At 73.5% G+C, this 54,925-nt stretch carries 54 protein-coding genes and 4 tRNA genes (1 of these 58 cut by a window edge); 28 read left to right on the forward strand and 30 right to left on the reverse strand.

All coding sequences use genetic code 11. The features are described from left to right. The 7 genes from hutH to GA0074704_RS09155 form a co-directional block, all read right to left on the reverse strand. Positions 1-476: the 5' portion of a histidine ammonia-lyase gene (gene hutH, locus GA0074704_RS09125; protein WP_088973555.1), read on the reverse strand. Its footprint begins 1,063 nt before the window's first position; 476 of the gene's 1,539 nt are visible here — the first part of the coding sequence; the start codon lies at positions 474-476; its stop codon lies off the left edge, out of view. Beyond that, the gene (iscB, locus tag GA0074704_RS29370) at positions 473-2,014 is read right to left on the reverse strand and encodes an RNA-guided endonuclease IscB (protein WP_331716655.1); all 1,542 of its coding nucleotides are present in this window, start codon (positions 2,012-2,014) and stop codon (positions 473-475) included. The genes hutH and iscB overlap by 4 nt, the downstream gene beginning before the upstream one ends. Before the next feature lie 97 nt (positions 2,015-2,111). Then, positions 2,112-3,344, reverse strand: a complete 1,233-nt coding sequence (gene hutI / locus GA0074704_RS09135) for an imidazolonepropionase (protein WP_088970102.1) — start codon at positions 3,342-3,344, stop codon at positions 2,112-2,114. After that, a complete protein-coding gene (locus GA0074704_RS09140) occupies positions 3,341-4,690 on the reverse strand; it encodes a formimidoylglutamate deiminase (protein ID WP_377471560.1) in 1,350 nt (449 codons plus the stop codon). The genes hutI and GA0074704_RS09140 overlap by 4 nt, the downstream gene beginning before the upstream one ends. Continuing rightward, on the reverse strand, positions 4,687-5,886 hold the full coding sequence (locus tag GA0074704_RS09145; RefSeq protein WP_088970104.1) for an allantoate amidohydrolase: 1,200 nt from the start codon (positions 5,884-5,886) through the stop codon (positions 4,687-4,689). Before GA0074704_RS09145 ends, GA0074704_RS09140 begins: the two co-directional genes overlap by 4 nt. Further along, positions 5,883-7,538 (reverse strand): urocanate hydratase, encoded by a 1,656-nt coding sequence (gene hutU, locus GA0074704_RS09150; protein WP_088970105.1) that lies wholly within the window; start codon positions 7,536-7,538, stop codon positions 5,883-5,885. Before hutU ends, GA0074704_RS09145 begins: the two co-directional genes overlap by 4 nt. Before the next feature lie 12 nt (positions 7,539-7,550). Then, the gene (locus GA0074704_RS09155; protein WP_088970106.1) at positions 7,551-8,402 is read right to left on the reverse strand and encodes a MurR/RpiR family transcriptional regulator; all 852 of its coding nucleotides are present in this window, start codon (positions 8,400-8,402) and stop codon (positions 7,551-7,553) included. A 163-nt stretch (positions 8,403-8,565) separates the two neighbouring features. On the opposite strand from GA0074704_RS09155, the gene GA0074704_RS09160 reads away from it, so the two are divergent. The 4 genes from GA0074704_RS09160 to GA0074704_RS09175 all read left to right on the forward strand — a co-directional run bounded on the left by GA0074704_RS09160 (position 8,566) and on the right by GA0074704_RS09175 (position 15,214). Beyond that, a complete protein-coding gene (locus tag GA0074704_RS09160) occupies positions 8,566-10,443 on the forward strand; it encodes a hypothetical protein (RefSeq protein WP_088970107.1) in 1,878 nt (625 codons plus the stop codon). After that, positions 10,440-12,263 carry a YML083C domain-containing protein gene (locus GA0074704_RS09165; protein ID WP_088970108.1) on the forward strand — a complete coding sequence of 608 codons (1,824 nt, stop codon included), beginning with the start codon at positions 10,440-10,442 and terminating at the stop codon, positions 12,261-12,263. The genes GA0074704_RS09160 and GA0074704_RS09165 overlap by 4 nt, the downstream gene beginning before the upstream one ends. A 349-nt stretch (positions 12,264-12,612) precedes the next feature. After that, entirely contained in the window at positions 12,613-13,389 is a 777-nt protein-coding gene (locus GA0074704_RS09170) for a glycosyltransferase family 2 protein (RefSeq protein WP_157743632.1), read from the forward strand. A gap of 277 nt (positions 13,390-13,666) precedes the next feature. Then, a complete protein-coding gene (locus GA0074704_RS09175) occupies positions 13,667-15,214 on the forward strand; it encodes a sugar transferase (RefSeq protein ID WP_377471501.1) in 1,548 nt (515 codons plus the stop codon). 49 nt (positions 15,215-15,263) lie between these two features. Here GA0074704_RS09175 and GA0074704_RS09180 read toward each other — a convergent pair whose 3' ends face one another. Beyond that, positions 15,264-16,331: an LCP family protein gene (locus GA0074704_RS09180; protein WP_088970110.1), complete on the reverse strand. Its 1,068-nt coding sequence runs from the start codon at positions 16,329-16,331 to the stop codon at positions 15,264-15,266. Between the two features lie 134 nt (positions 16,332-16,465). On the opposite strand from GA0074704_RS09180, the gene GA0074704_RS09185 reads away from it, so the two are divergent. The 3 genes from GA0074704_RS09185 to GA0074704_RS09195 all read left to right on the forward strand — a co-directional run bounded on the left by GA0074704_RS09185 (position 16,466) and on the right by GA0074704_RS09195 (position 18,756). Continuing rightward, positions 16,466-17,326, forward strand: a complete 861-nt coding sequence (locus tag GA0074704_RS09185; RefSeq protein ID WP_088970111.1) for an MOSC domain-containing protein — start codon at positions 16,466-16,468, stop codon at positions 17,324-17,326. Positions 17,327-17,350: 24 nt separating this feature from the next. Further along, positions 17,351-17,674, forward strand: a complete 324-nt coding sequence (locus GA0074704_RS09190; RefSeq protein WP_197697613.1) for a hypothetical protein — start codon at positions 17,351-17,353, stop codon at positions 17,672-17,674. 95 nt (positions 17,675-17,769) lie between these two features. Then, positions 17,770-18,756, forward strand: coding sequence for an expansin EXLX1 family cellulose-binding protein (locus GA0074704_RS09195; RefSeq protein WP_269458915.1), 987 nt, complete (start codon positions 17,770-17,772; stop codon positions 18,754-18,756). Between the two features lie 154 nt (positions 18,757-18,910). On the opposite strand, the gene GA0074704_RS09200 is transcribed toward GA0074704_RS09195, so the two are convergent. The 3 genes from GA0074704_RS09200 to bcp form a co-directional block, all read right to left on the reverse strand. Then, positions 18,911-19,438, reverse strand: coding sequence for a GNAT family N-acetyltransferase (locus GA0074704_RS09200; protein ID WP_088973559.1), 528 nt, complete (start codon positions 19,436-19,438; stop codon positions 18,911-18,913). A gap of 65 nt (positions 19,439-19,503) precedes the next feature. Continuing rightward, positions 19,504-19,590 (reverse strand) — tRNA-Leu (locus GA0074704_RS09205). A 65-nt stretch (positions 19,591-19,655) separates the two neighbouring features. Next, positions 19,656-20,126, reverse strand: coding sequence for a thioredoxin-dependent thiol peroxidase (gene bcp, locus GA0074704_RS09210; RefSeq protein WP_088970112.1), 471 nt, complete (start codon positions 20,124-20,126; stop codon positions 19,656-19,658). Between the two features lie 183 nt (positions 20,127-20,309). On the opposite strand from bcp, the gene GA0074704_RS09215 reads away from it, so the two are divergent. The 4 genes from GA0074704_RS09215 to GA0074704_RS09230 are packed head-to-tail and all read left to right on the forward strand — an operon-like array spanning position 20,310 to position 22,980. Beyond that, positions 20,310-21,032, forward strand: coding sequence for an energy-coupling factor ABC transporter permease (locus GA0074704_RS09215; protein WP_088970113.1), 723 nt, complete (start codon positions 20,310-20,312; stop codon positions 21,030-21,032). Continuing rightward, positions 21,029-21,436, forward strand: coding sequence for a PDGLE domain-containing protein (locus tag GA0074704_RS09220; protein ID WP_088970114.1), 408 nt, complete (start codon positions 21,029-21,031; stop codon positions 21,434-21,436). Before GA0074704_RS09215 ends, GA0074704_RS09220 begins: the two co-directional genes overlap by 4 nt. A gap of 3 nt (positions 21,437-21,439) precedes the next feature. Further along, complete coding sequence (gene cbiQ, locus GA0074704_RS09225; protein ID WP_088970115.1) at positions 21,440-22,210, forward strand: cobalt ECF transporter T component CbiQ; 771 nt, start codon at positions 21,440-21,442, stop codon at positions 22,208-22,210. Further along, on the forward strand, positions 22,207-22,980 hold the full coding sequence (locus GA0074704_RS09230; RefSeq protein WP_088970116.1) for an energy-coupling factor ABC transporter ATP-binding protein: 774 nt from the start codon (positions 22,207-22,209) through the stop codon (positions 22,978-22,980). Before cbiQ ends, GA0074704_RS09230 begins: the two co-directional genes overlap by 4 nt. Here the strand turns inward: GA0074704_RS09230 and GA0074704_RS09235 are convergent. Genes GA0074704_RS09235 through GA0074704_RS09250 form a run of 4 tightly spaced genes read right to left on the reverse strand, consistent with a single transcriptional unit; the run spans position 22,952 to position 25,898 of the window. After that, positions 22,952-24,058: a hypothetical protein gene (locus GA0074704_RS09235; protein ID WP_088970117.1), complete on the reverse strand. Its 1,107-nt coding sequence runs from the start codon at positions 24,056-24,058 to the stop codon at positions 22,952-22,954. The two genes, GA0074704_RS09230 and GA0074704_RS09235, sit on opposite strands and share 29 nt — an antisense overlap. After that, positions 24,055-24,771, reverse strand: coding sequence for a DsbA family protein (locus GA0074704_RS09240; RefSeq protein WP_088970118.1), 717 nt, complete (start codon positions 24,769-24,771; stop codon positions 24,055-24,057). Before GA0074704_RS09240 ends, GA0074704_RS09235 begins: the two co-directional genes overlap by 4 nt. Next, entirely contained in the window at positions 24,764-25,282 is a 519-nt protein-coding gene (locus GA0074704_RS09245) for a MauE/DoxX family redox-associated membrane protein (protein ID WP_088970119.1), read from the reverse strand. The genes GA0074704_RS09240 and GA0074704_RS09245 overlap by 8 nt, the downstream gene beginning before the upstream one ends. Before the next feature lie 31 nt (positions 25,283-25,313). Next, positions 25,314-25,898 (reverse strand): sigma-70 family RNA polymerase sigma factor, encoded by a 585-nt coding sequence (locus tag GA0074704_RS09250; RefSeq protein WP_088970120.1) that lies wholly within the window; start codon positions 25,896-25,898, stop codon positions 25,314-25,316. A gap of 107 nt (positions 25,899-26,005) precedes the next feature. On the opposite strand from GA0074704_RS09250, the gene GA0074704_RS09255 reads away from it, so the two are divergent. The 4 genes from GA0074704_RS09255 to GA0074704_RS29875 all read left to right on the forward strand — a co-directional run bounded on the left by GA0074704_RS09255 (position 26,006) and on the right by GA0074704_RS29875 (position 30,582). Beyond that, positions 26,006-26,650 carry a zf-HC2 domain-containing protein gene (locus GA0074704_RS09255; RefSeq protein WP_088970121.1) on the forward strand — a complete coding sequence of 215 codons (645 nt, stop codon included), beginning with the start codon at positions 26,006-26,008 and terminating at the stop codon, positions 26,648-26,650. A 40-nt stretch (positions 26,651-26,690) separates the two neighbouring features. Then, entirely contained in the window at positions 26,691-28,361 is a 1,671-nt protein-coding gene (locus GA0074704_RS09260; protein ID WP_377471507.1) for a copper resistance CopC/CopD family protein, read from the forward strand. A gap of 14 nt (positions 28,362-28,375) precedes the next feature. Continuing rightward, positions 28,376-29,101, forward strand: coding sequence for a YcnI family copper-binding membrane protein (locus GA0074704_RS09265; RefSeq protein WP_088970122.1), 726 nt, complete (start codon positions 28,376-28,378; stop codon positions 29,099-29,101). A 428-nt stretch (positions 29,102-29,529) separates the two neighbouring features. Beyond that, a complete protein-coding gene (locus GA0074704_RS29875) occupies positions 29,530-30,582 on the forward strand; it encodes a hypothetical protein (protein ID WP_377471509.1) in 1,053 nt (350 codons plus the stop codon). Between the two features lie 7 nt (positions 30,583-30,589). Here the strand turns inward: GA0074704_RS29875 and GA0074704_RS09275 are convergent, their stop codons facing one another. Continuing rightward, the gene (locus GA0074704_RS09275) at positions 30,590-31,738 is read right to left on the reverse strand and encodes a glycosyltransferase 87 family protein (protein WP_377471563.1); all 1,149 of its coding nucleotides are present in this window, start codon (positions 31,736-31,738) and stop codon (positions 30,590-30,592) included. Between the two features lie 178 nt (positions 31,739-31,916). Between GA0074704_RS09275 and orn the strand changes: the two genes are divergently transcribed. Both orn and GA0074704_RS09285 read left to right on the forward strand, forming a co-directional pair. Then, on the forward strand, positions 31,917-32,507 hold the full coding sequence (gene orn / locus GA0074704_RS09280) for an oligoribonuclease (RefSeq protein WP_088970124.1): 591 nt from the start codon (positions 31,917-31,919) through the stop codon (positions 32,505-32,507). A gap of 90 nt (positions 32,508-32,597) precedes the next feature. After that, a tRNA-His gene (locus tag GA0074704_RS09285) sits at positions 32,598-32,673 on the forward strand. 107 nt (positions 32,674-32,780) lie between these two features. On the opposite strand, the gene GA0074704_RS09290 is transcribed toward GA0074704_RS09285, so the two are convergent. Both GA0074704_RS09290 and GA0074704_RS09295 read right to left on the reverse strand, forming a co-directional pair. Further along, a complete protein-coding gene (locus GA0074704_RS09290) occupies positions 32,781-34,031 on the reverse strand; it encodes a L,D-transpeptidase (RefSeq protein ID WP_088970125.1) in 1,251 nt (416 codons plus the stop codon). 186 nt (positions 34,032-34,217) lie between these two features. Further along, positions 34,218-35,522, reverse strand: coding sequence for a L,D-transpeptidase (locus GA0074704_RS09295; RefSeq protein WP_088970126.1), 1,305 nt, complete (start codon positions 35,520-35,522; stop codon positions 34,218-34,220). Positions 35,523-35,708: 186 nt separating this feature from the next. Here GA0074704_RS09295 and GA0074704_RS09300 point away from each other — a divergent pair. The 3 genes from GA0074704_RS09300 (at position 35,709) to GA0074704_RS09310 (ending at position 36,853) form a co-directional block, all read left to right on the forward strand. Then, positions 35,709-35,784 (forward strand) — tRNA-Lys (locus GA0074704_RS09300). Positions 35,785-36,011: 227 nt separating this feature from the next. Continuing rightward, positions 36,012-36,719, forward strand: a complete 708-nt coding sequence (locus GA0074704_RS09305; protein ID WP_088970127.1) for a SanA/YdcF family protein — start codon at positions 36,012-36,014, stop codon at positions 36,717-36,719. 58 nt (positions 36,720-36,777) lie between these two features. Then, positions 36,778-36,853: transfer RNA gene (locus GA0074704_RS09310), tRNA-Lys, on the forward strand. A gap of 115 nt (positions 36,854-36,968) precedes the next feature. Here the strand turns inward: GA0074704_RS09310 and GA0074704_RS09315 are convergent. From GA0074704_RS09315 to GA0074704_RS09340, 6 genes are all read right to left on the reverse strand, one after another. After that, the gene (locus GA0074704_RS09315) at positions 36,969-38,204 is read right to left on the reverse strand and encodes an RNA polymerase sigma factor (protein ID WP_088970128.1); all 1,236 of its coding nucleotides are present in this window, start codon (positions 38,202-38,204) and stop codon (positions 36,969-36,971) included. Beyond that, positions 38,204-38,623, reverse strand: coding sequence for a YciI family protein (locus GA0074704_RS09320; RefSeq protein ID WP_088970129.1), 420 nt, complete (start codon positions 38,621-38,623; stop codon positions 38,204-38,206). The genes GA0074704_RS09315 and GA0074704_RS09320 overlap by 1 nt, the downstream gene beginning before the upstream one ends. A gap of 121 nt (positions 38,624-38,744) precedes the next feature. Continuing rightward, positions 38,745-38,912, reverse strand: coding sequence for a hypothetical protein (locus GA0074704_RS09325; RefSeq protein WP_157743633.1), 168 nt, complete (start codon positions 38,910-38,912; stop codon positions 38,745-38,747). A 149-nt stretch (positions 38,913-39,061) separates the two neighbouring features. Continuing rightward, entirely contained in the window at positions 39,062-40,099 is a 1,038-nt protein-coding gene (locus tag GA0074704_RS28720) for a GNAT family N-acetyltransferase (protein WP_172880477.1), read from the reverse strand. 95 nt (positions 40,100-40,194) lie between these two features. Further along, positions 40,195-41,271, reverse strand: coding sequence for a hypothetical protein (locus GA0074704_RS29035; RefSeq protein ID WP_172880479.1), 1,077 nt, complete (start codon positions 41,269-41,271; stop codon positions 40,195-40,197). Continuing rightward, on the reverse strand, positions 41,268-41,831 hold the full coding sequence (locus GA0074704_RS09340; protein WP_088970131.1) for an RNA polymerase sigma factor: 564 nt from the start codon (positions 41,829-41,831) through the stop codon (positions 41,268-41,270). The genes GA0074704_RS29035 and GA0074704_RS09340 overlap by 4 nt, the downstream gene beginning before the upstream one ends. A 103-nt stretch (positions 41,832-41,934) precedes the next feature. Here GA0074704_RS09340 and GA0074704_RS09345 point away from each other — a divergent pair, with 103 nt between their 5' ends. Next, complete coding sequence (locus tag GA0074704_RS09345) at positions 41,935-42,666, forward strand: Clp protease N-terminal domain-containing protein (RefSeq protein ID WP_088970132.1); 732 nt, start codon at positions 41,935-41,937, stop codon at positions 42,664-42,666. Between the two features lie 96 nt (positions 42,667-42,762). Beyond that, on the forward strand, positions 42,763-43,320 hold the full coding sequence (locus tag GA0074704_RS09350) for a hypothetical protein (protein ID WP_088970133.1): 558 nt from the start codon (positions 42,763-42,765) through the stop codon (positions 43,318-43,320). On the opposite strand, the gene GA0074704_RS09355 is transcribed toward GA0074704_RS09350, so the two are convergent. Together GA0074704_RS09355 and GA0074704_RS09360 are read right to left on the reverse strand one after the other, a co-directional pair. Then, positions 43,296-43,814 (reverse strand): hypothetical protein, encoded by a 519-nt coding sequence (locus GA0074704_RS09355; protein WP_088970134.1) that lies wholly within the window; start codon positions 43,812-43,814, stop codon positions 43,296-43,298. The genes GA0074704_RS09350 and GA0074704_RS09355 overlap by 25 nt on opposite strands. Positions 43,815-43,927: 113 nt before the next feature. After that, a complete protein-coding gene (locus GA0074704_RS09360) occupies positions 43,928-44,119 on the reverse strand; it encodes a DNA repair protein (RefSeq protein ID WP_088973562.1) in 192 nt (63 codons plus the stop codon). Positions 44,120-44,357: 238 nt separating this feature from the next. Between GA0074704_RS09360 and GA0074704_RS09365 the strand changes: the two genes are divergently transcribed. The 3 genes from GA0074704_RS09365 (at position 44,358) to GA0074704_RS09375 (ending at position 47,199) form a co-directional block, all read left to right on the forward strand. Further along, positions 44,358-44,936 (forward strand): DUF4396 domain-containing protein, encoded by a 579-nt coding sequence (locus GA0074704_RS09365; protein ID WP_088973563.1) that lies wholly within the window; start codon positions 44,358-44,360, stop codon positions 44,934-44,936. A gap of 70 nt (positions 44,937-45,006) precedes the next feature. Beyond that, complete coding sequence (locus GA0074704_RS09370; protein WP_172880481.1) at positions 45,007-45,669, forward strand: GNAT family N-acetyltransferase; 663 nt, start codon at positions 45,007-45,009, stop codon at positions 45,667-45,669. Positions 45,670-45,717: 48 nt separating this feature from the next. Next, positions 45,718-47,199, forward strand: coding sequence for a cation:dicarboxylate symporter family transporter (locus GA0074704_RS09375; RefSeq protein WP_088970136.1), 1,482 nt, complete (start codon positions 45,718-45,720; stop codon positions 47,197-47,199). Between the two features lie 239 nt (positions 47,200-47,438). Here the strand turns inward: GA0074704_RS09375 and GA0074704_RS09380 are convergent, their stop codons facing one another. Then, positions 47,439-48,893 carry a glycoside hydrolase family 3 protein gene (locus tag GA0074704_RS09380; protein WP_088973564.1) on the reverse strand — a complete coding sequence of 485 codons (1,455 nt, stop codon included), beginning with the start codon at positions 48,891-48,893 and terminating at the stop codon, positions 47,439-47,441. 166 nt (positions 48,894-49,059) lie between these two features. Between GA0074704_RS09380 and GA0074704_RS09385 the strand changes: the two genes are divergently transcribed. Then, positions 49,060-50,235, forward strand: a complete 1,176-nt coding sequence (locus tag GA0074704_RS09385; protein ID WP_088970137.1) for an ROK family transcriptional regulator — start codon at positions 49,060-49,062, stop codon at positions 50,233-50,235. 37 nt (positions 50,236-50,272) lie between these two features. Here the strand turns inward: GA0074704_RS09385 and GA0074704_RS09390 are convergent, their stop codons facing one another. Beyond that, positions 50,273-51,277 carry an ABC transporter permease subunit gene (locus tag GA0074704_RS09390; RefSeq protein ID WP_088970138.1) on the reverse strand — a complete coding sequence of 335 codons (1,005 nt, stop codon included), beginning with the start codon at positions 51,275-51,277 and terminating at the stop codon, positions 50,273-50,275. Then, positions 51,274-52,299 carry an ABC transporter ATP-binding protein gene (locus GA0074704_RS09395; protein ID WP_088970139.1) on the reverse strand — a complete coding sequence of 342 codons (1,026 nt, stop codon included), beginning with the start codon at positions 52,297-52,299 and terminating at the stop codon, positions 51,274-51,276. Before GA0074704_RS09395 ends, GA0074704_RS09390 begins: the two co-directional genes overlap by 4 nt. Before the next feature lie 130 nt (positions 52,300-52,429). On the opposite strand from GA0074704_RS09395, the gene GA0074704_RS09400 reads away from it, so the two are divergent. Together GA0074704_RS09400 and GA0074704_RS09405 are read left to right on the forward strand one after the other, a co-directional pair. Beyond that, positions 52,430-53,224, forward strand: coding sequence for an ABC transporter ATP-binding protein (locus GA0074704_RS09400; protein WP_231926798.1), 795 nt, complete (start codon positions 52,430-52,432; stop codon positions 53,222-53,224). Positions 53,225-53,262: 38 nt separating this feature from the next. Then, complete coding sequence (locus GA0074704_RS09405) at positions 53,263-54,159, forward strand: ribokinase (RefSeq protein ID WP_088970141.1); 897 nt, start codon at positions 53,263-53,265, stop codon at positions 54,157-54,159. A 35-nt stretch (positions 54,160-54,194) separates the two neighbouring features. On the opposite strand, the gene GA0074704_RS09410 is transcribed toward GA0074704_RS09405, so the two are convergent. Further along, positions 54,195-54,890, reverse strand: a complete 696-nt coding sequence (locus GA0074704_RS09410; RefSeq protein ID WP_088970142.1) for a hypothetical protein — start codon at positions 54,888-54,890, stop codon at positions 54,195-54,197. Between the last annotated feature and the right edge of the window lie 35 nt (positions 54,891-54,925).

Here is a 54,925-nt window from a genome sequence, read left to right on the forward strand (position 1 = left end):
CCGAGCAGCACCAGCGCGCAGTGCGCCAGCGGGGCCAGGTCGCCGGAGGCGCCCAGCGAGCCGTGCTCCGGCACCCACGGGGTGACGTCGTGGTTGAGCAGGTCCACCAGGGCCTCGGCGAGCAGCGGGCGGACCCCCGAGCGGCCCAGCGCCAGCGACCGGACCCGCAGCAGCATCATCGCCCGGACCACCTCCCGCGGCATCGGGGCACCCACCCCGGCGGCGTGCGAGCGGATCAGCGCGTGCTGCAACTCGGCCCGCCGCTCCGGCGCGACGAAGGTGTTGGCCAGCGCACCGAAGCCGGTGGAGACCCCGTACACGGGTCGGCCGGCGGCCTCGATGCCGTCGACGATGCGGCGGCTGGCGGTCATCGCCTCGACGGCGGCGGGGTCGAGGACCACCTTGGCGGTGCCGCGGGCCACCGCGAGCACGTCGGCGGGGGAAACCCCCGTGGGCTGGATGGTGACGGTCATCAGGTATGCGGCGTGGGTACCCGGTCGGTGACGACTGGGTCGAAGCGCCGTTCCTCCTCTCGTGTGTAGGCCCATCCGTCTGCACGTTGCAGCAGGTGGACGTATCGGTGGTGCACGCTCTGTATGAGGGTCTGGCCGGTGCGGATGGCGAAACGGCCGCTGGTTCGGACAGCGACTCGGCCCTCACGTTTGCCAATGTTCTTGCCGGTGGGTACGACAGCGCGCACCAAGTCACCAGTTTGGAAGCCGCATACGGTCTTGATTCGGGGTAGTCGTAGTCGCGGAAAGCCATACCGATCAGCTCGGGTGCGGGCATAACGGCCTCGCCCAGTGGCGGTGGCTACAAGCACCTGCCCCGGATAGGAACGAACGGTGGTGAGTACGCCGACATGGAGAGCATCAAGGGTGTGGGATTTCGGGACGTCGGTGCGGTGTCGGTTCCATTTGGTGCGCCCGCCGGTGGCAACCTGCACTGAAAGGCCAGTGGCCACAAGAGCCCGCCACAACGCCCACCGGGTCGCCGACACCGCTGCGGTATCCCTGAGTGGCAATTTCTGCTGTCGTCGGATCCGGGCGAGCACCGCAGGCTGGTCCGCGAGGAAGGTATCGATCGGCGTGGCCCCCTTGGCTTGATTGCAGGGAACGCAGGCCAGAGTCAGGTTCGACACCCGGTCGGAGCCGCCACGGGAGCGGGGCACAACGTGGTCGATGTTCAATGGCACTCCGACGGCACCGCAGTAGACGCATTTGCGCCCGCGCCTTGCCAGGAGGTATTCGCGGACTTCGTAGCCGTGGAGAGTGCCGTGCTGGTACTCGACGCCGGAGATGTCTGGCTCTTGCATGAGTTGCGTGTCGAAGGCGACCCGCTCCACATGCAGCAGTTTCACGGGTGTCCACCGGCGCAGCCGCTCGATCCAGGACATGGTGTTGTCGACACGGTGCCGTAAGGAGGGCGCCAACCACCCGTGCGGCCTACGCCGATTGGCGTATCGGGGTGCCCGATATCGCAACTTGCGCGACCGGCGAGCACGCCGCAGAGCGGCGCGAGCGAACAACCTGTCCCGGATCTGGTTACCGCGGTGGCGAACTTCTATCCCGAACAAACCCGTGCGGACCAGGTTGTCGCCAGCAGTCTCCGCCAGGAACACTGCAATGCCGGTAAACCTAGACCCCGGATCGATCCCGACCTCAACGCCGTCCACCTCTGAAGAGGCGACCTCACGGTCTTTGAGCCGGATCACGAACGGGGTGTGCCGGTGTACCACCGCCCGCCCAGATGTCAGCAGCTTCCGGGCCCGCGCCGGCGTGGTCGGTTGTAGTGGCCGGTGGTGTCGATCGAGCACGAACACCACCGGGTGGGTGTGGGCCTCACGGCCCGCTCCAGTTCCTGCGGGTGCAGGTTCTGGGTGACGCCGGCGTCCGCCGGTCTCCCCTCGCCCATGTCGTACACCGGCTGCCGGGTGGCGTCCGCGTCCCGTTTCGTGGCTTCTCGGTGCCGTGTCTACTGACGCGGATTCCAGGGTCCGGGGCTGAGGAAGCACCCCGGAGTGGGTCGTCTGACCTGTGTACAACGTAGATCCCTCCCTTCAGAGGTTCTCGGGCTGGTCAACCACCCTCAGGGCCGAACGTTCACGTCCCTCAGGTCCGAGAAGCTGACTGCGGCACTCCGTTGTGTAGAACCTGGCTAATCAGCGGTACGCCCGGCCGGTAGGCCAGGTGCAGGTGGGACGGCGCGTCGAGGATCATCAGGTCGGCCCGGGCGCCGGGACGCAGCACCCCGACGTCGGTGCGGCGCAACGCCTTCGCGCCACCGGCCGTCGCCGCCCACACGGCCTCCGCGGGGGTCATCCGCATCTCGCGTACGGCGAGCGCGATGCAGAACGGCATCGACGAGGTGTACGACGAACCGGGGTTGCAGTCGGTGGCCAGCGCCACGGTGACTCCCGCGTCGAGCAGCCGGCGGGCGTCCGGGTACGGCGACCGGGTGGAGAACTCCGCCCCGGGCAGCAGGGTGGCCACCGTCGCCGAGCCGGCGAGCGCGTCGACGTCGGCGTCGGTCAGGTGGGTGCAGTGGTCGACGCTGGCCGCGCCCAGCTCCACGCCGAGTCGTACGCCCGGGCCGGGGCCGAGCTGGTTGGCGTGCACCCGTACCCCCAGGCCGACGGCCTGCCCGCAGGCGAGGATCGCCCGGGCGTGGTCGACGTCGAAGGCGCCCCGCTCGCAGAACACGTCGATCCAGCGGGCGTGCGGCGCGGCGGCGGCCAGCATCGGGCCGCACACCATGCCCACGTAGTCGTCGGGGCGGTTGGCGTACTCGGCGGGGACCACGTGCGCGCCGAGGAACGTGGTGTCCTCGCTGAACTCGGCGGCGATCCGCAGCGACCTGGCCTCGTCGGCGACGGTCAGGCCGTACCCACTCTTGATCTCGATCGTGGTGGTGCCCTGCCGCATCGCCTCGGCGCGCAGCCGGCCCACGGTGGACCGTAGCTGCCCGTCCGTGGCGGCTCGGGTGGCGCCGACGGTGGTCCGGATGCCGCCCCCGGTGTACGGCTCACCGGCCATCCGGGCGGCGAACTCGGCGGCCCGGTCCCCGGCGAAGACCAGGTGGGCGTGGCTGTCCACGAAGCCGGGCAGCACGGCCGCGCCCCGCGCGTCGAGCCGCCGGTCGGCGGCCGGCGCGTCCCGGGCCGGTCCGACCCAGGCCACCTCGCCGTCCTCGACCAGCACGGCGGCGTCGCGCCGCAGCCCCAGCGGGTCGCCCGGCCGGGCCGCGTTGGTGACCAGCTCGCCGATGTTGTCCACCAGCAGGCTGCCCGAGTTGCGCACCGCCGGCCGGCCCGGCCCGTCCGGACGGGTCGGGAAGCCGGTCATGAGGTCACCGCCGCGATCGCGTCGTGCAGCTCGGTGGGTACGTCGACGGTCAGGTGCCGGCCCTCGGCGACCACGGTCCGCCCGTCCACCACGACGGTGGTGACGTCGGCGGCGGTGGCCGCGAAGAACGCCCCGACCGGCGGCACCCCGGCGGTACGGGCGCTGTCCAGCCGTACCGTGACCAGGTCGGCCCGGTCGCCGACGGCGAGCCGGCCGGCGTCGCCCCAGCCCAGCGCGGCGTGCCCGCCCACCGTGGCGGCGTGCAGCAGCTCGGCGGCGGTGAAGTGGCCCCGCCGGCGGGTCCGCAGCCGCTCGTCCAGCTCCACCGCCCGGGCCTCCTCGAAGAGGTCGACCACGGCGTGGCTGTCGCTGCCCAGGCTGATCGGGCTGCCCGCCTCGGCCAGCCGCCGGGCCGGGCCGATCCCGTCGGCGAGGTCCCGTTCGGTGGTCGGGCAGAGGCAGACTCCGGTCCGGCTCTCCCCGAGCAGCGCCACGTCCGCGCCGGTGGGGTGGGTGGCGTGCACGGCGGTGGTGTGCGGGCCCAGCACCCCGTGCTCGGCGAGCAGCCGGGTCGGGGTGACCCCGTGCACGGCCCGGCAGGCGTCGTTCTCGGCCGGCTGCTCGGACAGGTGCACGTGCAGCGGCACCCCGGCCCGGTCGGCCAGGTTCGCCACCGTCGCCAGCTGCTCGGCGGGCACCGCGCGCACCGAGTGGACGGCCGCACCGACCCGGGCGTGGTCGTCCTCCGGCCGGAACGCACCGACCCGCTCGGCCCAGCGCAGCGCGTCGCCGTCGCCGAACCGCCGCTGCGGACCGGCCAGCGGCTGGCCGTCCACGGTGGCGGTCAGGTAGGCGGCGTCGAGCAGGGTGAGCCGGATGCCGGCGTGCGCGGCGGCCTCCACCAGCGCCGCCGACATCGCGTTCGGGTCGTCGTACGGCGTCCCGTCCGGCCCGTGGTGCAGGTAGTGGAACTCGCCCACGCAGGTGATCCCCGCGAGCGCCATCTCGGCGTACGCGGCCCGGGCCAGGGCCAGGTACGAGTCCGGGTCGAGCCGGCCGGCGACGGCGTACATCGTGTCCCGCCAGCTCCAGAAGTCACCCCGGCGGGCGTGGGTACGCCCGCGCAGCGCCCGGTGGAAGGCGTGCGAGTGCGCGTTGGCCAGCCCTGGCAGGGTCAGCCCGGGCAGCCGTACGGCGTCGCCCAGCACCTCCACCCCGGCGGCCGGCGCCCCGCCCCCGACCAGCGGGGTGACCGCGGTGATCCGGCCGTCCTCGGCCTCGATCAGCACGTCCGGGGTGGGTTCGGCGTGCTCGGGCAGCCAGGCGTACTCGGCGATCCATCTCATCGACATGCCAGCTCCTCCAGCACCCGGGCCAGGGCGGTGACCCCGGCGGCGCAGTCGGCGTCCGTGGCGGACTCGGCGGGGGAGTGCGACACCCCGGTCGGGTTGCGGACGAAGAGCATCGCGGTGGGCAGGTGTGCCGCGAGGACCCCGGCGTCGTGTCCCGCCCCGGTGGGCAGCACCGGCGCGTCGAGCAGCGCCGCCAGCCGGTCGGCCAGCCCGCCGTCGAAGGCGACCAGCGGGGTGGCCGACTCCTGGGTGCAGGTCAGCCCGGTGCCGTCCCGCTTCGCCCGCTCGGCGGCCTTGGCGCGTACCGCCTCGACCAGGCCGTCCAGCGTGTCCGCCTGCGCCGCCCGGGCGTCGAGCCAGCCGGTGACCTTCGCCGGGATGGCGTTGGTGGCGTTGGGCTCGACGGCCACCCGGGCAACCGTGGCGTGCGCGTCGCGCAGCCGGGCCTCCTTGTTCGCCGCGAGCACGGTGAACGCGTAGGTGAGCATCGGGTCGCGGCGGTCGGCCATCCGGGTCGTACCCGCGTGGTTGCCCTCGCCGTGGAAGTCGAAGCGCCAGCGGCCGTGCGGCCAGATCGCGCTGGCCACCGCGACCGGCGCGTCTCCGTCGACCAGCGCGCGGCCCTGCTCGACGTGCAGCTCCACGAAGGCCGCGAAGCGGCCGAGCAGGGCCGGGTCGGCGCCCGCCGGCCGGTCGCCCAGCGCTTCGGCGAAGCTCACCCCGGCGGCGTCGCGCAGCCCGGCCGCGCGGTCGACCGCGATCTCCCCGGTGAGCAGCCGCGACCCGAGGCAGGGTACGCCGAACCGGGCCCCCTCCTCCTCCACGAACGCGGCCACCACCATCGGCCGGACCGGGGTGACCCCGGCCGCCCGCAGCTCGTCCACGGCGAGCAGCGCGCTGACGATGCCGAGCGGCCCGTCGTACGCGCCGCCGTGCGGCACCGAGTCGAAGTGGCTGCCGGTGAGCACGGCCTCCCCGGCGTCCGGGTCGCCCCACCAGGCGAAGAGGTTGCCGTTGCCGTCCCCGGTCACCGGCATGTCCCGGGTCCGCGCCTGCGACCGGAACCATTCCCGCAGCCGCAGCTCCGGGTCGGTGAGCGCGTAACGCAGGTAGCCGCCGCTGCCGGCGTCCCGCCCGACCGGCGCGATCTCGTCCCACAACTCCCGGAACCGCTCGGTGAGGTCCGTCATGAGGCTCCCTCGGCCATCGGGACGCGGACGCCGGTGCGGGCGGCGACCTCGCGGGCGTCGTCGTAGCCGGCGTCGACGTGCCGGATCACGCCCATCGCCGGGTCGTTGGTGAGCACCCGCTCGATCTTCTGGCCGGCCAGGGCGGTGCCGTCGGCGACGCAGACCTGCCCGGCGTGGATGGACCGGCCGATGCCGACGCCGCCGCCGTGGTGGATGGACACCCAGGACGCCCCGCTGGCCGTGTTGACCAGCGCGTTGAGCAGCGGCCAGTCGGCGATCGCGTCGGAGCCGTCGGCCATCGCCTCGGTCTCCCGGTAGGGGCTGGCCACGCTGCCGCAGTCCAGGTGGTCCCGGCCGATCACCACCGGCGCGGAGAGCTCACCTGCGGCGACCATCTCGTTGAACCGCACCCCGGCGGAGTCCCGCTCGCCGTAGCCGAGCCAGCAGATCCGCGCCGGCAGGCCCTGGAAGGCGACCCGCTCGCCGGCCATCCGCATCCACCGGGCCAGGGACTCGTTCTCCGGGAACAGGTCGAGGATGGCCTTGTCGGTGGCCGCGATGTCCTTCGGGTCGCCGGAGAGGGCCGCCCACCGGAACGGGCCCTTGCCCTCGCAGAACAGCGGCCGGATGTACGCCGGCACGAAGCCGGGGAAGTCGAACGCCCGCTCGTACCCGCCGAGCTTCGCCTCGCCGCGGATCGAGTTGCCGTAGTCGAAGACCTCCGCGCCTGCGTCGAGGAAGCCGACCATCGCCTCGACGTGCTTCGCCATCGACGCCCGCGCCCGGTCGGTGAACTCGGCCGGCTTGGCCGCCGCGTAGTCCCGGGCGTCGCCCGGTTCCACCCCCTCCGGCAGGTACGACAGCGGGTCGTGCGCGCTGGTCTGGTCGGTCACGACGTCGATGGCGACGCCCCGGCGCAGCAGCTCCGGGAAGACCGTGGCGGCGTTGCCGACCACGCCGACGCTCAGCGCCCGCCGGTCCCGCTTCGCGGCGAGCACCCGATCGACGGCGTCGTCCAGCGAGTCGGCCACCTCGTCGAGGTAGCGGTCGTGGACCCGCCGGTCGAGCCGGGAGCGGTCCACGTCCACGATCAGGCAGGCGCCGCCGTTCATGGTGACGGCGAGGGGCTGCGCGCCGCCCATCCCGCCGCAGCCGGCCGTGAGGGTCAGGGTGCCGGCGAGGGTCCCGTTGAACCGCTTGGCCGCCACGGCGGCGAAGGTCTCGTAGGTGCCCTGGAGGATGCCCTGGGTGCCGATGTAGATCCACGAGCCGGCGGTCATCTGCCCGTACATGGTCAGGCCGAGCGACTCCAGGCGGCGGAACTCCGGCCAGGTGGCCCAGTCGCCGACCAGGTTGGAGTTGGCCAGCAGCACCCGGGGCGCCCACTCGTGGGTCCGCATCACCCCGACCGGGCGGCCGGACTGCACCAGCATCGTCTCGTCGTCGCGCAGCTCGGTCAGCGTCCGCACCAGCGCGTGGTACGACGGCCAGTCCCGGGCTGCCTTCCCGGTGCCGCCGTAGACCACCAGGTCGTCGGGGCGCTCGGCCACCTCCGGGTCGAGGTTGTTCATCAGCATCCGCAGGGCGGCCTCCTGGGGCCACCCCTTGGCGGTGCGGGTGGTGCCGCGGGCGGCGCGGACGGGCTGGTGCATCTCGTACTCCTCTCAGCCGAGGAACAACTGGCGGCGGGCGGCGGACGACTCGAACGCCTCGAGCCGGGCCTGGGTCTCGGCCGGGGTGGCGTCGCAGATCGCCTGGAGCACCACCATGGCCAGGGTCATCGGGGCGGTGTGCAGGTCGAAGACGAGCCCGGTGCCGACGGCGGCCGGGAGGACCAGCTCGGCGTACTCGGCGGCCGGGCTGACCGGGGAGTCGGTGATCGCCACGACGGTCAGCCCGGCGTCGCGGGCCTCCCGCAGGGCGTCCAGCGTCTCCCGGGGGTAGCGGGGCAGGACCAGGGCGAGCAGGGTGGTGGCCCCGGCCGCGGCGGCCTGTTCCAGGCGGTCGGTCAGCAGGCTGCCGCCGTCGTCGAGCACCCGCACGTCCGGGTGCACCTTGGCCGCGAAGTACGCGAAGTAGGCGGCCAGCGGCGCGGCGGCGCGCAGCCCCAGCACGGGCAGCGGCCGGCTGGCCGCCAGCAGCCGGCCGGCCTCGGCGATCCGCTCCCGGTCGCCCAGCTCGCCGGCGAGCCGGTCCAGGTTGCCCATCTCGGCGCGGACGGCCCGTTGCAGCTCGTTGCCGGCCCTCCCGCCGTCCGGTACGCCGGCCGGGGCGATCTCCCGCAGCCGGCGGCGCAGCGCCGGGTAGCCGTCGTGGCCGAGCGCCACCGCGAACCGGGTCACCGACGGCTGGCTGACCCCGGCCAGCTCGGCCACCTCGGCGGCCGACAGGTACGCGGCGGCGGCGGCGTGCTGCACCAGGCAGTGCGCGATCCGCCGCTGGGTCGGGGTGAGCCGGACGCCGTGGAACAGGTCGAGCACCCGGTCCGGGGCCGCGGCGACACCTCCTTCATTCATGCCGTGACTCTATGCATGAAAACTTTCAGTAGGCAAGGGTCCACCGGTCGGGACGCGACTCCACCCGGACCGGCTGCACCCGCTCCCGCCCCGGACCACGGGCGAGAAGGTGAGCCCTCTTCTCTGTACTATCCGCACGGCGGTTGAGCAGAGGAGTCCTGGCATGCAGCCGGTTGGTCCGTACAGATTCACCGAGGCGTTCGGCGTCTGTCAGGTGGGTACGGCTTGGTGGGCCCTCGACGGGCAGGACCGGCTGGTCACGGTGGCGGTGCTGGAAGGCGCCGCGGCCAACGATCCACCGTGGCGGCAGGCGTTCGCCAACGCCGCCAACGCCATGGCGCAGGGCCCCACCGGCCCCCGCTACGTCAACGCCGACCTGAACGCCCCACAGCCGTGGGTGGCCTACCCCTCGGAGGAGGGGATGGGCGCCCAGCGTCTCTTCCAGCGCCTCGGCATGGACCTGCACCCGGCGGAAGCGCAGGCCAACGTGCTGATCCCCGCCACCGGCACCGTCACGGAGCCGCCGCGACCCATCTCCGGCGTACCCACCTCCGGCTCGCCGGCCCCCACCTCCGGCCCGCCGCGACTGCCGTGGGCGATGCACACCGCGACGACCACTCCGCAGCAGGGCACCGGGGTGTCGCAGCCGGCGCCGCATTCGCCCGCACCCTCCGCCCTCGCGGCCGTGCCTGCCGTCGACCCGTTCGCCGCACCCGTCCGCCGCATCCAGCCGACCCCGGTCGGCAGCCGCACCAGCCGTGACGGTGTCACCTGGCTCGCGCTCACCGCGCTTGTGCTCGGTATCGTCGCCGCGGTCGGCGGGGTCGGGCTCACCACCGGTGGAGGCGACACCCGGAGGCAGGCACCGGAGCCGGCGGCCGAGTTTCCCCCGGCAGGCCCGGCGCAGCCCGACCTTCGGCCGTGGGCCGCCTTCGCCCCGAGCAGCCCGCAGGAACGGGCGACCGCCGTGGCCGGACCATCGCTGGTCTTCCTCGAGTCGGTCTTCACCGGATACCTCCGTGACCGGGTCACCAACCGGCCCGTGCGGACCAGCCCGATCGTCTTCAGCCGCCGGTGCAGCGGTTTCGTCGTCGATACGGCAGGCCACGTTCTGACCAGCAGCTCCTGCGTCAGGCCCGGCCAGGAGTACGTGCGGCGGATCGCGCTCGACGCGGTGGCCCGGATGATGGTCCGCGAGCGCAAGCTCACCGACGCCCAGGTGGACGGCTACATCGCCGCCCACCAGGGGCAGACCCGATTCACCGGTGTCGACGCCGGCACCGAGCCGAGCGTTCAGGTGTACGCGCAGCTCAACGAGGCCAAGGGCAACGTCACCGAGAGCCCGGCCATCCCCGGTCAGGTGGTCGCGGCGCAGACCGAGGAGACCGGCAACGTCGCACTGGTCAAGCTGGATCGGGGCAACCTGCCCGTCGCCGAAGTGGACACGGGCGTCGAGGTCACCGGGGCCGGCAACCTCCTGATCCTCGGCTTCGTCGCCGTCGACACCGAGCCCCGTGCCGCCACCTACCGGCCGCGGCCCGTGCTCGCGAAGATCGCCGGGACCGGCCGGCGTGGCGACCTGTCCATCTGGCGGATCGGCCAGGACCTCGGCAGGACCTCGTACGGCGGGATCGCGGTCGACCCGGCCGGCCGGGTCGTCGGCCTGATCGACCAGGACCTGGCCCGACCCGACCGGGCGAACCGGGTGGTGCTGCCCGCCTCCGCCTTCACCAAACTGCTCGGTGACGCCGGGGTACGGGCCGGGACGGGGGAGGCGGACCGCCACTACCGCTCCGGCCTGGATGCGTACTACACCGGCCGCTACCCCGCCGCGATCGAAGAGCTACGGACGGTGGCGCAGCAGATGCCCGAGAACCAGCTGGCCGAGGCCTACCGGCAGAACGCCGACACCCGCCAGCAGCTGGAGGGCGAGTCGACCGACGGGGAGGCCTGGGCCCGATGGCTGCTCGTCGGCGCCGGCACCGCGCTGCTGGTCGTGCTGATCCTGCTCGCCATCTCGGGAACCAGGCGTCGCGCATGAACACCGCCGCCGCCACGCTGCCCCCCGCGGGCCGCGCCGCCACCGGCGTGCCCCGACCACTGTCGCGTCTGCTGTCGGTCGCGATCGTCGCCGTCGTCGGAATCCTGCTGGTGTACGTTCTCGTGGATGCCTGGGTCCAGGTGCTCACCGGTCCGACCAACGAGGACCTGCGGGTCGACCTGGAGAATTCGGCCCAGTGGCCGAAGCGGCTCAAGACCCTGCTCTACCTGTTGCTCGCCGCGCTCACCATGGTGAAGGTCGCCGTCGATCGGCTCTGGCGCCGCTTCCGTACCGGCGCCGACCTGGCTTTGCTCGTGCTCGGCGCGGTGATGGTTCTCGCCGGTGTGGCGAACGACTCGTCGGCGGGCCTGATGGGCCAGGCGCTCTTCGTCTACTTCCGCGGGGTGCTCATCTTCTACGCCCTGCGTGCCGCGGACGTGGAAGCCGGCATGGTGCGCCGTCTGCTCCAGGTGGTGGCCGGTGTCGTCGGTCTGAACGTGCTCCTCGCCCTGGTGCAGATGGCGATCGGCCGGCCCGCCTACCGAGCGTTGGGTTGGGTGGACATGACCTGGGCGGAGCAGAGCCGGGCCCAGGGCCTCCAGTCGCACCCGGATCATCTCGGCCACCTGCTCGGACTGACCCTGCTCGGCTTCGTCGCCTGGGTCGCGGTGCAGCCCCGGGTCCGCCCCGCCTGGTGGGCGGTGGCCGGCGCGGTGGCGCTGGCGCTGTCGGCGAGCCAGTCCTGGGAGTCGCTGCTCGGCGTGCTGGGCGCAGCGGTGCTGATCGCGATCCTGGTGAAGGGGGGCGCCCGCCGGGTGCTCTCCGTCTGTCTGGTTCTGGTGCTCTGCACCGCCGCGCTGATCGCCGCCCGACCCGACAGCCGGGCCGAGTGGGAGCAGCGGGTGGGCAACGGGTTCACCGGCTTCCTCGATCCGGCCGGTAGCGAGACCGGGGCCGCCCCGTCCGCCGCCACCAGATCCCCGGGGGCGGCCGCCGCAGCTTCGGCTGGCCGGTCGCCCTCGCCACGGCCGAAGCCGTCCGGCAGCCGTACGCCGGCGGCCGCCGGGACACCGTCGAGCCAACCGGCCGCCCCCACCGCGAGCCCCACCCCGGCGCCGGTACGCGAGACCCGGGTGAGCCACCTCCAGCAGGCCGCCGACATCCTGCCGCGCCGACCGTTGCTCGGCTTCGGCCTCGGCCAGTTCGGCGGCGTCGTCGCCGAGCAGAACAACCCGGAGTGGCACAAGAACCCGAAGTTCGGCCCGGAGGGCTTCGACCGGTACGGCTCCGAGGCGGGCGAGATGGACCCGTTCTGGCTGCACCTGACCATGGAGACCGGCATCCTCGGGCTGATCGCCTTCCTGGTCTGGCTCTTCTTCGTGGTCCGGCCCCTGCTGGCCGGCGCTTCCCGACGCCGGAACGCAGGCGGCCCGGGGCCGTCCGCCCCGGTGGTGTGGGGCATCGTCGCCACGGTCTTCGCCGGCTTCGTCGCCTTCTTCTCGCCGGCCTTCGAGGACCAGCTGCTGCCGGCCCTGCTGTGGACGATCCTCGGCGTGGCCTGGTGGGCGTGCCGGCGCTCGCAGGAGGAGGCGGCGTCGGTCTACACCGCCCCCACCGAGATGCTGTCGGTTATCCGTCGCTCCGACGATGGTGCGGGGCGGACCAGCATCCTCGCCACGGACGAGATCCTGGACGTCGCCCGACGGTCCCGACGCCCGGCCCAAACGCCGGCACGCTGGGACGATGCGCCGCGGGGCGACGCCGAGCCGGGACGGACCGATGCCCCGGGACGGCCCTGGGGCAGCACCGGCCCGCGCTGACACGAGCCGTTCGGCGGAACTCGCCCCGCCGGACCGGTGCATAGAATCCGCTTTGCCAAGCGACGACGTGAGTCGATCTGGTGCGATTACGCTGCGTTTCACACGCGGCGTCCGGCCGATTCGGCGTCGTCCCGACAACGCACGGGGGCGATGAGAGTATGGACGTACGGGACGATCGGATCCTGACCCCGATCGCCGTGGCCGGTGACGCCGGTCCATGATGGTGCAACCCTTTGGCGTTCGACCTCAGGCGCCGAACCAGAACCAGGTGCCGTACGCCGCTGCTCCGCAGCAGGTACCGGCCCCGTTCGATGCCTGGCAACGCGCACGGACCTTCCCCGTCACGCCGGTGATCTCCGTCTGCATCGCCGTCCGGAACCGTCCGGAGCTGCTGATCAAATCCGTGCGCAGCGTCCTGGCCGGCGCCTTCGCCGACTTCGAGGTGGTCATCGTCGACGACGGTTCCACCGTGCCGGTGCAGGAAGGGCTGGCAGCGGCGGGCCTGCTCGCCGACGACCGGATCCGGCTGGTCCGGCAACCCCCCTCGGGGATCAGCGCCGCCCGGAACACCGCGCTGCAGGTGGCCCGTGGTCGGTACATCACCGTCCTCGACTCGGACGACGAGCTGGCGCACGACGGTCTCAGCCGTATCTACGAGCAGTTCGCCCGCACCGGGGCTCGCTGGATCTACACCGACTACGAGGAGCTCAGCCCCGCCGGGAGCCGGATCATCCACCTGCCGTCGTTCGCATCGCCAGAGCAGATGCTCTGGTCGGTGCTGAGCCGCCCCCGGCTGCCGTTCAAGCACTCCGGCATGTCCATGGAGCGGGAGGTGCTCGCCGACATCGGCGGGTATGACGAGGGCACCCCGATCAAGGTCGACGTGGAGCTGGTGCTGCGCGCCCTCGCCAACGGCGTGCACCTGGTCCACCTGGCGTACCCGGTCGTGCGGTTCCACCGGCACGACACCAACATCAGCCGGCAGCGGATGGCCGGCCTGCGGGTCTGGCGCCAGCTGATCAAGACGTACACGCCGACCCGGATTCCCGGCCCGGCGCAGGGCATGCTGCTGGTCCGGGCGGCCAGCGAACTGGGTAAGGCCCTGGTCACCGCCCTGGGCCGCTGAGCCACCCGTGGGCGTGGCCCCCGGACCGTCGGTACCGTCCGCCATGCGGACGGTACCGACGGACGGTCAGTGGGCGAGCACCCACCGGTATACCGCGTCGATCCGGTGGATGAAGTGGCTGGACGCTTCCCCGCGACCCAGCTCCATGTGACCGACCACCAAGGATGATCCGGGCGATCGCCCCCCATCGACCGAACCGACGATGGACCGGGGGGCGAGTCCCGCGTACGGTGCACGTCGCGATCTCCCGACGGGGGCTGACGTAGGAAGGACGATCGTGTCCCTGAACACCAAGGTCCCGGCGCCGCGCGCCGGGCGACCCACACCGCCCGACCCCGGCGTCATCCTGCCGTCACACGGCTACGCCAGGGCGGCCTTCGGCCGCCGAGCCACGCCGCAGGTGATGTGGCATCGCCCGTACATCCTCTGGCTGCTCGTGCTGGACCTGCTGGCCGCCCTCGCCGCCAGCCAGACCGCCGTCGCCCTGCTCGACAAGGCCGACGCCGGTTTCCAGGACCCGGCCGCCCCCGGTGGCGTCGACGGCATGTTCGTCCTGGTGGCGAACCTGGGCATCCCGCTCGGCTGGGTGCTGCTGCTCGCCATCGCTGGCGCGTACGACCGGCGGGCGCTGGGCACCGGCACCGAGGAGCTCAAGCGCATCCTCCGCGCCGACGTCGCCCTGGCCGCCACCGTCTCGCTGCTGGCGCTCGGCTTCAAGAAGGACCTGTCCCGGCTGACCGTGCTCCTCGTGGTCACCGCGGCCCTGGTCTACACCCTCTTCGGTCGGTTCCTCGCCCGCTGTGTCCTGCACCACCTGCGCCGCTCCGGTTCGCGCGCCTCTCAGAAGATCCTCCTGGTCGGCAAGCTCTCCGACGCTCTGGCCCTCTACGACGTGGTCACCCGCAACAAGGCTGCCGGGCTGTGCCCCATCGCCATCCACCTGCCGCAGCATCCCCGTCCCGGCGAGACGGTGACCGCCCCCGTACCCGTCTACGTCGGCTGGGAACTGGTGCCCTTGGTCCAGGAGATCGGTGCCGACACCATCGCCGTCTGTGGCCCGGCCAGCCTGGAGTCCTACGAGCTGCGCAAGCTCGCCTGGCAGTTGGAGGGGACCGGACTGGACCTGGTCGTCGTGCCCCAGGTCACCGACGTGACGGGCCCCCGCATCCACGTCCGGCCGGTCGACGGGATGCCGCTGCTCACCGTCGAGGAGCCCACCCTCTCCGGGATCTCGCTGGTCGCCAAGAGCGCCCTGGACCGGCTGACGGCCCTCTTCGGGCTGATCCTGCTAAGCCCCCTGCTGCTCGGCATCGCGGTGGCGATCAAGGTCACCGACCCGGGACCGGTGATGTTCCGGCAGCGTCGCATCGGCTACAAGGGCAGGGCGTTCAAGGTGTGGAAGTTCCGCACCATGTACACCGACGCCGAACAGCGACTCGCGGCCCTGCAGGACCAGAACGAGAGCGACGGCCTGCTGTTCAAGATGAAGGACGACCCGCGGGTGACGCCGATCGGCAAGCACCTGCGGGCACTGTCGCTGGACGAACTGCCCCAGCTGATCAACGTGCTGACGGGGCAGATGTCCCTCGTCGGCCCCCGGCCGCTGCCGACCGAGGACGACGACTATCAGGGGGACGTGCGCCGGCGGCTGCTGGTCCGCCCCGGCATCACCGGCCTCTGGCAGGTCTCCGGGCGCTCCGACCTCACCTGGGACGACGCCGTCCGGCTCGACCTGCACTACGTCGACAACTGGTCGCTGACCTACGACATCGGCATCCTGTGGCGGACCATGAGCGTGGTGCTGGCCCGGCGCGGCGCGTACTGACGGCCCGGGGCCCGGGGGCGGCGCCGCCCCCGGGCCCCGGCCCGGTCGCTCACTTCTTCTTCGCGCCCAGTTGGAGGATCTTCGGTACGTCGTCCCGACGCACCGCATCGTAGAAGGCGGCGACCCGGTCGGTGTCGGCGAAGACGACGCTCTGGCCGCCGGCCATCCCGGTACCCCGGGTCGGGCTGGTGAGGAAGACCACGTTGCCGCCCCGGAGGCCGCGCAGGTCGCTCGCCATCGACAGCAGCGACATCTTCTCGTCCACTGAGACGGCGCTCGAGGTCGCCTTGACGAAGTCGTTGAGCTTGCCCGGGCTCGTCATGATGCCACCCGAGGCAGCCTTGTCCAGGATCGCCTTGATCACCTGCTGCTGGTGGCGGATCCGGGCGAAGTCACCGTCGGCGAACTGCTTGCGCTGCCGGGCGTAGTCCAGCGCCGCCTCGCCGTCCAGCTGCTGCCGGCCGGCCGGGAACGTCCGGTGCGGTGGGTGGATCGAGGTGAAGGTCTTCTCCGAGGTCACCTCGATGCCGCCGAGGGCGTCCACGATCTCCTTGAACCCGGCGAAGTCCACCATCATCACGTGGTCGACACGTACCCCGGTGAACTTCTCCACGGTCTGCACCATGAGCGGCGCACCACCCCAGGCGAAGGCCGCGTTGATCTTGGCCTTGCGGCCGCCGTGCGCGCCGTCGGTGGACTTCGGCACATCCACCCAGGTGTCCCGAGGAATCGAGGTCAGCTGGGCGCTGGAGTGGTCGGCCGGAATGTGGGCCAGAATGATCGTGTCGGTACGCGAACCGGAGCTCTTCTCCGGATCCCGCGAGTCGCTGCCCAGGATCATGATGTTCATCGCGCCCTGCGCCCCGCTCTGCGGCCGCCCCGCCTCGGGAACGCCGGCGAAGGCGTCGACCCGGTCGACGCCCTTCTCCACCGACTTCAGGTAGAAGCCACCCGCGATGGCACCACCACCGACCAGCACCATCAGTGCGAGCAGGGTGAAGAGGACGACCCGCCGCCACCGACGACGCCTGGGCGGGGGAGCGGCCGCGGGCGGGTCCTCGGACGGACCGACGCCCCAACGGGCCGGCTCGGGCTCCGCATACTGCTGTGGATACATGGCGGGGATGCTACTGATTCTCGCGTTCCCTGACGTACCCCCGCCCGTCCGAGATGACCGTCCCGAAGGACACACGTCCCCGCCGCTCCACCGAGGGACCACCGGCCCGGGTCCACAGTGGTAGAAACAGCACCATGGTCCACCGCGTGGCGGCCCACCTCGCCGCCGTCCACACGTACCCGGTCAAGGGTTGCCACCGGCTCGACCACGACGAGGCGCAGGTCGAGCCGTGGGGCCTGGCCGGCGACCGACGCTGGATGCTGGTCGACGCCGACGGCGTCGGCGTCACCCAGCGCGAGACCACCGACCTGGTCCGGCTGCGCGCCCTGCCCCGCCCCGGCGGCCTGCTGCTCACCGCCGACGGCCGCCCCGACCTGCACGTCGCCGAACCGGCCGCCGACCCGGTGCCGGTGCGGGTCTTCACCAGCCGTCGACCCGTCGACGCCATCCCGGCCGGCCCGGCCGCCGACGACTGGCTCGGCGAGCTCGTCGGGCGACCCGTCCGCCTCGTCCGACTGGCCCGACCCGCCCGGCACCTGGACCCCGACGAACGCGCCCACGACCCCGGCGACCGGGTCAGCTTCGCCGACGAATACCCGCTCCTGCTGGCCAGCACCGCCTCCCTCGACGCGCTCAACGGCTGGCTCACCGACGCCGGCGCCGAACCGGTGCCGATGAGTCGATTCCGCCCCAACCTGGTCGTCACCGGCGCCCCCGCCTGGGCCGAGGACGACTGGGCCGGCCGCCGGTTCCGCATCGGCGACACCACCTTCCGCGCCGCCGGGCCGTGTGACCGCTGCGTCGTCACCACCACCGACCAGGAGACCGGCGTACGCGGCCACGAACCGCTGCGCACCCTCGCCCGGCACCGCAACATCGGCCGCAAGCTCCTCTTCGGCCTGCATGCCGTCCCCGAGCACACCGGCCGGGTCGCCGTCGGCGACCCGTTCACCCTCTTGTCCCCACCCGCCGGCCGGGCCGATGATGACCGGTAGGCGACCTGCGACGAAGGAGTCGACATGCAGGTGATCCACCATCCCCGAGTGGCCTGGGACACCGCCCGGGCGCTCGTCGCGGCGGCCGGCGACGACGACCTGTTCCGGTGGTACAGCGGAGAGCTGGGCGAACTGCTCGGCGTCGGTTCCGAACAGGCCCTGCACGACACCCGCGACCGGCTGCGCCGGGACACCACCGGAGGCCGGGCCATGGTCGAGGCCGGCCTCTGGCGGGTACGCCTCGCCGACGCCCTGACCACCCGCCCCGACCTGGCCGACCCGCTGCGCGACCTCACCACCATCGCCACCGGCCGGCTCCACAGCCGACGGGCCGGCCTGGCCGCCTGACGCCGCCGGCCGGGCCCGGGGCCGCTGACCGGCTGGCTTAACTTTTGCTGAGGTCGCTTGTCCGGCCCCGGCACCGTCCGGCAGCATCGACCGGCGTGACCGACCCCGGCACCGCACCCAGCCCGCCGCGCCGGCCCGGCCGACGACGGGCGCCCGGCGTCCCGTCCACGCGTACCCTCGCCGGATCCGCCGCCGCCGCCCTCGCCGCCATGCTCGGCATCACCCTCGCCCTGCGCGCCGGCGCCGCGCCCGCCTGCGCCGCGCCCCCGACCGGCGGGACAGCCCACACCGGCAAGGCCACCTTCTACGACTCCCACGGCGGCGGCAACTGCTCCTACCCGAGCGCCCCCACCGACCGCCGCTACGTGGCGCTCGGCCCCACCGGGTACGCCGCCGGCGCCGCCTGCGGCGGCCAACTCGACGTCACCGGCCCCAGGGGCACCGTCCGGGTCCTGGTCACCGACCAGTGCCCCGAGTGCGAACCCGGCCACCTCGACCTCTCCGCCGAGGCGTTCGCCCGGATCGCCGACCCGGTCCAGGGCGTCGTACCGGTCAGCTACCGGGCTGTGGTCGACCCGCCCCTGGCCGGCCCGCTCACCTTCCGGATCAAGGAAGGCGCGTCCCGGTGGTGGTTCGCCGTTCTCGTCGGCGACCACGGCAACCCGCTGCGCTCCGTCGAGGTCCGCCAGGGCGGCTCGTGGCGCCCGGCCGTCCGGCAGGACTACAACTACTGGCTGCTCGAATCCGGCGCCGGAGCCGGGCCGTACGCCATCCGGGTGACCGACGTACGCGGCCACCGGGCCACCGCCACCGGCATCGAGTTGGCGCCGGGCCGCGTGCAACGCAGCGACGTGCGGATGTACGGCGGCACCTCGGCCCGGCCCTCGGTTGCCCGGCGCTCGCCGTCGCCGTCCCCGTCGGCCCGGCCCGGTGGGGCCGCCTCAGCCCGTCGGGGTCCGTCGGCCAGCCCCTCCGCCGGCCGGGCGACGTCGAGCACCGCGCCCGTCCCTCCGCCGGTCGGCGCGACGGTCGTGGCGGAGGCGCCGTTGGCCGCTGTACCGGTCGCCGGCTGTACGGGCTGACGGGTCCTGCCCTGCCTGGTCCCCGGCCGGACGGGCTGATTCGGGCCCCTCTCGGCTTGCGTCTGCCTGGTGCACGGCTGCCCGGGCCTGTGTCGGTCCTGCTGCGTGGTTCGCTCCGGCGGCCGACAGCGCGTCCGCAGGGCTGGCCGTCGGCTCAGTTCGCCGTCGCCAGGTCCTGCCACATGACGATCTCGTCCCGCTCGTCGCCGGGCGCCACCCGCAGTGCCGCCGGCAGCCGGCCCACCTCACGGAAACCCAGCCCGCCGTAGAAGGACTCCAGGCCCTGCCCGCCGCGGATCGTCACCAGCAGCGCCCGCCAGCCCAGCTCGGGCGCGCGGCGTGCCGCCTCCCGCATCAGCTCGCGGCCGTAGCCGCGGCCCTGCGTGTCCGGGTGGACCATCACCCGCTTCAACGTCCCCCAGTGCGCTGACAGGGCGAACCGGTTGTCGGCGAAGAAGAGCACCGCCACCGGGCGCTCGCCCGCATAGCCGACCAGCAGCCGGTCCGGGCCGTCGGTGGTGTCGGCGAACGTCCGCTCGGCGACCGGGCGGACCTCGTCGGCGGTCACCGGGGCGACGAAGCCGACCGCGCCGCCGGCGTTGGTGACGGCCACCCAGAGGTCGACGATCTGGTCGCGGAGGGTGGGGGTCAGCTCGGGGTTGAGGACGAAGCGCAGGCTCACGCCGGTCATCCTGGGCAACGGTGCCCGGGCTTACCAACGATCGTGACGTGTCTGACACGCCCCTCTGGTGCGGGAGAGGGGACTCGAACCCCCACGTCCTCTCGGACACGGGCTCCTAAGACCCGCGCGGCTGCCAGTTACGCCACTCCCGCCGACCCGGTGATTCTAGAGCGTCCCGCCTCGGCTGCGGTGAGCCCTGCCTCGCGGAGAACCAACCTCAGTCGAGGCCGAGGTCGCGGCGCAGCTTGGCGACGTGCCCGGTGGCCTTCACGTTGCAGAACGCGTGCTCGATCTTGCCGTCCGGGTCGATGACGAAGGTGGAGCGGATGACCCCGGTGACGGTCCTGCCGTACATCTGCTTCTCGCCGTACGCGCCGTAGGCGGTGAGCACGGTCTTGTCGGTGTCGGCGACCAGCGGGAAGGTGATCGCGTCGCGCTCGCGGAACTTCGCCAGCTTGGCGGGCTTGTCCGGGGAGATGCCGACCACCTCGTAACCGGCGGCCTGGAGCGAGGCGAGCGAGTCGCGGAAGTCGCAGGCCTGCTTGGTGCAGCCGGGGGTCATCGCGGCGGGGTAGGCGTAGAGGATGACGCGGCGGCCGCGCAGGTCGGCCAGGGAGAGCGTGTCGCCGGTGTCGGTCGGGAGGCTGAACTCGGGCGCGGGGTCGCCGGGGCTGAGGCGGTCGGTCATGGCGCCGACGATACCGCCGGCGACCGACGCGGCCGTGCCGTCGCCACGCCGCCACGCCCGCCGGAGGTTCGGGGCAGGTGATCAAGGACTCGGGTTGTTGCCAAAGATTGGCAACAACTGCCGACGGGAAATAGGCTGAGCCCGGCCGGCGTGGAACTGCCATGCCGTGCGCGGGGAGGTCGAGTGGAAACCCTGGCGATGCACATCTCGAACGGGATCATCAACGGTCCCGTCGCGGCGGTCTTCGCCGCCTTCGCCCTCGCCGTGCTGACGTTCTGCGTGCTGCGGGGCCGCGCCGACCTGGACGACCGGCTGGCGCCGATGGCCGGGATGGTCGCCGCGTTCATCTTCGCCGTGCAGTTGCTCAACTTCCCGATCTTCACCGCCGGGGTGAGCGGTCACCTGCTCGGCGGCGCGCTGGCCGCGCTGCTGGTCGGCCCGTGGGTGGGCGCGCTCTGCGTCGCGGTGGTGCTGATCGTGCAGGCGCTGGTCTTCGGTGACGGCGGGGTCGCCATGCTGGGCCTGAACATCACCAACATGGCCGTGCTCGGCACCGCGGCGGCGTACCTGCTGATCGCCGTGCTGCTGCGGGTGCTGCCGCGCACCCCGGCCGGGCTGGGGGTCACCGCGTTCGTCTCCGCCCTGGTCAGCGTGGGGGTGGCCGCGCAGGGCTTCGTCCTGGAGTACGCCCTGGGCGGCACCACCGACCTGGGCGGGAACCTGGCCGGGCTGGCCGGCACGATGGCCTTCGTGCACCTGCTGATCGGTATCGGCGAGGGCCTGATCACCGCGACCACCGTGGTCACCGTCGCGAAGGTCCGTCCCGATCTGGTGTACGCGCTGCGCGCCCTGAAGCCGGCCACGCCGCCGGCCCCCGCCGTTCCCGTGGCCGGCGGTGCCCGATGAGCAGGCGTCCCTGGGGTTTCGTGGCCGCCGGTCTGCTGGTCGCCCTGCTGCTGGCCGGGGTGGTCAGCAACTACGCCTCGTCGCACCCGGACGGGCTGGACTCCTCCCTGCTCAAGGGCTGCACAGTGAACGCCGACGGTGAGATCACCGGCGGCAGCTGTCCGGCGCAGCAGGCCAAGGACCACGAGCTGTCCGACAGTCCGCTGGCCGACTACGGCATCGCCGGCATCGACAACGGGTTCCTCTCCACCGGCCTCGCCGGCGTGGTGGGCGTGCTGCTGACCTTCGCGATCGGCGGGGGCGCCTTCTGGCTGCTGCGCCGCCGCACCCCGCAGGGCACGCAGCAGAGCGGCGCCGCGCAGGGCACGCAGCAGAGCAACACCCCCGCGGACCAGGGCAGCTGAGCGGTGGGCGCCGGACACGCGCACGTCCTGCACCAGGAGCGGGACACACCGGTGCACCGCCTCCCGCCCGAGGTGAAGGTCGTCGCGATGGTGGTCTTCACCCTGGCGGTGGTGGCCACCCCGCGCGAGGCGTTCTGGGCCTTCGGCGGGTACGCCCTGCTGGTCGTCGCGGTCGCCGCGCTGGCCCGGGTCGGGGCGCGGTGGCTGCTGCTGCGTACCACCATCGAGTTGCCGTTCGTGCTCTTCGCGTTCGTGCTGCCCTTCCTGGGCGCGGGGGAGCGGGTGGAGCTGGCCGGCCTGAGCCTGTCGGTCGACGGCCTGTACGGCGGCTGGAACATCCTCGCCAAGGGCACGCTGGGCGTACTCGCGTCGCTGTTGCTGGCGGCGACCACGACGAGCCGGGACCTGATCCTCGGCCTGGACCGGCTGCGCTGCCCGCAGGTGCTCACCCAGATCGCCTCGTTCATGCTGCGCTACCTGGAGGTGCTGGTCGGCGAGGCCCGGCGGATGCGGGTGGCCCGGCTGTCCCGCGGTGACGACCCGCGGTTCCTGTGGCAGCTGCGCGGCTTCGCGGCCGGGGTGGGCGCGTTGTTCCTGCGCGCGTTCGAGCGCGGCGAGCGGGTCTACCTGGCGATGCTGTCCCGCGGTTACGCGGGCCGGATGCCGGCGGTGTGGCAGGGTGCGGGGGCGGCGGACGCCGGGCAGTGGGCGGTCGCCGCGGTGGTGCCCGTGCTGGCGGTGGGCATCGCCGCCGCCGCGCTGGTGCTGACATGATCTCCGACGTGTCGACCACCCCACCCTCGCTGGACGTCCGCGGTGTCCAGCACGCCTACCCGGACGGGCACGTGGCGCTGCACGGCGTCGACCTGACGGTGCCCCGGGGCGACCGGGTGGCGCTGCTCGGGCCGAACGGCGCCGGCAAGACCACCCTGGTGCTGCACCTCAACGGCGTCCTGACCCCGACGGCGGGCACGGTCTCCGTGGGCGGGCTGACGGTGACCCGGGACCGGGCCACCCTGGCGGAGATCCGCCGCCGGGTGGGCATCGTCTTCCAGGACCCGGACGACCAGCTCTTCCTGCCCACCGTCGCGGAGGACGTGGCGTTCGGGCCGGCGAACCTGGGGCTGCGGGGCGCGGAGCTGGCGCAGCGGGTGGACGAGGCGCTGGCCGCGGTCGGGATGTCCGAGCACCGGGACCGGGCGCCGCACCACCTGTCGTTCGGGCAGCGGCGCCGGGTGGCCGTGGCCACGGTGCTGGCGATGCGGCCGGAGATCCTGGTGCTGGACGAGCCGTCGTCGAACCTCGACCCGGCGGCACGCCGGGAGCTGGCCGAGATCCTGCGCGGACTGCCGGTGACCCTGTTGATGGTCACCCACGACCTGCCGTACGCGGCGGAGCTGTGCACGCGGTCGGTGATCCTGGACGCCGGCCGGGTGGTCGCCGACGCGCCGACCCTGGACGTGCTCGCCGATCAGGAGCTGCTGGCCACGCACCGGCTGGAGCTGCCGTACGGGTTCAGCCCGCAGGCTGTCCGACGTCCCTGACCGGGGCGCGGGGCGGGGCGGCCGTACGGGCGGCGGCGCGCAAGCGGAGGATCCCGGCGCCGAGCGCGCCCGCGCCGGTGGCCAGCGCCAGCACGACCAGCACCCGGGCCAGGGTCGGTGGCCAGGCCGTCGCCAGGACCGGGCGGGACAGTACGGCGGCGTTGGCGAACCCGCCGAAGATGGCGAGGCACGCCCCGGCGAGGGCGAGCGCGAAGTCGGCCGCGGGCCGGCGGGCCACCGCGAAGACACCCGCGGCGATCGCCCCGAGGCCGGTCACCAGCGACCAGATCTGGTCGGTGAGCAGCCCGGCGAGCACTCCGCCGAGGGTCTGGGCGCCGGCGTCGAGCGCGCGGCCGACCACGAGCACCACGAGCCCGGCCCCGCCGAGGGCCAGCAGCGCGCCGACGGCGCGCAGCCCGCGCACGCCGACCGGCCGGGCGGCGGGCAGCAGACCGGCGGCGCCGAGGACCAGGAAGCCGAGCGTCGCGGCGACCCACCAGGGGTACGGGTCGGGTGGCGGCACCCAGTACACCCCGCCGACGACGGTGAGCGCGGTGTCGCCCCGGGACACTCCGAAGGCGAAGTTCCGGACCAGGTGTTCGCTGGTGGGGTCGGCGGCTGCCGCCGGCGGTGGCCGGTCGTCGCCGGCCAGGGCCCGCTGGTCGTGCCAGCGGACGCTCGTCCCGTCGTCGATCTTCCGCCAGTCGGGCGGTGCGGCCGGATCGGCCTCGGGGGGCAGCTTGGTGTCACCGGCGATCGTCCGGTTCAGGTAGGTGGCGGGGGAGCGGCGGTTCTCGTACACCCCACCCGGCCCGACCCGCAGGTAGGGCTCGCCGGAGTAGCCGGGCACCACGACGTCGAGGTCGCCGTCGTTGACCAACTCCAGCCGGGCGCCCGCCTCGACGGCGCGGACGGTCAGCCCGGTGACGCTGGGGTCCTGGAAGTGGACCAGGGTGCGGTAGTCGGTGCCGTCCGGGGCGTCGCCGCCGTGCGCGGCGGCCGGGGCGGCCAGGGCGAGGGTGGTGGTGAGCACGGCGGCGGCCACCAGCCCCGCCCGGCGCAGCATCGGGCGGATCACTTGCCGGCCGCCTCCACCGCCGCGGTGATCCCCTGCGGGGAGCGGTCCGCGACGTCCTTGCCGTCGACCTTGATGGTCGGGGTGCCGGTGACGCCGGCCCGGCTCGCGTCGTCGGTGACCTTCTCGGTCCACGGCTTGTACGTGCCGTCCTTGACGCAGGAGCCGAAGTCGTCGCGGTTGAGCCCCACCCCGGCGCCGATGTCGATCAGTTCGTCGTTGCTCAGCCCGGCGCTGCCCTCGGCGGGCTGGCGGGCGAAGAGCGCATCGGTGAACTCCTTGAACTTGCCGCCCTTGGCGGCGCAGCCGGAGGCGGCCGAGGAGCGGGTGGAGTACTCGGTGGTGGAGAAGCGGTTGAGGAAGGCCACCGGGTGGTAGACGACCCGGGCCTTGCCGTCGGCGACCAGCTTGTCGATGGTCGGGCCGCTGGTCTCCTGGAAGTTCCGGCAGACCGGGCAGAGGTAGTCCTCGTACAGGTCGATGGTGACCTTGCCGCTGCCGAGCACGATGCCGGTGCCGGCGTCGTTGGCGCCCGGCGGGGCGGTGAACGTGTCGGACTTCTGGCTGTTGAACACGCTCCAGCCGATCAGGCCGGCGATGACCAGCACGGCGACCGCGGCGACGGTGGCCCAGAGCGCCCGCTTGCGCCGTCGTTCCCGGGCGATCTGCTCGCGGACGACCCGGGCGGCGTTCTTCTGCCCCTTGCGACTACTCATCCTCGTCCTCCGTGGGAGGTTCGCCCGCGAGCCAGCCGTCCACCGAGACGGGGGTGCGGGGCCAGGCAAGCAGGATCCCGGCCAGCGCCAGGAATCCCAGGTCCCGGAGGATCTCCGGGAGGTAGCTCGGTGACCGGCCGGCGGCGAGTTGCCCGCCGCTGCCGAAGCAACCGCAGTCGATGGCCAGGCCGCGCGCCCAGGCCGAGGCGATGCCCGCGATGAAGACCACCAGCAGCGCCGCGGAGACCCCGGCGGCCAGTCGGGTGGCCAACCCGAGGAGCAGGAGTACGCCCAGCGCCAGCTCGACGAAGGGCAGCGCCGCGCCGATCGCGGTGGCCAGGTCGTACGGCATCACCTGGTACGCGTTGACGGCCCGGCCGGAGGCGGCCAGGTCACCCACCTTCGCGCCGCCGGCGATCAGCCAGACGGCGGCCAGGCCGAGCCGGGCGGCGGTGGACACCCACGGCCGGACGGCGGGCCAGCGGGCGGAGCGCTTCGCGGTCACGATCATTGGTCGTCCGGTCACCGGCAGAAGTTCCCGCTCAGCCGCGCAGCGCGTCGTCGACGGCCGCGACGAGGTCGTTGCGGGCCCGGGCCACCCGGGAGCGGATGGTGCCCACCGGCACCTCCTCCACGGCGGCGGCCTCGGCGTACGACAGGCCGAGCAGTTGGGTGAGGACGAACGCGCCGCGCCGCTCGGCGGGCAGCCGGCGGAGCAGGTCGGCGGCGCCCAGCTGGCCGGCCGGGTCGGGGTGTGGCCGGTCGGTCCACGCGTCGGCGGCCAGCCGCTGGTCGAGCCGGCGTCGCCGCACGACGGTGCGCAGGTGGTCGGCGCAGGTCCGGCGGGCGATGCCGAGCAGCCAGGTACGCACGCTGGAGCGCCCCTGGAACGTCGACAGCGCCCGGAACGCCCGCAGGTACGTCTCCTGGGTGAGGTCGTCCGCGCTGTCCCGGTCGACCAGGGCGGCGGTGAACCGCCACACCTCCGCCTGGGTGGCCCGGACGAAGGCGGCCTGCGCGACCGGGTCGCCGTCGCGGGCGGCCAACGCCCAGCGGGTCGCCGACTCCCGGTCGGCGTCGCCGGTCGGGGCGGGCCCGACGGCGGCGTCACGCGGGGCGGGGATCACGACAGTGAAGGTTACGCGCCGCTCCCGCCCGGGGCACGGTCCTTCGGCTCTTGCATGGCCCGCGCCACGTCGGGAACTTTCCCCCGCCCCCGGCCGACTACCCGCTCATGACATGCGACGACGTACGCCTGGCGCTGTCGGCGCGGCTGGACGGGGAGGACCCGCGGGTGCCGGCGCCGACGTTGGACGCGCACACCGCCTCGTGCCCGGGCTGCCGGCAGTGGCTGGCCCACGCCGAGCGGGTGACCCGGCTCACCCGGTTGCAGTCTGTCGACGTACCGGACCTGACCGCGCCGGTGCTGGCGGCGGTCGCCGCGGACCGGGCCGCCGGCCGGCGGGCCGCGGAGGCGGTGGCGCACGGCCGGCGGCAGGTGCTGCGGGCGGCGCTGGCGGTGGCCGCCGTCGCCCAGCTCGCGGTCGCCCTGCCGATCCTGCTGGCCGGGCCGGGCGGGGCCCTCGACCCGCACACCAACCGGGAGATGGCCTCGTTCGACGTGGCGCTCTCCGTCGGTTTCGTGCTGGCCGCCGTGCGGCCGGAGCGGGCCCGGGCGTTCGTGCCGGTGGCGTTCGTGCTGGCGGTCTGCCTGGCGGTGACCAGCGCCTGGGACATCGCCAACTCGACCACCGCGCTGGTGCACGAGGTGGGCCACCTGGCCGCCGTGGTGCAGGCCGGGCTGCTCTGGGCGCTCGGCCGGGTCGACGGCGCGCCGCGCCGCCCGCTGGCGCCGGTGGTCATCCCGGGGCGCGGATGAGCACCGCCCGGGTCGCCGGAACGGGGTGCGGTCGGTAAGCATGGCCGTCATGACTTCCGTCCGCCGCGTCCCCGCGTGGCTTCCCCGGTTCGGCGCGCTGGCCGGTCTGCTGGTCGCCGTCGTCGCCCTGCTGCTGGCTCCGGCCACTCCCGCCAGCGCCCACGCGGTGTTGGTCAGCACCAGCCCGGTCGGCTCCGCGGTGGTGCCGCAGGCCCCGGCCGAGGTGGTGCTGACCTTCAGCGAGTCGGTCCGCAAGGTCAGCGGCAAGATCCGGGTGATCGCCCCGGACGGGTCCCGCGCCGACCGGGGCGAGCCGCGCTTCTCCGGGGCGGTGGTGACCGTCCCGGTCGACTCGTCCGGCCCGCGCGGCACCTACCTGGTCAGCTACCGGGTGATCTCGGCGGACAGTCACCCGGTCTCCGGCGCCTTCACCTACTCCGTCGGCGCGCCGTCGACCCCGCCCACGGACACCGGCAGCGACGTGCGGGCCGACCGGGTGGTGGGCGTCGCGGTGAAGGTCGCCAAGTACCTCGGCTACACCGGCCTGCTCCTGCTGGTGGGTCCGGCGCTGGTGCTCGCCGCGCTCTGGCCGCGCCGGCTGTCCCGCCGCGGGCCGGCCCGGCTGGCCTGGGCCGGGTTGGGGCTGCTGGCCTTCGCCACCCTGGCCGACCTGTGGTTGCAGGTGCCGTACACCGCCGGCGGGGGGATCCTCGACGTCACCGGGTCCGGGCTGGGGGAGGTGCTGGGCAGCACCTTCGGCGCCGCGCACCTGGTCCGGCTGGGCCTGCTCGCGGCGGCGGCCTTCCTGCTCCGGCCGCTCTTCGCCGCCCCCGCCGGCCGGACCGACCTGATCATCCTGGCCGTGCTGGGCGGGGCGGCGCTGTTCACCTGGCCGCTGGCCGGGCACGCGGCGGCCTCGCCGGCCCCGGCGGTCTCCGTGGTCGTCGACGCGGTCCACCTGGGCGGCATGGCGGTCTGGCTGGGCGGCCTGGTGATGCTCGCCGGGTTCCTGCTGCGTCGGGCCGACGAGCGGGAACTGGACGCCATCCTGCCGATCTGGTCGCGCTGGGCGGCGCTGGCCGTGTCGGCGCTGCTGCTCGCCGGCACCGTGCAGGCGCTGATCGAGGTGGCCACCCCGAAGGCGCTGGTCGACACCACGTACGGGCGGCTGGTGCTGGCCAAGATCGTGCTGCTGGCGATCGTGGTGGCGGTGGCCGCGTACTCCCGGCAGCTGGTGCGGCGGCGGACCGCGGCGGGGCGGCCGACCCGGATGCGCCGTGCGGTGATCGCCGAGCTGGCGATCACCGCGGTGGTGCTCGGGGTGTCGGCGACCCTGGTGCAGACCACCCCGGCGCGCACCGCCGAGGCCCAGGTGGACGGTACGGCGGCCGGCTACTTCTCGGCCACGTTGACCAGCTCGCTCTACTCGTTGCAGGTGGAGCTGGACCCGGCCGAGCGGGGCCCGAACACGCTGCACCTGTACGCGTACACGAAGGACAACAAGCCGCAGCGGGTGGCGGAGTGGAAGGTCACCGCCGCGCTGCCGTCGGCCGGGATCGAACCGATCGACGTGCCGCTGCTGCCGCTGACCGACAACCACGTCACCGGTGAGGTGAGTTTGCCCTCGGCCGGGCAGTGGGAGTTCCGCTTCACCCTCCGCACCACCGACATCGACCGGGCCACGGTGACCGCCACCGTGCCGATCCGCTAGGAAGGCTCCCGCACATGATCCGTTTCCGGCGTACCGCCGCCGCGTTCACCCTCGCCGCCGTGGGCGCGGCCGTCTTCGGCCTGGCCGGTCCGGCCTCGGCGCACGTCACGGTCGACCCGAAGCAGGCCACCCAGGGCGGGTACGCCCGGGTGGCGTTCCGGGTGCCGAACGAGAGTGACACCGCCGCCACCACCAAGGTCGAGGTGGTGCTGCCGGAGAACGCGCCGGTGGGTTCGGTGTCCACGCTGCCGGTGCCGGGCTGGACGGTGGCCGTGGAGAAGGCGAAGGTGGACCCGCCGATCGAGGTGCACGGCAGCCAGCTCACCGAGCGCGTGTCGAAGCTGACCTGGACGGCCGCGGGGGACGCGGCGATCAAGCCGGGCACCTTCCAGGAGTTCCCGGTCTCCATGGGGCCGCTGCCGAAGGTCGACACGATGGTCTTCAAGACCCTGCAGACCTACTCCGACGGCAACGTGGTCCGCTGGATCGACGAGCCGACGCCGGGCGGTGCGGAGCCGGAGAGCCCCGCACCGGTGCTCACCCTGACCGCCGCGGCGCCCTCCGGGTCCGCCGCCCCGGCCGCCGCGCCGGCCGGCTCGGACGACGCCGACGAGGCCGACGACGACTCGACCGGCCTGGCGGTCGGTCTCGGCGCGGCGGGCCTGGTCGCCGGGCTGGCCGGGCTGGTCCTGGGCGGCCTGGCCTTCCGCCGTACCCGTGCGGCGGCCCCCACCGCCTGACCCATCCTGTCCCGGCAATCCGGCGGCCGGGCTCGGCCCCGCCGCGACCATGGCGGTGGTGGCCTGGGTGATCGACCCGGATCATCCGGCCGAGGTGGAGCTGGAGGCCAACCTCCCGACCCGCTGATCAGCCGGCGCCTGTCCGGGGCGAAGCCGCACGCGACCCGTGGGCGCAAACATCGCCACGAGCGTGATACCTCAGAGTCATTTTGATACCTCTGAGGTATCACGCTCGTTTTTCTCGTTGCTTTCCAGCCCGCCAGCCCGCCAGCCCGCCAGCCCGCCAGCCAGCGGCCCGGGGCTCCGCATCCGGAGGCCAGAACAGCCGGATCGCCGGGCCTGCGATGGTTGCCGTGGATATCCGCTGATAGCCCGGTTTGCCTCGGTAAGGTCGGCCGGGTAATCGGCGACGGAGGGGGACTGAACGGATGCGTTTCGTGCGCGCGCTGGCCGGACTGCTGCTGTTGACCATGGGGATCCCGGCGCTCCTCGCCGGCGGAACGCTGGCCGTCGTGGCCCGGCACGCCGACCCCGGCGGCAGCTTCGGCGCCCGTTTCGAGCAGGTCCACACCGACGGCCAGGCCGTCGTCGTCCCCGACCTGGACGCGTTGCTGCACAGCGAGGCGCCGTTCGCCCGCACCGACCGCTCCCGGGTCCGGCTCACCGCGCGGACCGCCGACGGTCCGGCCTTCCTCGGCCTCGCCCCCACGGAGGAGGTGCGGCGTTGGCTCGGGCCCGTCCCGCACGCGGCCATCACGCGGGTGACGCTGGCCCGCGGCCCGCTCCCGGTCCGCCTGGAACCGGCCGGCCCGCCGATGGGCGCCCCGTCCGCCGCCGGCGCGGGCACCCCGGTCAGCAGGACCAACTGGGTACGCGAGGGGATCGGCGCCCTGGAGTGGAGCCCCGCCGACCTGGCCGGCCCGCCGCTGAGCCTGGTGGTGATGCGCCCCGACGGGCGGGCCGACCTGACCCTCGACCTGCGGGCCGAACTGCGCGCCGGCTGGTTCGGGCCGATCACGTACGGGCTGCTGGGCGGCGGGATCCTGCTGGTGGCGCTCGCCGCGCTGGTGCTGCTGCGCCCGACCCGCCCCCGCGAGGTGGTCTTCGTGGTGGAGCCGGACCAGGTGCCGGTGCTCGCCGGCCGGCTCGGGGTCAGCTCGCTCAGCGGCCTGGGCTCCACGCCGGGTTGGGAACCCCCGCCGGTGCGCGAGCGGGAACTGGTCGGCGTGGGTGCCGGCGCCGCCCACTCGGCACCCGGGTCGGTCCCGCCCGGCCGTCCGGCCAGCCTGGCCGACCTGCCGCCCACCGGTGTCGCCGAGGGCGGTGCGCCGCCCGCCACCCGGCTCGCCCCGCCCGACGTGGCGCTCGACCTGACCTGGCCACCCGTCGGGGCGGCGGAGACCCGGCGGCCGGCGTCGGTGCCGGCGACGCTGCGCCCGGCGACTCCCGACGGCGACGCGCCGGCGGCCGACCGGTCCTGATCTCCCGCTATCCGTTCGGCGAGGACCCGCTCGCCGGCTCGCGGACCGGCAGGGTGGCCAGCAACAGCAGCGCGAGCAGCACGTACGCGTTGCGGAGCAGGAACTCCACCGGGTCGTCGGTGCGGTTCGGCGCCACCCCCCAGTCGGCGAACGTCACCACCCCGATCACGATCACGGCGGTGGTCACGACGGCCAGCCCGTAGAGCCGGCCGCGGCGGCGCGTTCCGGCCGGGCCCGGGTCCGCGGAGAGGCCGGCGTCGACCAGGACCACCACCGCCGGGATGAACCAGTAGATGTGGTGGGTCCAGGTGATCGGGCTGACCAGGGCACCCACCAGTCCGGTCAGGGTCAGTCCGGTGAGCTGGTCCCCGGCGCGCGCGGCACGGGCCGCCCGCCACAGCCCGTAGGCGGCGACCGTCACGGCGAGCAGCAGCCAGAGCGGCCGGGGTGGCAGCTGCGGGGTGGTGAAGCGGCTGAGCAGCCCGTACAGGGACTGGTTGCCGGTGTAGTCGGTGCGCCCGACCCGGTCGGTGGCCCACAGCTCGTGGGTCCAGAAGCGCCAGGAGTCGGCCGGCGCGACCACCGCGGCGACGCCGGTGGCGACGGCGGCCGTCACGCCCGCCACCACCGCGGCCCGCCAGCGCCGGCTCACCAGCAGGTAGACCAGGAAGATCCCCGGGAAGAGCTTGAGGGCGGTGGCCAGGCCGACGCCCACCCCGGCCCACCGCCGCCCCTCGGGTACGGCGAAGAGCAGGTCGGCCAGGATCAGCACCACCAGCAGCATGTTGATCTGACCGAAGGTGATCGTCTCGCGGGTGCTCTCCACGGCGAGCACCAGCAGCACCGCCACGGTCATGGTGAACAGCCGGGGCAGGCCATGCCGGGCGGTCAGCGGCCGGACCAGCCAGCCGGTGGTCACCAGCACACCGAGCAGGGTGAGCGCCGTGAAGATCGTGACCGTTGCGCCGAGGGGCAGCGCGGCGAACGGGCGCAGCAGCAGGGCCGCGAACGGGGGATAGGTGAAGTACAGCGCACCCTGCACCCGGTCCGGCTGGACGTAGTCGTAGAGCGGGTGCCCGGCCGACCACCAGTCCATCGCCCGCATGTAGATCTTGAGGTCGAAGAAGTCGTGCGCCCGCCCCGGCAGGTACAGCATCGGCAGCACCGCCGCCACCGCCAGCACCGTGACCAGCCGACGGGCCGTACGCCCCCGCTGCTCGTCGGCGCCCACGGCGGGTGGGTCGGCTGATTGCGCTGGCACTCCGAAACCCTAGCGGTCGGCCGGGCCGATGGTGCCCAGGCGCGGGCGGCCGGCCGGCGCGTAGTCTGTTGCGGTGGCTGACCTCCTTGTCTGGATCGACTGTGAGATGACCGGGTTGGATCTCGGCCGGGACGCCCTGATCGAGGTCGCGGCCCTGGTCACCGATCCGGATCTGAACGTGCTCGGCGACGGTGTCGACGTGGTGATCCACGCCGACGAGGCGGCCCTGGCGGGCATGCCGGAGATCGTCGCGACGATGCACGCCAAATCGGGTCTGACCGAGGAGGTACGGCGCTCCACGGTCACCCTGGCCGAGGCGGAGGACATGGTCCTGGACTACGTCACCGCGCACGTCAAGGACCCGCGTACGGCACCGCTGTGCGGCAACTCGATCGCCACCGACCGGGGCTTCATCACCCGGGACATGCCCCGCCTCGACGCGCACCTGCACTACCGCATGATCGACGTCTCCTCGATCAAGGAACTCACCCGCCGCTGGTACCCGCGGGTGTACTTCGGGCAGCCGCAGAAGGGGCTCGCGCACCGCGCCCTGGCCGACATCCGGGAGAGCATCCGCGAGCTGGAGTACTACCGGCGGACGGTCTTCGTGCCGCTGCCCGGGCCGGACGTGGAGACCGCGAAGGCCATCGCCGCCGGGCTCTAGACCGTGCGAAGGTGAACCCGCTGGACGGGCCGGGCGGGGGTGTGGCTATTATTAGTCCGCGCCGCCGGGCCTGCCCGAGCGGAGAGCATGGTGGCTGTAGCTCAGTTGGCAGAGCACCGGGTTGTGGTCCCGGTTGTCGTGGGTTCAATTCCCATCAGTCACCCCATTGACGAAGGCCCCCTCCGGTCGGAGGGGGCCTTCGTCGTTTCGTCCGTCCGTCGAGCGCGCGAGGCCCGCCGGGCCCGGTCTCCCGGGCCCGGCGGTGCGGTCGGCTCAGTTCGCCGGGGTGTACGGCAGGGCGCTGCCCTTGACGTACTCGTCCCAGCTGATGTTCCAGTCGGTCCAGCCGTTGCCGAGTTGCAACTTCCGCTCGGTGCCCTTGACGGTGATCGGGTCACCCATCCGGGTGTTGGCGAACAGCCAGGCCCCGTCGGCCATCGACACGTTCACGCAGCCGTGCGAGACGTTGACGCTGCCCTGCTGCCCCTCCGACCAGGGCGCGGCGTGGATGAACTCGCCACCCCAGGTCAGCCGCTGGGCGAAGTCGATGTCCGTGCGGTAGCCCTCCTCCGGGCCCAGCTCCTCACGGGTGTCGAAGACCGTCTTGCGCAGCTTCTCGATGACCACCATCGTGCCGCTCGACGACGGGGTGGTCTTCTTGCCGAGGCTCACCAGGATCGTCTTGACGACCTTGCCGTCCCGGGTGACCGTCATCTTCTTGGTGGCGTTGTCCACCGTCATCACGAACGACGGTCCGATCTTGATGTCGACGCCGAAGTCGGAGCGGCCGTACCAGCCGTCGCCCATCGGCACGCCCTTGGCCCGCACCTGGTACGACACCTTGCTGCCGGCCTTCCAGAAGGTCTTCGGGCGGTACCGGATCTCGGTGGGGCTGCTCCAGTGCCAGACGCCCTCCTGGGCCGGTACCGAGGTGACCGACATTCGGCGCTCGATGTCGTCCCGGTAGTCCGCCGGGATGGCCCGGCCGAACCGGACGATCAGCGGCATGGCCACCCCGACGACCTGGTTGTCGCCGAGGAAGCTGCTCACCCGGACCAGGTTGGGCTGCTTCATGACGGTGAACTTGCTGGTCGCCGTGAACGGCTTGTCGTCGTCGCCCGTGGCGGTGACCGTCGCCGTGTACGTCTCACCCCACTTCAGGGCGTCGGTCGGGGTGAACTTCCGACCGTCCTTGGCCAGCTTGCCCTCGACCTCCTCGCCGGCGGAGTCCTTGAGCGCGAACTCGGTCTCCTGAGCCTGCTTGGCGGTGAACGCCACGGTGGTCAGGGCGGGCACGTCGGTGGCGTCGGCGGCCGGGGCGGTGATGGTGGCGGACGCCTTGGGCGGTTGCTCGCTCGGGCTCTGCCACGTCGACGGCTTGTCGCCGTCCTTGCTTCCGCCGCCGCTGTCGGTGCAGGCGGAGGTGAACGCCAGCGCGACAGCGAGCGCGCCCGCCGCCCACCCACGGCGTCGCCCGGCGCGACGGGGGCCGCGCCGGCTCAGCTGGTCATGGTCAGCTCGCATGATTCCCTCACAGTTGTGTCCCCGTCCCATCGTCTCTCACCGACGTGCGGGGGCGGGTGACGGTTGCCGGGGGTGAGCCGGAACACCCCGACCATGATGTACCAACAGCGCCCGCCAGGGGCATCGGGATACCGACATATGTATCACTTTGAGTAGTGGTTGCCTGGCGTGGAGTAGCCCTGAGGGTCAGCGCAGGGCCGGACCGGCCCCGCCGGTCGGCACCGGCAACGCGCTGCCCTTGACGAACTCCGCCCAGCTCAGGTTCCACGCCGTCCAGCCGTTGCCGTGCGCCAGGCGACGCTCGGTGCCGCGTACGGTGACCGGGTCGCCGACCTTGGTGTTCGCGAACAGCCAGCGGCCGTGCGCCATGGAGACGTTCACGCAGCCGTGCGAGACGTTGCGCCGGCCCTGCTGCCCCTCCGACCAGGGCGCCGCGTGGATGTACTCCCCGCCCCAGGTGAGGCGCTGCGCGAAGTCGATCTCGGTGACGTACTGGTTCTCCGGGTCCGGCTCGTCGCGGGTGTCGAAGGTGGTGTGCTCCTTCTTCTCCATCACGACCATGGTGCCGCTGGAGGAGGGGGTGCTCTTCTTGCCCAGGCTCACCGGCAGGGTGCGGACCACCTTGCCGTCCTCGTACACGGTCATCTTCTTGGTGGCGTTGTCCACCTTCATCTCGAAGGCCCGGCCGATCTTCACCGTCGCCGTACGGTCGACGTTGCCGTGGCGGCCGTTGCTCAGCGGCACGCCGGCCAGCCCGATCCGCACGTCGATGGTGGTGCCGGGCCGCCAGTACTCCGGCGCCCGGTAGTACGCCTGGGTGCCGTTGGAGAACCAGTGCCAGGCGCCGGGCTGCGGCGGATCGGTGCGGACGAACATCCGCCGCTGCATCGCCGCGCGGTCCTTGGCCGGGATACCGGGGTGGAACTCGGCGACCACCGGCATCGCCACGCCGTAGGTGTGGCCGTCGGCGAGGTAGAGCCCCGAGCCGATCATGGAACCCGGCTTCCCCATCGTGGTGAAGGTGCTGGTGCCCCGGCGCGCGGCGCCGTCCGGGCCGGTCCCGGTGACCGTGGCGGTGTAGCGGGTGGCGTACTTCAGCGGCGTGGACGGCACCCACGACGAGCCGTCGACGCGCCACCGGCCGGGCACCTTGTCGCCGTTCGCGGCGACCAGGGTGACCTCGCCGAGTTCGCCGCCGCTCGGGGCCTTGGCGCTGATCTCCGTGCTGATCGGGCGCCGGGTCGCGCCGTTCGCGGGCGTGACCCGCAGGGCCGGCGCCGCCGACCCGCTCGGCGTCGGAGTGCCGGATGCCGCCGGGTCGCCGGACGACCCTGGGGCACCGGACGGCGGCGCGGCCGTCGCCTCGGCTGCCGCTCCCGTCCCCCCGGCGAACTCGGCCTGCTTGTCATCCCCACCGCATCCGGTCAGCGTCAGTGACGCCGCCAGGACCAGGACGCCCACCATCGCCCTGGCCCGCGTGAACCTGCCCATCCCCACCCCTGTCCTCGCGCGCTTGGCGGACATGGTGCCGTACCCGGACGTCGGCTTCCGTCCCGTAGCCCTTCGGCCGGGGTCTTTGCGGGGGTTTTGCCGGATAATCCGAGCCGAAGGGGGGAGTGGGGAACCGGTTGGAACCAGGCTCCGAGCCCGTGCTAATCTTCTCTCCGTTGCCAACGAGCGCCGCTAGCTCAACTGGCAGAGCAGCGGACTCTTAATCCGCGGGTTCGGGGTTCGAGTCCCTGGCGGCGCACCAACAAGCGAGGCCCTGATTCGGCGGTTCCTGCCGATCGGGGCCTTTCTCGTGTACGCCAGCGGTCGTGTCGTGACCGGCGCCGGGTGCCGCCGGTGGGCCCAGTGCCCCGCCCGCCGGTGAGGGTGTCCCAGCCGGCCACCCCGCGGGTGGACAACCGGCTGGGCCCGACCGCGCGTCGGCTGTGGAGGGTCACCCACCGTCCTTGCCGCTGCCGCGATACTGGGCCCATGTCGGTCCTTCGCCGGGTGCTCAGCCGGATCCGTGCCGCCAACCGGGCCCGCTGGCTGCGGCGCGGCCTGCTGGTCGCTTCGCTCGCCGTCGTGCTGGCCGGCGCGGTCACCGGCGGCAGCGTGGTCTGGGTACGCTCCGGCGCGAGCGGCCACACCTTCACCGTCGGGGACGTCCCCGAGGCGCCGGTGGCGCTGGTGCTGGGCGCGCAGATCGATCCCGGCGGGCAGCCCTCGGCGTTCCTGGCCGCCCGGCTGGAGATCGCGCGGCAACTGCTCGCCGCCGGCAAGGTCCACGCCATCCTCGTCTCCGGCGACCACATGGACTGGGGCTACGACGAGCCGGGCGCGATGCGCCGGTGGCTGGTCGACCGGGGCGTTCCCGACCGCAAGGTGGTGCTCGACCACGCCGGCTTCGACACGTACGACTCGTGCGCCCGGGCCAGGCGGATCTTCGGGGTACGCCAGGCCACCGTGGTCACCCAGTCCTTCCACCTCGACCGGGCGGTGACGCTCTGCCGGGCGCTCGGCGTCGAGGCCAACGGCGTCGGCGACGAGACCGCCAGGCGGTACGCGCCGTTGTGGGTCCGGGGCGTGGTGCGCGAGTACGGGGCCGCGGACAAGGCGGCGTGGGACGTGCTGTCCGGGCGCGACCCGGTGCACCTGGGCCGGCACGAGACCGGCGTCGAGGACGCCCTGCGGAGCTGAGGTGCCCGCTTCGCGGGGTGGCCGGGGGCCTGCTATCGTTTCTCCCCGTTGCCGATGAGCGCCGCTAGCTCAACTGGCAGAGCAGCGGACTCTTAATCCGCGGGTTCGGGGTTCGAGTCCCTGGCGGCGCACCAACGAGCAGGGCCCTGACCTGGTGGTTCACACCGGGTCGGGGCCTTTTTCGCGTGAGTCGCTGGTGGGTGGTCGCCTGGCACGGGACCTCATCGCGCCGCGACCCGCCGTTCCCGGTCAGTCGGAAGGGTCGGCCAGCGCGGTCACCTTGCGCACCAGAACGGACCGCTCGCGTTGGTTTGCGCAGAGCCGGGTGGCCTGCTCCAGCTCGGCCCGCGCCTCCGCTCGCCGACCGAGCCGGGCCAGCAGCTCCCCGCGTACGGTCGGGAGCAGATGCGAGCCGGGGAGCCGGTCCAGGGCGATCAGCTCGTCGACGATGGCCAGGGCCTGCGCCGGGCCCGAGGCCATGGCGACGGCGACGGCCCGGTTGAGCTCGACCACGGGCGAGGGGGCGACACGGCCCAGCGCCTCGTAGAGCAGCACGATCCGGTCCCAGTCGGTCGTCTCGACCGAGCACGCGGACGCGTGGGTGGCGGCGATCGCCGCCTGCAGCCCGTAGGGGCCCAGGCCGCCCCTCGACGCCCTGGCCAGCGCGGCCAGCCCTCGGCGGATCGCCGAGTGGTCCCAGCGGCGCCGGTCCTGGTCGGTCAGCAGGATGGGCGAACCGTCCGGTGCGGTCCGGGCCGGGAAGCGCGCGGCCGTCAGCTCGCACAGGGCCAGCAGGCCGTGCACCTCCGGCTCGTCGGGCAGCAGGGCGGCCAGCGTGCGGGCCAGCCGGACCGCCTCGTACGCCAGGTCGGGGCGGAGCAGCCGGTCACCGGAGGTGGCCGTCGACCCCTCGGTGAAGATCACGTAGAGGACGCTGAGCACGCCGCCCAGCCGCTCCCGGCGCTCGTCGGCCACCGGTAGTGCGAACGGCACCCCGGCCGCCGCGATCGTCTTCTTGCCCCGGGTGATGCGGGCCTGCACCGTCGGCACCGGCACGAGGAACGCGCGGGCGATCTCCGCACTGGACAGGCCGGCGACCACGCGCAGGGTCAGCGCCACCCGGGCCTCCCGGGACAGCACCGGGTGGCAGCTGACGAACATCAGCGCCAGGACGTCGTCGTCGATCCGGTCGGGGTCGACGTCGTCGACCGCCGGGTCGCTCGCCGCGTCCGCCGCCAGCAGTGCGTACCGGTCCTGCAGCGCGGCCCGGCGGCGGATCATGTCGATCGCCCGCCGCCGGGCCGTGGCCATCAACCAGCCGGCCGGACTGGCCGGTGCGACCAGCGGCCACGACACCAGCGCCTCGGCCACCGCCTCCTGGGCGGCGTCCTCGGCCAGCCCGAAATCGCCGGTGAACCGGGTCAGCGCGGCGACGATCCGCGCCGACTCGATCCGCCAGACCGCCTCGACGTCGGCCGGACCCATCAGGTTCGGCCGGAGCCCTGGCTGACGGCGTCTTCCGTGGCGACCCGCTCGTGTTCCTGCGGCAGTTCGTCATCCCCGAGCACCCGCCGGACCTCGATCTTCGATCCGGGAGCCGCCGGGACCCGCCGGGCCCACTCGACCGCCTCCTCCTCCTTCGAGGCGACGTCGAGCAGGAAGTAGCCCCCGAACAGCTCCTTCGTCTCGCCGTACGGCCCGTCGGTCACCACCGGGACCTCACCGCTGAAGTCGACCACGACGCCCCGGCTCGCGTCGTCCAGGCCCTCCGCGGCGAGCAGGACACCGGCCTTGACCATGTCCCCGATGAACTCCCCCGTCGCGGCCATCAACCGCTCGATGTCGGCCATCATCGCCGCGTTCGACTCGTCGGTGCCCCGCATGATCAGCATGTACTTCGACATCTGCTTCTCCTCGTCCGGCCGGGTCGCCTCTCGACCCTCGCACCCTCAGGTCGAACGGGCAGCCCGCCGATCGACACCGCCCCGGAGGAATGTCGCGCCGGGCCGCGGTCGGGTGCGAGTCTCAGGCGCTGCGCAGTTCCCGGCCGGCGCGGTTGAGCCACGCCAGCGCCCGGACGCTGTCGTACGTGCCCGCCTTCAACTGCGCCGCGGCGTTGGACGCGGTCTGGTACAGGTGCTCCGCGTCCGGCGTGCCCCTGCACTCGATGGCAAGCACGGCGAGGGCTTCCACGCTCTCCCAGCTGCCCGGTTTCAAGGACCCGGCGGCTTCCAGGGCGCGTTGCAGCGGTGGGCGTTGATCGTGGCGGTGTCCGAACATGAAGGTCCCCTGCCATGGACTGAGTTTGCTGGACGGTGTGACGGGTCGACCCTAGAGCGTGCTCAGGCCGGCTGCCGTACCCGCAGCTCGTCGGCGAAGACGGTCAGCACCCGGCGCAGCTCGTCGCGCAGCTCGGGGCGTACGACGAGGCCGTCGTCGCCCACGGCGTCGCGCGGCACGACCAGCCGGACGCTCGCGGCCTCGCTGATCTCGGCGGCGACGTAGCCCAGGACCAGCCGCAGGGTGGCCTGTGCCCCGTCGCCCCGGCCCGGGGCCGCGACGTTCAGGCTGGCCACCGGCTTGCCGTCGAGCTGGCCGCCGCCCACCGTCCAGTCGAGCAGGTTCTTGAGGCTGCCGGGCAGGGTGCCCGCGTACTCGGGGGTGCAGAACAGCACGCCGTCGGCGGCCTCGATGCGGGCCCGCAGCCGGGCTGCGGCCGGCGGCAGCTGCACCGACTCCCGGTCGTCGTCGGGGTTGAACGCCGGCAGGGCGGCCAGCTCGTCGTACAGCTGGGTGTGGATGCCGTCGGGGGCGACGGCGGCAACGGTCCGCAGGGCGGCCGAGTTGGTGGACGCCGCCCGGGTGCTGCCCGAGATCAACAGGATGGTCGGCGGGGCGGTGTCGGTGGCGTACCGCAGTTCGTCGCCGTCGGTTCCGGTCTGCTGGAAGCCGGCGCGCTCCAACACCCGCCGGCTGGGCCGGTTGCCGGCCTCGGTGCCGGCCACGACCCGGCGCACCTCGGGGCGGGACAGCAGGTGCCGGGTGAGCGCCGCGACGACCTCGGTGCCGTGGCCGTGGCCGCGGTGCGGGGCGGCCAGTCCGTACCCGATCTCGATGTCGCCGTGCTCGTCGGCCGGCCCGTGCACCCCGCAGTCGCCGATCACGACGCCGTCGAGGGTGACCAGCCAGCCGAAGGAACGGCCGTCCGCGATGCCGGCCAGGCCGTCCAGGGTGTCGTCGTGCGGCCACCCGTCGGCGACCGTGAGGCCGGCGAGGTCTCCGGCCCGGACCGCGGTGGCGGCCGGGCCGTCCAGGGGTTCCAGCACCAGGCGTCCGGCGACCAGCCGGGGTACGGAATCCACTGTCGAGTCTGTCGTCATGGGATCTGGTTCTAGCCGGTGGGCGCGGTCGGCGCCAGCCGGTTTCCCGCGCCGACCGGACCCCTGCCCGAGGTCCGGTCGGCGCTGCTGCTGCCTCAGACGCAGCCGAGTGCATCCCGGTAGCCGGCTGGCTTGTCTCCGGCGGTCACCTTGTCGGCGTACTCCCAGAACACCTCGGGATAGTCTCCGGCGTCGTTCATGTCGTGCAGCACCTTCCACTTGTGGCTGCTGCGCAGCGCGTCGACGGCCCGCTTCGCGGCGGCGTCGTCGCCGGCCTTGCGGGCCCGCAGCCATTCCTCGATCCAGCCGCAGCCGACCCGGGCGACGACCTGGGCGCCGAACTGGTAGGAGTCGTTGACGCCGAGCTCGCTCAGCGCGGCGGCGTCGAAGCCCGGGGGCAGCGGCACGTCGGCGAGGACGGTGGCCGCCCGCTCCTTGATCCGGTCCGGTGTGACGATCTCCGGGGGCATCGCGGCCAGCCAGGTGCGGACGTCGACGCGGACAACGGCGGCCAGCATCCGGTCGAACTCGGCCCGCCGCATCCCGCCGCCGCGCAGTTCGACGAAGGAACCGTCGCGGGGCCGCGTGATGACGGCGAAGTCGTTCCCGGCGTAGCGGAAGAGGTCGGCGGGTTGACCGTCCACGGTGACCTTCTCCGGCCTGCTGACGTTGAGCCGGTCCTTGTAGTAGCCCTGGTGATATTCGGCCGGGTACCAGTTCATCTCGACCTGCCGGTCGCCGTTGGTGAAGCCGATCGTGCCGTGCTTCTCGGCGAAGCCGTAGACGGTGGTGGCCTTCCAGCCGGGCTGGTCGATCAGCAGGCGGGGGTTCTGCTCGGCGGCCTTGAGCGCCATCGCCGAGTAGGCGACCTGCTGCGTCCCCTTCGAGGTGGTGACCGGAGAGGCCTGGTGGCCGGCCGGGGGCGCGGGCCGCAGGGCCGAGGCGGCGACGAAGCCGGTGAGCAGTACGGCGGCGACGCCCGCGGCGGCCAGGCCGCTCACGAGGCCGCGGCGGGCCGGTCGGGGCTGCGGTGGCTCGGTGGCGGGGGCCAGGGTCGGCGTGGACATGATCTCCTCCAGCAGGTGCTGTGCGGCCCCGTCGAGGTGCCGGACGGCCTCCGGCCGGTACGGGTCGGCGTCTCGGACCATCCGGTCCAGCTGCTCGTCGGTCATCTGCCCTCCTCGGGGATGCGTACGGCCATGACGTCGAGTGCATGTCCGGCCGGCTCGGGTTCGTCACGGAGAATTTCGCGCAGCCGGGTCCGGGCCCGGCTCAGGCGCGTACGGACCACGGCGGGGCTCACCCGCAGCACCGTGGCGATCTCGCGGGGTTCCAGTCCTTCCCAGAAGGTCAGCATGAGCACCTCGCGGTCCAGTTCGCCGAGGCGGGCCAGCGCCGACCGGACGGCGAGCCGGTCCGGCACCTGGCTGCCGGGGTCGACGGGCGGACCGCCGCGCAGCCGGTGCCGCAGCCGGTCGCCGAGCCGTTCCCGGCGCAGGGTGCCGCGGTGGTGGTTGGCCAGCACCCGCCGGGCCACCCCGTAGAGCCAGAGCCGGGTCTCGGGTTCGGGCGGGATGTCGCGGCGACGCCAGGCGACGAGGAAGACCTCGGCGACCACGTCGGCGGCGTCCTCGGGCTGCGCGACCCGGCGCAGGGCGTACACCAGGATGCGCTCGAAGTTGGCCGCGTAGACCTGGCGGAAGAGGTCCTCGTGCTCGATTCCGGCGCTCACGTCCCTCCCATGTCCGGCCGGGTGTTCATCGTGACAGCCCGATGCCGGCGGATTTCGTCAACCTGTGGTTGACGGCGGCAGAGCGTCAACCTATGGTTGACGAATGACGGAACCTTCGCAGCAGATGAGTCACCCCATCCGCCTCGACGACCTGATCGCCGGGATCAAGAAGGCGCGTCCCGACGCGCTCGACCAACTGGCCGACGCGATGGTGATGGCCGAGCACCTCGGCGACGTCGCCGACCACCTGATCGGCCACTTCGTGGACCAGGCCCGCCGCTCCGGCGCGTCCTGGACCGAGATCGGCAAGAGCATGGGGGTGAGCAAGCAGGCCGCGCAGAAGCGGTCCGCGGCCAAGTCGGACTCTGCCGCCGCCCTCGACCCGAACGCCGGCTTCGCGCGCTTCACCCCCCGGGCCCGCAACGTGGTGATCGCCTCGCAGGAGGAGGCCCGGACCGCCGGCAACCCCGAGATCGGCCCGGCACACCTGGTCCTCGGCCTGCTCGCCGAGCCCGACGCGCTGGCCGTCAAGGCGATCGTCGCCGCCGGCGTCACCCTGGACGACGTCCGGGCCGCGGCCACCGCCGTGCTGCCGCAGGCCGCCGAGCAGGTGCCGGACCTCGTCCCGTACGACGCCCGCGGCAAGAAGGCCCTGGAGCTGACGTTCCGGGAGGCGCTGCGGCTCGGGCACAACTACGTCGGCACGGAGCACGTCCTGCTCGCGCTGATCGAGGAGGAGAACGGTGACGGCCCGTTGACCGGCCTCGGGTTGACCAAGGAGTCGATCGAGGAGTGGGTCGCCGCCGCCCTGAAGCAGGTCACCATCGGGCAGTGACCGGTGTGGGGGAGCGGCCTCCCCCGCGCGGGCGATCAGGTGGACGCCCCCGTCGGGCACGGTCCAGGAAGGACCATCACCGACAGGAGCGCGACGATGACGACGATCAGTATCCCGAGCGGCACCGCCCGGCCGGTGCCGCGCTGGGCCGAGTGGGCAGCGCGCGCCGTACCGTGGCTGGTGCTGCCCTCCGGTCTGTGGCGGATCGCGTTGGGGCTGGGTGTCCCGATGGGGTTCACCGGGGAGCTGGCCCGGCTCTACCACGCCCCGGGCTGGATCACCCCGTACGTGATCGCCCTGACCGCGCTCGCCGAGGCCGCGGCGCTGCTCACCCTCGGGCTGGTGCGGCCGTGGGGTGAGGTGCTGCCCCGCTGGGTGCCGCGGTGGGGCGGCCGGCGGGTTCCCGTCGGGTTAGCGGTCACCGTGGCCGCGCTCGGGGTGCTGGCGCTGACCGTGCTCGCCGTACCCACGGTGGCGGTCTGGAACGGCCCGGAGAACATGGGTGACCCGGACGCGCCGCAGGGCGTGGCGGGCGCGCTGATGACGGCCTGCTACGCCCCGCAGCTGGCCTGGCCGCCGCTGCTCGCCGCCGTCACGTACGCGTACTGGCGGCGGCGCCGGGGCGAGGGTCAGTCGGCGGTGGGGAAGCCGTAGCGGGCGGCGTGCTCCGGGTCGGCCGGGTCGACCTGCCGGATGCCGGCGTCGGCGAGGCGCTTGTTCACCTCGTCGAGCTGCTCCCGCACCAGCCGGGCCTCCTCCTCGGTGACCCGGCCCCGGTGCGGTCGGCCGGCGTGCTCGATGGTGCCGTAGTCGATCTTCTCGGCGGCCCGGCGGGCCTTCGGCGGCTTCACCCGCTCGGCGGTACGCAGCAGCTGGGCCATCGGCACGTCGGTGGCCATCGCGTCGAACTCGCTGGCGGTGAGCACCACCCGACGCGGCTCGCCGCCGCCGTGCCGGTCGTGGATCTCCACCACGGCCACGTCCAGCGCGGCGTCGTCGATGCTCTCCACCTCGATCGGGGTGGCGTCCAGTTGCACGGGCCCGGCCACCAGGTCGGGGTGCTCCAGCACGACGACCTTGACCACCTCGTCGTCGGTCCCCAGCACGGTGCCGGTGAAGTCGGAGACGTGGATCGTCTTCTTGCCCATGCGCGGAGCATCTCCCGTCGTACGCCGAAATTTCGGACCAGAAGACGCTACCCGACAGGTGTGCGAACGCCGTGCGCGGAGCGCCGCGGTGTGTCGTCGCTTTCGGTGCGGGGTCAGTGGGCGGTGAGGCCGCGCCGGGTGGAGGTGCCGGCGGGCAGCGCGTTCAGCTCGGCCCAGGACGGCGAGTCACCCGAGCGGGCCTCCCGGTACGCCGGCTGGGCCGGGAACCGCGCGGCGGCGTTCCTCGCCGCCTCCCAGGCGCGGTCGGTGTCCTGCTGGTACCGGTCATTCGGCTGATTAGGCATGACCATTACCGTCCCAAAGGAAGTTGTACATGTATGGAAATAGATATGACGCACCGTCGATGTCTCCGGTTCCCCGTGCCGCGGGCGCGGGGAAGGCATCGGTGATGTTCGGTACGTCTACCCGGGTGACCGGCGATCCAATCGACAGTCGAGCTTATTTCGGTTGTCGTCCGGCAACTGCTCGGGAGTGACCGACATCGCTTTGCTGGATACCCCCTAGGGGTATAGCGTGCCGGGCATGGAGAATCCGAACCTCACCCGACTGGCCGTCGCCGCCACCCTGCACTGCCTCACCGGCTGCGCCATCGGCGAGGTGCTCGGCATGCTCGTCGGCACCGCGCTCGGCTGGCACAACCTCGCCACCGTGCTGCTGTCGGTGGCGCTGGCCTTCCTCTTCGGCTACGCGCTGACCATCCGGCCGGTGCTCCGCTCCGGCCTGCCGCTGCGCTCCGCCGTCGGCGTGGCGCTCGCCGCCGACACGGTGAGCATCCTGGTCATGGAGGTGACCGACAACGCCGTCATGCTGGGCGTCCCCGGCGCCATGGACGCCGGCCTCACCAACTGGCTGTTCTGGGTGAGCCTGCTGCTCGCCCTCGCCGTGGCGTTCGTGGTCACCGTGCCGGTCAACCGGGCACTGATCGCCCGGGGCCGCGGTCACGCCGTGGTGCACCGGTACCACGGTGGGCACGCGGACCACGGTGGGCACGCGGACCACGGCGACCATGGGGGCCAGGAGAGCCGCGCCGGCCTGGACAACCACGCCGGCCAGGACAGCCACGGGGGCCACGTCCACCACGACGGCGGCTCCCGGGCCTGATCGGGGCGTCGACCGCGCGCCGCGGGCGTACCCTGATCTTGAGAGATGTGGATCGAGCGGGGGTGACCAGGTGCTGGACCGGCGGCTCCACCTGCACCTGGCCACCTGGCTCGGGCAGTGGCCGGCCGGACCGGGGCTGCACGTGGTCCGGTCCCGCCGCCGTGACCTGCCGGCCTGGGACGGCCGACTCCGGCCGGCACTGGCCGTCGGCGCCCCCGGCAGCGTGGTGCTCTCCGTCGGACCGGGTCGGGTCGAGGCGGTCCGGGCCCTGGCCCGACAGGGCGAGGAACGGCTGCTCGCCGGCCTGCCCGCCGCGGTGGCGCACCCGGAGTGGGTGACCCACGACGGGTCGTTCCGCTGGTGCGTGGCCCCCGCGCCGCTGCCCGACGTGGGGGAGTGGTTGGCGCCCACCGAACCCGGGCTCCCGCGCTGGCTGCGGCTGTTCGACCGGGAGGTGCTGGTGGTCCGGGACGCCGACGGCGGCTACCTGGCCGGGGCCGGCGTCAAGCGGCACGACGCGCACGGGCACGAGCTGGCCGTCGGCACCGTGCCGGCAGCCCGGGGGCGGGGACTGGCCCGGCGACTGGTCGCGCAGGCCGCCCGCCGGGTGCTCGACGAGGGCGCGATCCCCACCTACCTGCACGACGCCGGCAACCGGGCCTCCGCCGAGGTCGCCGAGGCCGCCGGCTTCCCGGACCGGGGCTGGCGGTCGTTCGGGGTCTTCCCACCCTGATCCGGGGCCGGGTGTGGCGGCCGACGGCTCTGGGTAGGTGCCGGGGTCATGGCAGAGCAGCGCGATCCCGAACCGGAATCCGGCCCGTCCGCTCCCGTACCGCCCGCCCGCCGGGCCGTGGACACCGAAGGGGCGGGGCCACCGGGCGCCGACACCGTGGCGGAGCCGACCCGGCGCCGTGACCGCACCCGCTACCTGTACCTGGCGGTCATCGCCGCCGTGCTGGCCGGCATCGCGGTCGGGTTCCTCTTCCCCGACTTCGCGAAGTCGCTCAAGCCGCTCGGCACCGGGTTCGTCAACCTGATCAAGATGATGATCGGCCCGGTGATCTTCTGCACGATCGTGCTGGGCGTCGGCTCGGTCCGCAAGGCCGCGCAGGTCGGCAAGGTCGGCGGGCTCGCGCTCGGCTACTTCCTCACCATGTCGACCGTCGCGCTGGCGATCGGCCTGGTCGTCGGCAACCTGATCCACCCCGGGCAGGGCCTCAACCTCGACGACTCGCTCGCCGCCGCCGGTCAGAAGGCGGCTGGCGGTGAGTCCGAGGGGACCGTCGACTTCCTGCTCGGCATCATCCCCACCACTCTGTTCTCCGCGCTCACCGAGGGCGAGGTGCTCCAGGCGCTGCTGGTGGCGCTGCTGGTCGGCTTCGCCGTGCAGAGCCTCGGCCGTCGGGGCGAGCCGGTCGTCAACGCCATCGCCGCCCTGCAACGGGTGGTCTTCAAGGTGCTCGCCATGATCATGTGGCTGGCGCCGGTCGGCGCGTTCGGCGCCATCGCCGCCGTGGTCGGCGAGACCGGCGTGGACGCGCTGAAGAGCCTCGCCCAGATCATGCTCGGCTTCTACGCCACCTGCGCGATCTTCGTCTTCGCCGTGCTCGGCGCGCTGCTCTGGTTCGTCGCCCGCATCTCGATCTTCAAGTTGCTGCGCTACCTGGGCCGGGAGTTCCTGCTGATCCTCTCCACCTCCTCGTCGGAGTCGGCGCTGCCCCGGCTGATCGCCAAGATGGAGCACGCCGGCGTCGCCCGGCCCGTCGTCGGCATCACCGTGCCGACCGGCTACTCCTTCAACCTCGACGGCACCGCCATCTACCTGACCATGGCGTCGCTGTTCATCGCCGACGCGCTCGGCAAGCCGCTCTCGATCGGCGAGCAGATCTCCCTGCTCGGCTTCATGATCATCGCCTCGAAGGGCGCGGCCGGCGTGACCGGCGCCGGTCTGGCCACCCTGGCCGGTGGTCTCCAGTCGCACCGCCCCGAACTGGTCGACGGCGTCGGCCTGATCGTCGGCATCGACCGGTTCATGTCCGAGGCCCGGGCGCTGACCAACTTCGCCGGCAACGCCGTGGCCACCGTACTGGTCGGCACCTGGACCGGCCAGTTCGACCGGGACCGGGCCGAGGCGGTGCTGGCCGGCCGGGACCCGTTCGACGAGCTCACCATGCTCGACGAGGACGCCGCACACGGCGTACCGGGCGACGGGACCGAGGCGGACGCCCGGCTGGCCGACCCGCGGGTGCCGGCGCCGCGCTGACCCGCGGCAGACGCGGACCGTGGATCCCGGGCCGGATCCACGGTCCGCTGCCGCTTTCCCCAGGTCCCTCCGTGGCGGGCCGCTGGCCGGCCCGTCATCGGTGACGCTACGTATCCAAAGGGTCCGGGGGCAAGTGGTCGACCGGTGATTCCTGGTGTCCATTAGCGGACTTGACCTGCGGCGCAGCCGCAGGAGCCGGTGCCGGCCACCGGTGACCGACGGTGTGCATGGATGACGACTCAGACCTTGGCGGCCAGCCCCAGCGCCTCCGCGGCGGCCCGCCCGTTGGCGTGGCTCGCCCCGTAGGTGGTGACGAAGGCCCGTGCCCCCGCCGGCCGCCAGGCCGCCGGCCAGCCCATCTCCACCACCGTCGTCGGATGGGCGGCGGCCAGCGCGGCCACCAGGTCGGTGCCGCCGGGCAGCCGGTGCAGGTGCCGGCCGACCAGCACGATCGGCCGGGAGCCCGCGAGCCGGCGCAGCTGCTGCGGATCGGCCTCCTCGGCCACCACCCGCACCTGCTCGACATCGGCCAGGTGCGGGCCCAGCCCCCACGGCACCCGACCCTCGGCGATCGTCGAGGCGGCGTACACCTGCACCACCAGCGGCCGGTCGAGGCCGTCGACCGTCCCCTCGACGCGGACCGCCCGCCGGGCGGCCGCGTACCCCAGGTCCGACGCCGCGGGAACTGCCGTCGCCGCGCGGGTCCGGGCGGCCATCCCGGCGGTACGCTCCGCCGCCTGCTCCACCCGCGCCCGGTCCAGCCCGCCGTCGCCGATCGCCTCCACGATCCCGGTGACCACCCGCTCGACCAGCGGCGCGTCGACCTGCGCACCGACGCAGAGCAGGTCCGCCCCGGCGGCCAGCGCACGGACGGCGGCCGGACCGACCCCGCCCGCGGCCAGCGCCGCACCCTGCATCTCCAGCGCGTCGGTGACCACCACGCCGGTGAAGCCGTACTCGCCGCGCAGCAGGTCCACCAGGACCGCCCGGCTGAACGTGGCCGGGCCGTCGCCGGTCAACGCCGGAACCCGGATGTGCGCGGTCATGATCGCCTCCACCCCCGCGTCGATCACCGCGGCGAACGGCGGCAGGTCCCGCTGCCGCAGCACCTCCGCCGCCACGTCGACCGTGGGCAGCTCGTGGTGCGAGTCGGCGACCGTCGCGCCGTGGCCGGGGAAGTGCTTGGCGCAGGCCGCCACGCCGGCCGACTGGAGACCGAGCACCGCCGCCGCCGAGTGGACCGCCACCCGGACCGGGTCGGCGCCGAACGAGCGGGTGCCGATCACCGGGTTCTCGTCGGCGGTGTTCACGTCCACCGTCGGCGCCAGGTCCAGGGTCACGCCGAGCGCCGCCAGCTCCGCGCCGATCGCCGCGTACACCTCGCGGGTCAGGCCCGCGTCGTCCACCGCGCCGAGCGCCGCGTTGCCCGGGTACGGGCTGCCCGTGGCGTGCGCCAGCCGGGTGACGTCGCCGCCCTCCTCGTCGATGGCCACCAGCACGTCCGCCCGCCCGGCCCGCAGTGCGGCGGTGCTCGCCGCCACCTGCGCCGGGTCGTGCACGTTGGTGCCGAACAGGGTGTGCCCGGCCAGCCCCTCGGCGACCAGGTCGACCGCCCAGTCCGGCGGGACCGGCCCCGGGTACGCGGCCAGCAGCGTGCCCAGCGCCAACCGGCGCAGTCCTGGATCCAGCCCCACCACATTCCTCCTTCGACGCCCGCCGGTACGGGTGATCGACCTGACCGGGCCGGCCGGCGGCGCTGCCCGGTCGCCCGGGTATCGCCGTTCCGGGCGGCCGATACGCTACGGGAACCGCCCCCGGGTCGGTTGGTCAACAAAGTTTACGGAAACCTGAGGACGTCACATGAGTGCGACCCGGCTGCCCGGCACCCCCCGCCTGTTGCGGGCGCTCAACGACCGCGCGGCGCTGGAGCTGCTGCTGGAACGCGGGCCGCTGACCCGGGCCCGGCTGGGCGAGTTGACCGGGCTGTCCAAGGTCACCGCCTCGCAGCTGGTGGAGCGGCTGGAGGAACGCGGCCTGGTCACCCGGGTCGGCGAGCAGGCCGGCGGCCGCGGCCCCAACGCCCAGCTCTACGCCGTACGCCCGGGCAGCGCGCACGTGGTCGGCGTGGACGTCGGCGCCGACCGGGTGGTGGCCGCCTGCGCCGACATCACCGGCGCCGTCAACGGCCGGGTGGAACAGTCCACCCGGGACACCGACGACCCGGTGGGCGTGGTGCACAACGCGGTGGTCCAGGCCGCGAGCAGCGCCGGCGCGGAGCTGTCCACCGTACGACGGGTGGTGCTGGGCACCCCGGGCCTGGTGGACCCGGCCACCGGCGACATCACCTTCGCGTTCAACCTGCCCCGCTGGCACCGGGGACTGCTCGCCGCGCTCCGCGAGGACCTGCGCATCCCGGTGGTCTTCGAGAACGACGTGAACCTGGCCGCGGTCGCCGAGGCGCAGTCCGGCGCCGCCCGGGGCGTACCCGACTTCGTGCTGGTCTGGGTGGGCGCCGGCGTCGGCCTGGCGATCGTGCTCGGTGGCCGGCTGCACCACGGCAGCACCGGCGCGGCCGGCGAGATCGGCTACCTGCCGGTGCCCGGGGTACCGATCCCGCGCGACGTCTCCCGCCGGGCCAAGCCGGCCTTCCAGCAGCTGGCCGGGGCGGACGCGGTCCGCGCGGTGGCCCGCGAGCACGGCTTCGGCGCCCCGGACGCGGCGGCGGCCGTCCGGGCGGCGATCGACGCCGGCCCGGCCGGCGGCCCGATGCTCGACGAACTCGCCCGCCGGCTGGCCCTCGGCGTGGCCAGCACCTGCGTGGTGCTGGACCCGCCGCTGGTGGTGCTCGCCGGTGAGGTGGGTCAGGCCGGCGGCGCGGCACTCGCCGAGCGGGTGCAGCACGAGGTCGCCGCGATCACCCTGGTCCGGCCCCGGGTGGTGGTGACCGGGCTGACCGAGGAGCCGATCCTGCACGGCGCGCTGCGCACCGCGCTGGACGCGGTCCGCGACGAGGTCTTCGGCTCCACCGTGGGCTGAACCGGCCGGCCCGCCGGGTGACGGGCCGGCCGCGCAATCAGATCAGGTCGCGGCGGCGGAACACCGCGAACGCCGCCACCACCAGCACGGCGGTGACCACCAGCAGCACCGGCAACGACTCGGCCGCGGTCAGCCTCCACACCCCTGAGCAGTCGCCCCGGCCGTAGCAGACCACGTCGGTGGAGAACTGCAGGCTCCCGTTGAGCCACGCCCCGACATAGCTGGACAGCACCCAGCGCTCCGGGCTGCGCACGTCCAGGATCTCCATCACCAGCCGGGCGCCGGCCTCCCAGACCACGGCGTACGCGGCCGCCGCGCCGAGCGCCGCCGCGGTGTGCCGGCCCAGCGTGGCGATCGCGAAGCCCACCGCCGTGCCGAGCAGCACCAGCAGCAGTCCGCGACCGAACAGGCCGCCCAGCGAGCGCCAGAACGCGTCGTCCAGTCGCCCCGGCCGCCCCGCCGCCTGCCCGATCAGCCAGAACGTCGCCAGGTACGCCGCCGAGGCCAGCACCGACAGCACCAGCACCCCGCCGAGCAGGGTGCCCAGCTTCGCCCCCAGCACGGCCAGCCGCCGCGGCCGCCAGAGCAGCAGGTTCACCACCCCGCCGGAGTTCAGGTCCGCCCCGACGTAGGACGCCCCCACCAGGAATCCGAAGAGCAGCAGGAACGCGATCAGGAAGAACAGCAGCGGGCGCGCCTCGTCGGCGAAGGTGAACACGTTGTAGAGGAAGTCACTGGCGACCGGCAGCCGCTCCTGCTGCCCCGGGTCGAGGAACGAGCAGTCCTCGGGATATTCCTCGACCTGCCCCTCCGGGTCGCCGGCCTGCTTGGCCGCCACACAGTTGCGGTAGCTGTCCTCCATGCTCTGCCGCGCCTCGACGGCCTGTCGGTCGGCCTCGGCCAACTCGTTCGCCGTGGGCCGGTGCGAGTCGGCCAGCGTGGTCGCCGCGGTGATGCCGAAGGCGAGCACCAGCAGCACCACCATCAACTGCACGAACCGGCGGGCGGCGAGCCGCTCCGCCTCGGCACGGACCAGTCTCACGACTGCACCTCCCGGGCATCGCCCACCGTCACGTCGAGGTCGATCATCGGCTCCGGGCTGCGCGGCCCGGGCAGCACCGCGTCGTCCACCTGCCGGGGCACGCCCGGGTCCGGAGTGGTGCCGGTCAGCTCCAGGAAGACGCTCTCCAGGTCGGGCCGGAGCGGGGTCAGCTCGCGTACCCACAGACCCTGCTCGCCCAGCGTGCGGGAGATCACCTCCGGGTCGGCCACCCCGGTCGCCACCAGGTGGTCCCCGTCGGCGTCGACCGGCACCCCGGCGGCGGCCAGCAGTTGCGCCGCACGCCCCGGATCGGCCACCCCGACCCGCCACTGGTGCTGGTCGAAGCCGGCCAGCACCTCCTCCACCCGGCCGGCTGCCACCCGCCGGCCCCGGGAGATGATCGTCACGTGGTCGCAGATCAGCTGGATCTCGCCGAGGATGTGGCTGGAGAGCAGCACGGTCACTCCCGCCGCGGCCAGCGATCGGACCAGGTCCCGCATCTCCCGGATGCCCGCCGGGTCCAGCCCGTTCGCCGGCTCGTCGAGGATCAGCAGCTCCGGGTTCTTCAGCAGCGCCGAGGCCACCGCCAGCCGCTGCTTCATGCCCAGCGAATAGCCGCGGACCCGCTCGTGGCCGCGGTCGCGCAGGCCCACCTGCTCCAGCACCTCGTCGACCCGGGCGGTCGGCAGCCCGCCGGCGACGGCGAGCAGGCGCAGCGTGCGGTGCGCGGTGAAGTTGCCGAAGAACTGCGGGCTCTCCACGATCGCGCCGACCCGACCGGCCACCTCGGGCAGCAGTCGCGGCGACTCCGCGCCCAGCACCCGCATCCGGCCGCCGTCGGACCGGACCAGGCCGAGCAGCGCCCGCAGGGTGGTGGTCTTGCCTGAGCCGTTCGGGCCGAGGAAGCCGTGCACCTGGCCGGCCTCCACCAACAGGTCGAAGCCGTCCACCGCCACCCGGCGGCCGTGCCGCAGGCTGTGGAACGACTTGCGCAGGCCCTCGATCTCGATGATCGCGGTCATCCGGCGGTCTCGCCGTCGCGTACGGGCATCAGGTGTCCTCTCCCGGGGTGAGTCATGACACGGCGCCCCACCCTATGGCGGCCCCGCCGCCCGTGGGGGGCACCCACGCGGTGCGTGGTTGGATGGGCGGGTGACTGTGGATGCGGATCTGGTGGTCAGCCTGGACCAAGTGGCGGTACGCCGGTCCGGCACCGCCCTGCTGGACGGCGTCGACTGGCGCGTCGGACTGGACGAACGGTGGGTGGTGCTCGGGCCGAACGGCGCCGGCAAGACCACCCTGCTGAACCTCGCCGCCGGCCGGTTGCACCCGACCGTCGGCACCGCGCACGTGCTCGGCGAGCGGATCGGCCGTACCGACGTCAACGAGCTGCGGACCCGGATCGGCCTCTCCACCGCCGCGCTGGCCGAGCGGCTGCCGGCCGAGGAGAAGGTCACCGACGTGGTGGTCACCGCGGCCTGGTCGGTGGTGGGCCGCTGGCGGGAGAGCTACGACCCGGGCGACGAGCGGCGGGCCCACGCCCTGCTCAGCCAGCTGGGCATCGGCCACCTCGCCGACCGGACGTACGGGACGCTGTCCGAGGGGGAGCGCAAGCGGGTGCAGATCGCCCGGGCGCTGATGACCGACCCGGAGCTGCTGCTACTCGACGAGCCGGCCGCCGGGCTCGACCTGGGTGGCCGCGAGGATCTGGTCGCCCGGCTGGCCGAGCTGGCGTACGACCCGGACGCGCCCGCCCTGGTGCTGGTCACCCACCACGTCGAGGAGATCCCGCCGGGGTTCACCCACGCGCTGCTGCTGCGCGACGGCGGTGTGGTCGCCCAGGGGCTGCTCGGTGACACGCTGACCGCCGACAACCTCTCCAAGACCTTCGGCCTGCCGCTGGTGGTCGAGCGGCGCGGCGACCGGTTCACCGCCCGCGCCGCCTGAGCCGGCCGGGCCGCCACTCGACGTTCGGAGGAGAGCCGGTGCGACAGACCCGCGTCGCGGTGGTGGGCAGCGCCAACATGGACCTGGTCGCCACCGCGGCCACCCTGCCCCGGCCGGGGGAGACGGTGCTCGCCACCGACTTCGTCACCGTCCCCGGCGGCAAGGGCGCCAACCAGGCCGTCGCCGCGGTACGCGCCGGCGCCACCTGCACGTTCCTTGGCGCGATCGGCTCCGACTCGTTCGGGGTGACCCTGCGGGCCCGGATCACCGCCGCCGGGGTGGACACCGGCCAGCTGCGGGTGGTGTACGGCGCCTCCGGCGTGGCCCTGGTGATGGTGAACGCCGACGGGGAGAACCTGATCACGGTGACGCCCGGCGCGAACGGGGCGTTCACCGGTCTCACCCCGGACGAGCTGGCCGCCGTACGCGACGCCGACGTGCTGGTCGCCCAGCTGGAGGTGCCGGTCGAGACGGTGACGGAGGCGGCGGTGGCGGCCCGGGCGGCCGGCACCCGGGTGATCCTGAACGCGGCGCCGGCCCGGCCGGTGCCGGCGGAGCTGCTCGCCGCGGTGGACGTGCTGGTGGTGAACGAGACCGAGGCGCAGGCGCTCACCGGGCACGGCCGGGAGGACCCGCACGCCCTGCTGGCGCTGGTGCCCCGGGCGGTGCTCACCCTCGGTGGCGAGGGCGCCTGGTACGGCGACCGGGACGGCACGGCGGTGCACGTACCGGCCGTGCGGGTGGAGGTGGTGGACTCCACCGCCGCGGGTGACGCGTTCACCGCCGCGCTGGCGGTGGCCTGGGGCGAGGGGCGGGACCTGCTCGACGCCGTGCGTTGGGCGGCGGCGGCCGGGGCGGCCTGCTGCCGGCGGCTGGGCGCCTCGGTGGCGCTGCCCCGCCGGCACGAGATCGACGAGCTTTACGCGCCGGCCTGACCGGCCCCGCCCGGGTCGACCCGTCCGGCGGCCGGTCAGCTCTCCGGGTCGTCGTTGAGCCGCTCGCCGCGGCGGCGCAGCATGCCCAGGCCGGGGATGCCGGCCACGGCGAGCTTCAGGTCCCGCGTGACGTCGAGCAGGTCGTGCAGGTCCGGGCCGACCCGGTCCAGGGTGGCCAGGATCGGCAGCACGTCGGCGGTCAGGTGCTCCTTGAGCTTGGGCAGCTCGTCGACCAGCCGGATGGCGGCGGTCACCTCCTCCTGGCTGAGTTCCGCGACGAACCGGTCGGCCATCGGCGCGCCGCGCCGCAACGCCGGCTCGTACGCGGCCAGCAGCCCCGCCGCGGTGGTGGTGGTTTCGGCAGCGGCGACGGCCACCTTCTCCGCGTCGGCTACCACCGACAGGGCGGCGGCGGAGACCCGTTCGGCCTCACCCACCACGACGGCGGCCGCGGCGGCCACCTCGGTGGCGCTGTCGATGGCGGTGGTGGCGGCGGCGCTGATCACGGCCACCTCGCGGACCGCCGACTCGGCGTCGTCGAGGACCCGGTCGGTGCGGTCCAGCGTCCCCTCGATCCGGTCGACCACCCCGTTGATCCGAGCCAGCAGCGCCTCGACGCCGTCGAGCACCGCGAAGGCGCGGGTGGGCACGGCTGCGAAGGACGCCGCCTGGTCGAGCGCGGAACGGGTGAGGCCGAAGACCGCGGTCGGTCGGGGGAGGGGAATCGCCATGCTCCCAGTGTGCGTCGGGCCGGCCAGGAGCGCCG

Source organism: Micromonospora siamensis, from assembly GCF_900090305.1.
GTDB lineage: Bacteria > Actinomycetota > Actinomycetes > Mycobacteriales > Micromonosporaceae > Micromonospora > Micromonospora siamensis.

Coding starts and splice junctions, on each gene's coding strand:
- hutI (WP_088970102.1), bottom strand. CDS start 3,344: ATGACCGGCTTCCCGACCCGTCCGGACGGGCCGGGCCGGCCGGCGGTG.
- GA0074704_RS09140 (WP_377471560.1), bottom strand. CDS start 4,690: ATGAGATGGATCGCCGAGTACGCCTGGCTGCCCGAGCACGCCGAACCC.
- GA0074704_RS09145 (WP_088970104.1), bottom strand. CDS start 5,886: ATGACGGACCTCACCGAGCGGTTCCGGGAGTTGTGGGACGAGATCGCG.
- hutU (WP_088970105.1), bottom strand. CDS start 7,538: ATGCACCAGCCCGTCCGCGCCGCCCGCGGCACCACCCGCACCGCCAAG.
- GA0074704_RS09155 (WP_088970106.1), bottom strand. CDS start 8,402: ATGAATGAAGGAGGTGTCGCCGCGGCCCCGGACCGGGTGCTCGACCTG.
- GA0074704_RS09160 (WP_088970107.1), top strand. CDS start 8,566: ATGCAGCCGGTTGGTCCGTACAGATTCACCGAGGCGTTCGGCGTCTGT.
- GA0074704_RS09165 (WP_088970108.1), top strand. CDS start 10,440: ATGAACACCGCCGCCGCCACGCTGCCCCCCGCGGGCCGCGCCGCCACC.
- GA0074704_RS09180 (WP_088970110.1), bottom strand. CDS start 16,331: ATGTATCCACAGCAGTATGCGGAGCCCGAGCCGGCCCGTTGGGGCGTC.
- GA0074704_RS09185 (WP_088970111.1), top strand. CDS start 16,466: ATGGTCCACCGCGTGGCGGCCCACCTCGCCGCCGTCCACACGTACCCG.
- GA0074704_RS09190 (WP_197697613.1), top strand. CDS start 17,351: ATGCAGGTGATCCACCATCCCCGAGTGGCCTGGGACACCGCCCGGGCG.
- bcp (WP_088970112.1), bottom strand. CDS start 20,126: ATGACCGACCGCCTCAGCCCCGGCGACCCCGCGCCCGAGTTCAGCCTC.
- GA0074704_RS09220 (WP_088970114.1), top strand. CDS start 21,029: ATGAGCAGGCGTCCCTGGGGTTTCGTGGCCGCCGGTCTGCTGGTCGCC.
- GA0074704_RS09230 (WP_088970116.1), top strand. CDS start 22,207: ATGATCTCCGACGTGTCGACCACCCCACCCTCGCTGGACGTCCGCGGT.
- GA0074704_RS09240 (WP_088970118.1), bottom strand. CDS start 24,771: ATGAGTAGTCGCAAGGGGCAGAAGAACGCCGCCCGGGTCGTCCGCGAG.
- GA0074704_RS09245 (WP_088970119.1), bottom strand. CDS start 25,282: ATGATCGTGACCGCGAAGCGCTCCGCCCGCTGGCCCGCCGTCCGGCCG.
- GA0074704_RS09255 (WP_088970121.1), top strand. CDS start 26,006: ATGACATGCGACGACGTACGCCTGGCGCTGTCGGCGCGGCTGGACGGG.
- GA0074704_RS09260 (WP_377471507.1), top strand. CDS start 26,691: ATGGCCGTCATGACTTCCGTCCGCCGCGTCCCCGCGTGGCTTCCCCGG.
- GA0074704_RS09265 (WP_088970122.1), top strand. CDS start 28,376: ATGATCCGTTTCCGGCGTACCGCCGCCGCGTTCACCCTCGCCGCCGTG.
- GA0074704_RS29875 (WP_377471509.1), top strand. CDS start 29,530: ATGCGTTTCGTGCGCGCGCTGGCCGGACTGCTGCTGTTGACCATGGGG.
- GA0074704_RS09275 (WP_377471563.1), bottom strand. CDS start 31,738: ATGCTGTACCTGCCGGGGCGGGCGCACGACTTCTTCGACCTCAAGATC.
- GA0074704_RS09290 (WP_088970125.1), bottom strand. CDS start 34,031: ATGCGAGCTGACCATGACCAGCTGAGCCGGCGCGGCCCCCGTCGCGCC.
- GA0074704_RS09295 (WP_088970126.1), bottom strand. CDS start 35,522: ATGGGCAGGTTCACGCGGGCCAGGGCGATGGTGGGCGTCCTGGTCCTG.
- GA0074704_RS09305 (WP_088970127.1), top strand. CDS start 36,012: ATGTCGGTCCTTCGCCGGGTGCTCAGCCGGATCCGTGCCGCCAACCGG.
- GA0074704_RS09315 (WP_088970128.1), bottom strand. CDS start 38,204: ATGGGTCCGGCCGACGTCGAGGCGGTCTGGCGGATCGAGTCGGCGCGG.
- GA0074704_RS09320 (WP_088970129.1), bottom strand. CDS start 38,623: ATGTCGAAGTACATGCTGATCATGCGGGGCACCGACGAGTCGAACGCG.
- GA0074704_RS28720 (WP_172880477.1), bottom strand. CDS start 40,099: ATGACGACAGACTCGACAGTGGATTCCGTACCCCGGCTGGTCGCCGGA.
- GA0074704_RS29035 (WP_172880479.1), bottom strand. CDS start 41,271: ATGACCGACGAGCAGCTGGACCGGATGGTCCGAGACGCCGACCCGTAC.
- GA0074704_RS09345 (WP_088970132.1), top strand. CDS start 41,935: ATGACGGAACCTTCGCAGCAGATGAGTCACCCCATCCGCCTCGACGAC.
- GA0074704_RS09350 (WP_088970133.1), top strand. CDS start 42,763: ATGACGACGATCAGTATCCCGAGCGGCACCGCCCGGCCGGTGCCGCGC.
- GA0074704_RS09355 (WP_088970134.1), bottom strand. CDS start 43,814: ATGGGCAAGAAGACGATCCACGTCTCCGACTTCACCGGCACCGTGCTG.
- GA0074704_RS09360 (WP_088973562.1), bottom strand. CDS start 44,119: ATGCCTAATCAGCCGAATGACCGGTACCAGCAGGACACCGACCGCGCC.
- GA0074704_RS09365 (WP_088973563.1), top strand. CDS start 44,358: ATGGAGAATCCGAACCTCACCCGACTGGCCGTCGCCGCCACCCTGCAC.
- GA0074704_RS09375 (WP_088970136.1), top strand. CDS start 45,718: ATGGCAGAGCAGCGCGATCCCGAACCGGAATCCGGCCCGTCCGCTCCC.
- GA0074704_RS09385 (WP_088970137.1), top strand. CDS start 49,060: ATGAGTGCGACCCGGCTGCCCGGCACCCCCCGCCTGTTGCGGGCGCTC.
- GA0074704_RS09395 (WP_088970139.1), bottom strand. CDS start 52,299: ATGACCGCGATCATCGAGATCGAGGGCCTGCGCAAGTCGTTCCACAGC.
- GA0074704_RS09410 (WP_088970142.1), bottom strand. CDS start 54,890: ATGGCGATTCCCCTCCCCCGACCGACCGCGGTCTTCGGCCTCACCCGT.